Annotated in this window: 47 protein-coding genes, 1 tRNA gene, 3 rRNA genes and 1 CRISPR repeat array (2 of these 52 only partly in view); of the genes, 3 read left to right on the top strand and 48 right to left on the bottom strand. The window is 44.2% G+C overall.

Annotated features, from left to right (window positions below; genetic code table 11):
* The 8 genes from murI to NQ489_RS01190 all read right to left on the bottom strand — a co-directional run.
* Window positions 1-493, bottom strand: partial view of a glutamate racemase gene (gene murI / locus NQ489_RS01225; protein ID WP_021653072.1) — the 5' portion only. It extends 329 nt beyond the left edge of the window; the window shows 493 of its 822 coding nt (coding positions 1-493); it begins with the start codon at window positions 491-493; its stop codon lies beyond the left edge, outside the window.
* Window positions 494-549: 56 nt separating this feature from the next.
* Entirely contained in the window at window positions 550-789 is a 240-nt protein-coding gene (locus tag NQ489_RS01220; protein ID WP_021653073.1) for a hypothetical protein, read from the bottom strand.
* Window positions 790-894: 105 nt separating this feature from the next.
* Window positions 895-2,580 carry a GerAB/ArcD/ProY family transporter gene (locus NQ489_RS01215; RefSeq protein WP_044962471.1) on the bottom strand — a complete coding sequence of 562 codons (1,686 nt, stop codon included), beginning with the start codon at window positions 2,578-2,580 and terminating at the stop codon, window positions 895-897.
* Between the two features lie 5 nt (window positions 2,581-2,585).
* Entirely contained in the window at window positions 2,586-4,082 is a 1,497-nt protein-coding gene (locus NQ489_RS01210; RefSeq protein ID WP_022427304.1) for a spore germination protein, read from the bottom strand.
* Between the two features lie 135 nt (window positions 4,083-4,217).
* Complete coding sequence (locus NQ489_RS01205) at window positions 4,218-4,919, bottom strand: GntR family transcriptional regulator (RefSeq protein WP_022427303.1); 702 nt, start codon at window positions 4,917-4,919, stop codon at window positions 4,218-4,220.
* Window positions 4,909-5,790 (bottom strand): 4-(cytidine 5'-diphospho)-2-C-methyl-D-erythritol kinase, encoded by an 882-nt coding sequence (ispE, locus tag NQ489_RS01200; protein ID WP_015525345.1) that lies wholly within the window; start codon window positions 5,788-5,790, stop codon window positions 4,909-4,911. Before ispE ends, NQ489_RS01205 begins: the two co-directional genes overlap by 11 nt.
* Window positions 5,791-5,880: 90 nt before the next feature.
* Complete coding sequence (locus NQ489_RS01195) at window positions 5,881-7,449, bottom strand: DUF3794 and LysM peptidoglycan-binding domain-containing protein (protein WP_021653079.1); 1,569 nt, start codon at window positions 7,447-7,449, stop codon at window positions 5,881-5,883.
* Window positions 7,450-7,452: 3 nt separating this feature from the next.
* Complete coding sequence (locus tag NQ489_RS01190) at window positions 7,453-7,908, bottom strand: protease complex subunit PrcB family protein (RefSeq protein ID WP_044962468.1); 456 nt, start codon at window positions 7,906-7,908, stop codon at window positions 7,453-7,455.
* 215 nt (window positions 7,909-8,123) lie between these two features.
* Here NQ489_RS01190 and NQ489_RS01185 point away from each other — a divergent pair, with 215 nt between their 5' ends.
* The gene (locus tag NQ489_RS01185; protein WP_015525341.1) at window positions 8,124-8,864 is read left to right on the top strand and encodes a lysophospholipid acyltransferase family protein; all 741 of its coding nucleotides are present in this window, start codon (window positions 8,124-8,126) and stop codon (window positions 8,862-8,864) included.
* Between the two features lie 55 nt (window positions 8,865-8,919).
* Here the strand turns inward: NQ489_RS01185 and pflA are convergent, their stop codons facing one another.
* The 6 genes from pflA to NQ489_RS01155 all read right to left on the bottom strand — a co-directional run bounded on the left by pflA (window position 8,920) and on the right by NQ489_RS01155 (window position 17,075).
* Window positions 8,920-9,669 carry a pyruvate formate-lyase-activating protein gene (gene pflA / locus NQ489_RS01180; RefSeq protein ID WP_015525340.1) on the bottom strand — a complete coding sequence of 250 codons (750 nt, stop codon included), beginning with the start codon at window positions 9,667-9,669 and terminating at the stop codon, window positions 8,920-8,922.
* A gap of 8 nt (window positions 9,670-9,677) precedes the next feature.
* Window positions 9,678-11,951: a formate C-acetyltransferase gene (pflB, locus tag NQ489_RS01175; RefSeq protein ID WP_021653081.1), complete on the bottom strand. Its 2,274-nt coding sequence runs from the start codon at window positions 11,949-11,951 to the stop codon at window positions 9,678-9,680.
* 1,027 nt (window positions 11,952-12,978) lie between these two features.
* Complete coding sequence (locus tag NQ489_RS01170) at window positions 12,979-13,701, bottom strand: amino acid ABC transporter ATP-binding protein (RefSeq protein WP_021651269.1); 723 nt, start codon at window positions 13,699-13,701, stop codon at window positions 12,979-12,981.
* Window positions 13,694-15,196 carry an ABC transporter permease subunit gene (locus NQ489_RS01165; RefSeq protein WP_022427099.1) on the bottom strand — a complete coding sequence of 501 codons (1,503 nt, stop codon included), beginning with the start codon at window positions 15,194-15,196 and terminating at the stop codon, window positions 13,694-13,696. Before NQ489_RS01165 ends, NQ489_RS01170 begins: the two co-directional genes overlap by 8 nt.
* Window positions 15,197-15,211: 15 nt before the next feature.
* Window positions 15,212-16,069, bottom strand: coding sequence for a PfkB family carbohydrate kinase (locus tag NQ489_RS01160; RefSeq protein ID WP_021651267.1), 858 nt, complete (start codon window positions 16,067-16,069; stop codon window positions 15,212-15,214).
* Window positions 16,070-16,106: 37 nt separating this feature from the next.
* Window positions 16,107-17,075: an SIS domain-containing protein gene (locus tag NQ489_RS01155; RefSeq protein WP_044961411.1), complete on the bottom strand. Its 969-nt coding sequence runs from the start codon at window positions 17,073-17,075 to the stop codon at window positions 16,107-16,109.
* Window positions 17,076-17,367: 292 nt separating this feature from the next.
* Between NQ489_RS01155 and NQ489_RS01150 the strand changes: the two genes are divergently transcribed.
* Window positions 17,368-18,090 carry a GntR family transcriptional regulator gene (locus NQ489_RS01150; protein ID WP_022427097.1) on the top strand — a complete coding sequence of 241 codons (723 nt, stop codon included), beginning with the start codon at window positions 17,368-17,370 and terminating at the stop codon, window positions 18,088-18,090.
* A gap of 145 nt (window positions 18,091-18,235) precedes the next feature.
* On the opposite strand, the gene NQ489_RS01145 is transcribed toward NQ489_RS01150, so the two are convergent.
* The 18 genes from NQ489_RS01145 to NQ489_RS01060 all read right to left on the bottom strand — a co-directional run bounded on the left by NQ489_RS01145 (window position 18,236) and on the right by NQ489_RS01060 (window position 37,736).
* Window positions 18,236-19,231: a D-alanyl-D-alanine carboxypeptidase family protein gene (locus NQ489_RS01145; RefSeq protein WP_021651263.1), complete on the bottom strand. Its 996-nt coding sequence runs from the start codon at window positions 19,229-19,231 to the stop codon at window positions 18,236-18,238.
* 252 nt (window positions 19,232-19,483) lie between these two features.
* Window positions 19,484-20,179, bottom strand: coding sequence for a 50S ribosomal protein L1 (gene rplA / locus NQ489_RS01140; protein WP_015525334.1), 696 nt, complete (start codon window positions 20,177-20,179; stop codon window positions 19,484-19,486).
* Window positions 20,180-20,274: 95 nt separating this feature from the next.
* Entirely contained in the window at window positions 20,275-20,700 is a 426-nt protein-coding gene (rplK, locus tag NQ489_RS01135; protein WP_015525333.1) for a 50S ribosomal protein L11, read from the bottom strand.
* Between the two features lie 68 nt (window positions 20,701-20,768).
* The gene (gene nusG, locus NQ489_RS01130; protein WP_015525332.1) at window positions 20,769-21,290 is read right to left on the bottom strand and encodes a transcription termination/antitermination protein NusG; all 522 of its coding nucleotides are present in this window, start codon (window positions 21,288-21,290) and stop codon (window positions 20,769-20,771) included.
* 15 nt (window positions 21,291-21,305) lie between these two features.
* A complete protein-coding gene (gene secE / locus NQ489_RS01125; protein WP_021651261.1) occupies window positions 21,306-21,512 on the bottom strand; it encodes a preprotein translocase subunit SecE in 207 nt (68 codons plus the stop codon).
* Window positions 21,513-21,537: 25 nt separating this feature from the next.
* Window positions 21,538-21,687: a 50S ribosomal protein L33 gene (gene rpmG, locus NQ489_RS01120; RefSeq protein ID WP_044961412.1), complete on the bottom strand. Its 150-nt coding sequence runs from the start codon at window positions 21,685-21,687 to the stop codon at window positions 21,538-21,540.
* Window positions 21,688-22,013: 326 nt separating this feature from the next.
* Window positions 22,014-22,751: an SDR family NAD(P)-dependent oxidoreductase gene (locus tag NQ489_RS01115; RefSeq protein WP_021651259.1), complete on the bottom strand. Its 738-nt coding sequence runs from the start codon at window positions 22,749-22,751 to the stop codon at window positions 22,014-22,016.
* A gap of 1 nt (window position 22,752) precedes the next feature.
* The gene (locus NQ489_RS01110; RefSeq protein WP_021651258.1) at window positions 22,753-24,570 is read right to left on the bottom strand and encodes a thiamine pyrophosphate-binding protein; all 1,818 of its coding nucleotides are present in this window, start codon (window positions 24,568-24,570) and stop codon (window positions 22,753-22,755) included.
* Window positions 24,563-25,717: a LicD family protein gene (locus NQ489_RS01105; RefSeq protein WP_021651257.1), complete on the bottom strand. Its 1,155-nt coding sequence runs from the start codon at window positions 25,715-25,717 to the stop codon at window positions 24,563-24,565. Before NQ489_RS01105 ends, NQ489_RS01110 begins: the two co-directional genes overlap by 8 nt.
* 31 nt (window positions 25,718-25,748) lie before the next feature.
* On the bottom strand, window positions 25,749-28,028 hold the full coding sequence (locus NQ489_RS01100) for a LicD family protein (RefSeq protein WP_021651256.1): 2,280 nt from the start codon (window positions 28,026-28,028) through the stop codon (window positions 25,749-25,751).
* Between the two features lie 3 nt (window positions 28,029-28,031).
* Window positions 28,032-29,333, bottom strand: a complete 1,302-nt coding sequence (locus NQ489_RS01095; RefSeq protein ID WP_015525326.1) for an adenylyltransferase/cytidyltransferase family protein — start codon at window positions 29,331-29,333, stop codon at window positions 28,032-28,034.
* A gap of 7 nt (window positions 29,334-29,340) precedes the next feature.
* Window positions 29,341-30,705 (bottom strand): acyltransferase family protein, encoded by a 1,365-nt coding sequence (locus NQ489_RS01090; RefSeq protein WP_015525325.1) that lies wholly within the window; start codon window positions 30,703-30,705, stop codon window positions 29,341-29,343.
* 114 nt (window positions 30,706-30,819) lie between these two features.
* Window positions 30,820-31,563 carry a glycosyltransferase family 2 protein gene (locus NQ489_RS01085; protein WP_044961410.1) on the bottom strand — a complete coding sequence of 248 codons (744 nt, stop codon included), beginning with the start codon at window positions 31,561-31,563 and terminating at the stop codon, window positions 30,820-30,822.
* 82 nt (window positions 31,564-31,645) lie between these two features.
* Window positions 31,646-33,022: a sugar transferase gene (locus NQ489_RS01080; protein WP_021651254.1), complete on the bottom strand. Its 1,377-nt coding sequence runs from the start codon at window positions 33,020-33,022 to the stop codon at window positions 31,646-31,648.
* Between the two features lie 212 nt (window positions 33,023-33,234).
* On the bottom strand, window positions 33,235-34,596 hold the full coding sequence (locus NQ489_RS01075; protein ID WP_044961408.1) for an ABC transporter substrate-binding protein: 1,362 nt from the start codon (window positions 34,594-34,596) through the stop codon (window positions 33,235-33,237).
* A 143-nt stretch (window positions 34,597-34,739) separates the two neighbouring features.
* On the bottom strand, window positions 34,740-35,657 hold the full coding sequence (locus NQ489_RS01070; protein ID WP_021651252.1) for a carbohydrate ABC transporter permease: 918 nt from the start codon (window positions 35,655-35,657) through the stop codon (window positions 34,740-34,742).
* Window positions 35,657-36,520: a carbohydrate ABC transporter permease gene (locus tag NQ489_RS01065; protein WP_015525321.1), complete on the bottom strand. Its 864-nt coding sequence runs from the start codon at window positions 36,518-36,520 to the stop codon at window positions 35,657-35,659. Before NQ489_RS01065 ends, NQ489_RS01070 begins: the two co-directional genes overlap by 1 nt.
* Before the next feature lie 79 nt (window positions 36,521-36,599).
* Window positions 36,600-37,736: an ABC transporter ATP-binding protein gene (locus NQ489_RS01060; RefSeq protein WP_021651250.1), complete on the bottom strand. Its 1,137-nt coding sequence runs from the start codon at window positions 37,734-37,736 to the stop codon at window positions 36,600-36,602.
* A 648-nt stretch (window positions 37,737-38,384) separates the two neighbouring features.
* Here NQ489_RS01060 and NQ489_RS01055 point away from each other — a divergent pair.
* Window positions 38,385-38,978, top strand: coding sequence for a 50S ribosomal protein L25 (locus NQ489_RS01055; protein ID WP_044961406.1), 594 nt, complete (start codon window positions 38,385-38,387; stop codon window positions 38,976-38,978).
* A 149-nt stretch (window positions 38,979-39,127) separates the two neighbouring features.
* Here NQ489_RS01055 and csm6 read toward each other — a convergent pair whose 3' ends face one another.
* From csm6 to NQ489_RS00975, 16 genes are all read right to left on the bottom strand, one after another.
* A complete protein-coding gene (gene csm6, locus NQ489_RS01050; protein WP_021651248.1) occupies window positions 39,128-40,441 on the bottom strand; it encodes a type III-A CRISPR-associated CARF protein Csm6 in 1,314 nt (437 codons plus the stop codon).
* A 36-nt stretch (window positions 40,442-40,477) separates the two neighbouring features.
* Entirely contained in the window at window positions 40,478-40,813 is a 336-nt protein-coding gene (gene cas2, locus NQ489_RS01045) for a CRISPR-associated endonuclease Cas2 (RefSeq protein WP_021651247.1), read from the bottom strand.
* Window positions 40,791-41,792: a CRISPR-associated endonuclease Cas1 gene (gene cas1, locus NQ489_RS01040; RefSeq protein WP_044961404.1), complete on the bottom strand. Its 1,002-nt coding sequence runs from the start codon at window positions 41,790-41,792 to the stop codon at window positions 40,791-40,793. The genes cas2 and cas1 overlap by 23 nt, the downstream gene beginning before the upstream one ends.
* 68 nt (window positions 41,793-41,860) lie before the next feature.
* Window positions 41,861-43,970: a CRISPR direct-repeat array (repeat unit 36 nt; unit sequence GTTTCCGTCCCCTGTCGGGGAACTACATTTCTCAAT).
* Window positions 43,971-44,126: 156 nt separating this feature from the next.
* On the bottom strand, window positions 44,127-45,221 hold the full coding sequence (csm5, locus tag NQ489_RS01035; protein WP_021651196.1) for a type III-A CRISPR-associated RAMP protein Csm5: 1,095 nt from the start codon (window positions 45,219-45,221) through the stop codon (window positions 44,127-44,129).
* A gap of 2 nt (window positions 45,222-45,223) precedes the next feature.
* Complete coding sequence (gene csm4 / locus NQ489_RS01030; RefSeq protein WP_021651197.1) at window positions 45,224-46,123, bottom strand: type III-A CRISPR-associated RAMP protein Csm4; 900 nt, start codon at window positions 46,121-46,123, stop codon at window positions 45,224-45,226.
* A gap of 36 nt (window positions 46,124-46,159) precedes the next feature.
* A complete protein-coding gene (gene csm3 / locus NQ489_RS01025) occupies window positions 46,160-46,825 on the bottom strand; it encodes a type III-A CRISPR-associated RAMP protein Csm3 (RefSeq protein WP_021651198.1) in 666 nt (221 codons plus the stop codon).
* A 12-nt stretch (window positions 46,826-46,837) separates the two neighbouring features.
* The gene (csm2, locus tag NQ489_RS01020) at window positions 46,838-47,233 is read right to left on the bottom strand and encodes a type III-A CRISPR-associated protein Csm2 (RefSeq protein WP_021651199.1); all 396 of its coding nucleotides are present in this window, start codon (window positions 47,231-47,233) and stop codon (window positions 46,838-46,840) included.
* Complete coding sequence (gene cas10, locus NQ489_RS01015; RefSeq protein WP_044961368.1) at window positions 47,223-49,598, bottom strand: type III-A CRISPR-associated protein Cas10/Csm1; 2,376 nt, start codon at window positions 49,596-49,598, stop codon at window positions 47,223-47,225. Before cas10 ends, csm2 begins: the two co-directional genes overlap by 11 nt.
* Window positions 49,591-50,331, bottom strand: coding sequence for a CRISPR-associated endoribonuclease Cas6 (cas6, locus tag NQ489_RS01010; RefSeq protein WP_021651201.1), 741 nt, complete (start codon window positions 50,329-50,331; stop codon window positions 49,591-49,593). Before cas6 ends, cas10 begins: the two co-directional genes overlap by 8 nt.
* 469 nt (window positions 50,332-50,800) lie before the next feature.
* A complete protein-coding gene (locus NQ489_RS01005; RefSeq protein ID WP_021651203.1) occupies window positions 50,801-52,312 on the bottom strand; it encodes a caspase family protein in 1,512 nt (503 codons plus the stop codon).
* A 3-nt stretch (window positions 52,313-52,315) separates the two neighbouring features.
* Window positions 52,316-52,519, bottom strand: coding sequence for a hypothetical protein (locus tag NQ489_RS01000; RefSeq protein ID WP_021651204.1), 204 nt, complete (start codon window positions 52,517-52,519; stop codon window positions 52,316-52,318).
* 30 nt (window positions 52,520-52,549) lie between these two features.
* The gene (locus NQ489_RS00995) at window positions 52,550-53,077 is read right to left on the bottom strand and encodes a hypothetical protein (protein WP_021651205.1); all 528 of its coding nucleotides are present in this window, start codon (window positions 53,075-53,077) and stop codon (window positions 52,550-52,552) included.
* Between the two features lie 247 nt (window positions 53,078-53,324).
* Window positions 53,325-53,395: transfer RNA gene (locus NQ489_RS00990), tRNA-Trp, on the bottom strand.
* Between the two features lie 117 nt (window positions 53,396-53,512).
* Window positions 53,513-56,399 (bottom strand): 23S ribosomal RNA (locus NQ489_RS00985).
* 349 nt (window positions 56,400-56,748) lie between these two features.
* Window positions 56,749-56,866 (bottom strand): 5S ribosomal RNA (gene rrf, locus NQ489_RS00980).
* Between the two features lie 69 nt (window positions 56,867-56,935).
* Window positions 56,936-57,671 (bottom strand): 16S ribosomal RNA (locus tag NQ489_RS00975) (it continues 794 nt past the right edge of the window).
* Together the 16S, 23S and 5S rRNA genes with 1 tRNA gene alongside form the textbook arrangement of a ribosomal RNA operon.

The raw sequence follows: 57,671 nt of genomic DNA, 5'->3' as shown, positions 1-57,671 counted from the left end.
CGGTGACCGGATCATGATACCAGCCCTCTTCTACCAGCGGAACAAACAGCGGGCACGCTTTTCCGATCACGGTGATCTCCGGATCCAGTTCCTTCAGATAAGAGGCATGGATACCGCTTCCTACCGTGCCCACCGTTCCGATAATGCCCACCCGTTTATTTCTGGTTTCCTGGGCAGCAACTTTGGCACCAGCCTCGATCACTCCAAGGATCGGGATATCCAGTTCATCCTTCACCGCATCCAGAGCAAATGCACTGGCTGTATTACAGGCCACCACAATGGCCTTCACCTTCTGTTCCTGCAGAAAATGAATGATCTGGCGGGAATAACGGATCACCGTTTCTCTGGATTTGCTTCCATAGGGAACTCTGGCTGTGTCTCCGAAATATACGATTTTTTCCGATGGGAGATTGCGCATGATCTCCCGGGCTACTGTCAGTCCTCCGATACCGGAATCAAACACACCCACCGGTGCGTTTCTGTCTATATTCATTGATCTTATCTCCTGAAATAATTAATCGAACGTGATTGGTCCGTTGAAATATTGTATCACCAATCCAGGGCTTGCGCAAGCCAGAAGGATATCTTCACCGGCTTATTTTCCCCGTTGTCCTCTGCTTTTTCAAAACAGAATTCCGGGTAGATCGTTCCCCACCAGGCATAAAACTGTGGCTGCCGATCACCGGCAGTTCTTCTCTCCCAGGTACTCCCTGCAAGGATCACTGCCGTGAGCAAAAGGAACCCTCCTGCTTTTTTTAATACATGCTTCTTCATTTTTATATGCTCCATGAGCAAGCCCTCCTGTCAAAAATCTTCTGATGATCTTACCCAGAGATATACTGTACGATTTATCGTACTGATCATCATCTGTATTATTAACAGTCCGGCTCCCATCTATTCATTACTGCCGTAATCCACTTCCAGAAGCTCACCTTCCACCCATATCTCCGGAAGCCAGGGCAGTGTTCCATCCTGACAGAACTGATGATATACCTCCCGCAGAGTCACACCCTTCTTCTGCTGCCCGGATGTGCGGTTCTCCTGAATTCCCTGAAGGTATTCCCCTATGGAGCTTTCCCGGGCTCCCTTCCAGTGAAAAACATCTCCCAGCATATCCGTCCGGAACACGTAGACATCCTCTCCGATATGCTCTTCCTGCTTCAGATATCCGATCAGTGCTTCCCGGGCTCCCTCTCCCAGGATCTGTTCATCCAGGATCAGCACTTCAAGATGACCCAGATCCAGAAATTTTTCCTGAGACCGGTTGTAGACTGCCTCGATCTCCTGAAAGTCCCGGCCGGAAAGAGTCAGCACAGAAATCGGATCTTCGTCCGGTTTTTCCTGTCCGGTAGCTGTACTCATATCCGGCATTGCATATTTCAACACAAAGCCATTCTCTGAAACACCGGCCCCCAGTGCCAGCGGATAAGCTCTTTTTTCCGGTTCTACTGCCGCACAGCCTGATCCCGTCAAAGTGATGACCAGGACAAGTCCTGCCACAGTTACTTTTTTCTTCCGTCTTCCCCGGTTTTCCGTACTGAGAAAAAGCTGTATCACAAGCAGAAACGGCACAAAGATGTACCCCAGATACCAGCCATAATACTCCCGGATCCCCATCCCGTTTCTCTCATACAGGGAAAGCAGCCAGCCTGCTGCCGGGATCCAGTACCGACCGGTCCCGAATCCGGTTTTTTCCGCGATCTGATTTCCGTAATGAAACAAACTTCCCAGAGAAAACAAAAGTCCGAATACCAGAAACCCCATCCATATCACATCAAATCTCGCCAGTACGTTTCCCGGAAGATCTGCCCCCTCCAGAAGAGGCAGTACCGGACAGATCTCGTTTTTAAGGCGTGCACCTCCAAAGACTGCCGGAAGAAGGAGCTGCATTCCAAAAATGATCCCGCAAACTGTAAGAAAAGCCAGGATCACAGGTTTTCTGGCACTTCCCTGTTTTTTTGCATACTCCAGCCCGAAGGGAAGAAGTCCTGCTCCTGAAAAAGCACACAAAAGTGTATACAGATCACGGAGCCATCGCTCTCCTGTAAATCCTGTTTCCGGATCTTTCATCACTTCCATAAAGTACTCTGTTTTTCCCTGCCCTGCACATAAAAGCATCAGAAGAAGGATCCCTGCCAGAAAAATCCTTCCGGACACCTCAGCGATCCGCCCTCTTCTCTGCATTCCGCGATGCGTTCCCAGACTACAGGCTGCAACTGCAAGAAGAGACAGCCATTTTCCGGAAATCCCGCTGATCAGACTTTCCGGGATCACCTCCCCCAGAAGGCCCGAAAGAAATGCCGAACTTGCGATCACATATACCAAAAAGAACAGGCCAATAAATCGTACAGTAAAACTTCCTGTCCTTTTGGAAAGCTCTCCATATGCAGGTGTCAGACGTATCAGCCAGATTACATAAAAAGAGAGCACTACGGCCGCAGCAGCTGTCCCTGCCATGGCACTGATGCCCAACATCGCTCCATTCTTAAACAGGCACAGCAGAAACGGCGCCGGAAACACCAGTATGATCTGCCGAAAAAGCTGTCTGTGGGAAATCCTGTTATTCTCCGCAAATCTCATAACCTTTATCCTTTCCGGCTCCATGGCCTTGTCCGAAGCCTGCGTTTCTGGGCATTTCTGGCATACAGCGGCCGGAATTTCCGCTTCCGGAAGGGCTGTCGCAAAATCCTTCCACCGGTTTCCGCCTCACTGTTCTTCTCTACAAAAGGTACCAGATATGGGACACCGAAGCTTAAAAGTCCTGCCAGATGCGCCATGGTGAGATACAGTCCCAACACGATTCCGAATATACCTAGAAATCCTCCCAGAAACAGAAAAGCGTACTTCAGAAGCCGGAATGCAGAAGCAAATTCCTCATTAGGTATAGCCAGTGATCCCAGTGCTGTCAGTGCCACGATGATCACTACCACCGGGCTGACAAGATTGGCCTCCACCGCAGCCTGTCCGATGATCAGTCCTCCTACGATCCCAATGGCATTTCCAAGAGCTCCCGGGATCCGCACACCAGCCTCCCGTATCAACTCAAAAGACAGTTCCAGGAACACCAGCTCCACTACACTGGAAAATGGAACACCCTCTCTTGCCTGTGCAAAGGAAAGGATCAGATTCGCCGGAAGGATCTGTGTATGAAACCGGATCACAGCCAGATAAAGTCCGGGGAGCAGCGTTGCCACAGCCATGGCCAGATACCGGAGCACCCGCAGGAAGGATGCCATCTCAAAACGGTTGTACCAGTCTTCACTGCTTTCCATAAAACTGTTGAATGCTCCGGGAACCACCAGTGCCACCGGCGAATTGTCGCAGAGCAGAACTGCTTTTCCATTCAGCAGCTCCTGGGCAGCCCGGTCCGGCCGCTCCGTTGTCTGAAACTGAGGAAAGGGAGAATACCATGCTTCTTCTGTCAGCTGTTCCAGCATCCCGCTGTCCAGGATCCCGTCCACTGCAAAAGATTCCAGGCGCTCTTTCACAGCAGTCAGAAGCTCCTCATGGACCAGATCCTCCACATAAAGAAGCTGTACCACCGTATTGGAGCGTACACCGATGCTGCTCTGCTCCACCTTCAGCCTGGTATCCCGGATCCGCTTTCTCACAAGGGCCGCATTGGTTTTTACACTGTCACAGAACCCCTCCTTGGAGCCTCTGAGGACCTTTTCCGTTTTCACCTCTGATACAGCCAGCCCCGGATATCCTTTACTGGAAATTTTCATTGCTTTGTCGTATCCATCCAGAAAGAAAACTGCATTTCCCGAAAGAATGGCACCAAATACCTCCTCCATGGAAGACAGCTCCTTCACATCTGCAATTCCAAGACTGTTTCGGCGGATAAATTCCCGGATCTTTTCCTCCGGGATCTCCCAGAAATGATTGATCATTTTTCCGATAGCAGAATCATCCAGCATCATGTTTGAAACCGCAACCTCAATATAGACCATCAGACAGTCCGCCTTATGTCCCTCACCAAGGCGCATGGGCCTGATCAGGATATCATCGCAGTTTTCACACCGTTTCCGGATATATGATTCATTTTCATGAAGAGATATCGATATCTTCCTTGTTTCCATAAAGTCACCATCCTTTACAGCAAGTTCCCCCACTGCTTATTGCTTTTCGCAATTGAAACAGGGGACTTACTTGATTCGGTTAAAAAAAGAGATGCCCCAATGACATCTCTCTTAATATTCCCGCATATCCGGTTCTTATTCTTTTTTCTCGGCCTCTTTGGCCTCATTCTCCGCGCGGATAGTACGGATGATCGCTTTTCGTTGATTCTCCAGATGATGGAAAGAAATATCCTGCGCCTTTTGCACATCTCCTTCACGGATGGCTTTTACCAGCTCTTCATGCTCACTAACCAGAAGATTTCTTGTCTGCTCCTCCTTCAGATACTCTACACGATAACGATACATCTGCTCACGGAGATTGTTCAGGACCTGATTCAGACGCTTATTATCAGAAGCCTGATATATGATCTCGTGGAAAGCCACATCGGTTTCCGCCAGACGGACCAGATTTCCCTCTGCTTTTGTTTTTTCAAATTCCTTGGCTGCCACCCAGAGCCTTCCCAGCTCATCCTCTGTGATCAGCTTGCACGCTTTTTCTATGGCAACATTTTCGAGGGCGATACGCACCTCCAGAACATCGTTCAGATCCTTTTCTGTGATGCTGGCTACCTGTGCACCTCTGCGTGGGATCATCACTACAAGACCTTCCTGCTCCAGCTTGCGCATAGCCTCACGCACCGGTGTTCTGCTCACGCCAAGACGCTCTGCAAGGGCGATCTCCAGAAGTCTTTCGCCCGGCTTCAGCTCTCCCTTCAGGATTGCCTGCCGCAAGGTGTTAAAAACAACATCCCGAAGCGGCAGATATTCATTCATATCCACAGAAAAATCACTTGTCATTTGTAACTCCTCCATCTCTATTGTAAATATCCGTGGCAAATACAGTCTTTGCAAGCCCGCTCTTTCTGAGGCTTCTGGCTGCCGCGGCCATCTTATCTCTGTTATCAAAGATTCCAAACACAGTAGGACCGCTTCCGCTCATCACGGCTTTCAGCGCACCTTTTTCTTCCATAAGGTTCTTGATATTGCCGATCACAGGATACTGTCGGATGATCCCCGGTTCAAATACATTCTCCATTCTGGATGCCATGGCATACAGATCATTATTTCTGATAGCTCCGATGAGTCCATCGATGTCCGGATGTTTTCCGATCCCTTCCAGATTCAGATTCTCATAGGCTGTTTTTGTGGAAACATTGATCCCCGGTTTTCCTATCAGAACATAACATTTCGGAACTTCCGGAAGTCTGGTCAGCTTCTCTCCGATTCCCTCCGCAAGAGCTGTTCCCCGCATGATACAATACGGAACGTCTGCTCCGACCTTTACTGCACGTTCCATCAGCTGTTCTTCGGTAAGCCCTAAATGGAACATCCGGTTCACACCCACAAATGCGGCCGCTGCATCGGAGCTGCCTCCTGCCATGCCTGCTGCCACCGGGATAAATTTACGAAGCTTGATGGAAAGTCCCTCTTCAACATCGAACTCCTCCATCAGCATCTGTGCTGCCTTATATACAAGATTTCTCTGATCTGTAGGAATAAACGGAAGATTGGTCGTCAGTACGATCCCCGGCCGTCTGGTCTTTCTGATATCCAGGATATCATACATACGGATGGTCTGCATGATCATGCGTACCTCATGATAACCGTCCTCTCTCTTTCCCAGAACATCAAGTCCGAGATTGATCTTTGCCATTGCTTTTAAACGCATAAGCCCCTCCATTTGTACTTTGTATACAGTATTTATACATGTATTTTATATGATTTTTACATTCTTTTCAACAGCAAAATATTCCACTTTTTATTTGATCTGACCTTCCACTTTTTTCACAACAAGAAGCGGAGTTCCCGGAGAGGGTTCCTGATTTTCCTTGAGAGCATTGATCGTCCGGATCTCTTGGATAGATGTGTGATATTTCCTTGCGATATCCCACAATTCATCTCCCGGTTTTACCATATAAACCAGGATTCCCGGCATAGCCTGGAGTTTTTTCATATCCAGTGGTTTTTCCTCTACTTTCTCAATGATAAATACCGGTTCTCTGGCAACTGCCAGAAGCTCCAGTCCTACAGTTGCCCGGATCTCGATCTCATTTCCATCTGCCATGGCTGCGGAAAGCTGCTCCAGCTTTGCTTTTAACTGATAACAGCTGTCCTGTCGGATCCCTCTTGCTTCCACCATATGGGAAAACGGTATCATTGCCTCCATGGAATAAAACGGCATATCATCATTTCCAATAATGTACAGGATCTTCAGCATGACCACGCCATCTGCCTGCACACCGTTCTCTACGATCCTGGTCTTATCGATCTTCACTTTTCCCTGACTGTGACACAGCTGGAGGACTTTTCCCTGAGTCTCCTTTACCTGGATCCTGTCACTGATCCTGCATCTGGAAAAATTACGTACCAGAAGCCGTTCCAGTACCTCATTCTTTCCTTCCGGAACACATTCACGAATCGGTGTATACACATCGGTAATGAGATCATATTCCTCTTCCCTGAAAAATTTCATATCCAGCTCCAGCACAACATCCGAAACAAGGATCCGTTCTTCCCCATCGACATCCGGTTTGGCCTCCAGACTCTGATGCATCACCGAAGCTTCAATCAGCGGGATCAGTTCCTCCGTGCAGTCCGGACATTCCACTTCTCCGGAAAAAGGCAGCGAATATTCCAGCCACTGCACCGGGGCTTCTGTATCTTCAGCTCCGTACAGCACAAAAACGGACAGCTCTCCTCTTGCCTTTACCACATTTTCCTCCGGCTTCAGATCCAGCCCCCGTACATCCATAGTATACCAGATCAGGCTGGCGATATCCGGACGATTGGAGGCAATGGTATACTCATCCTTGATCCGGAGTGTATCTTTTTTATGTACGGTAAGTCCCAGAAAACGGACTGTTTTTTTTCTGACGGATACCTCTTCTGCATCCAGCGCCACCGGCAGGCGGATCTGTTCTGTTTCATCCACAGTCGCACAAAAAGTTACCAACGCTTTGATATTAAGCTTTCTGGAATGGATCAGGCGGATCGTAAGATCTTCAATTTCCCACTTCAGACACATTTTATCCCCGTTTATGATATTCTTCAGGTTCAAGGTTTCCTCAAATGGAAGTTTTGCAGTAAGACTGCTGACGATCCCTCTTTCTTCCCCCACATAAAGGATATCTACCTGCAGATTTCCCGTAAGAATACCTTTCCCGTCAGTAAGACGGACATCATCCATAATGATCCTGCCCTTATTCTGGATCAGTCTTCCTGCATCCGGTTTTGCATCCGGCACATTAAAATCCTCATCAAAAGTGATCTGACTTTTTGCCCTGCTTTTTTCCTTTAATATCTGCATGCTTTCTTTTTTTAATTCCACAGTCTATTCCCCTTTCTCCGACTCTTTTTTCACCGGACTGCTGCTTTCCCGGAACGTTACCGGCTTTTCCTGTTTCCGGGTTTTTATCACAATGCAGGGATAGGACGGAACTCCTGCCTCCTTAAGATCCTCCGGTCCAAGAAGTTTTGTAACAAAAAATATCCCATTCGAGGATTCTCCAAGCTCCTCTACCTGGATGCTGTATCCGCCACTCATCTGCCGCCCGTACCCTTTGGCCAGGTAAAGATCCTCTCCGTTTTCATAACTCAGCTGAAATTCCTTTTCCTTTTTTTCTTCCATAAGCCTGGAAAGCTCCTCCGGGATATCCCGGCGTTCCACAACGATGTAATCTACCGGTTTTCGTTCTTCTTCCTCCACCCGGACAAATCGACACCCGGAAAGCAGCAGTGCCAGCACGGCAGCTGTCAGCACGATCCGCAGAAATACTGCTTTTTTCATAATATAAGCCACCTGCATGATTCGTTACTGTTCACTCCGTTCTCAGTAACACGCTTTGCGGAAAATCACCAGTAAACAGTAACCACTATTCAGTATTTATTCTATGTGAGCAGGGAAAGATTTATTGCAACTATCGGATTTTCTTCGTATAATATAAAAATACCATCTTACTGCGGAACTCTCCGCAAGTATCTATAACAGAAAGGACAAAAGACATGATTCGATTCATACTTGTCTGTATCGTGGTGATCGCCTATCTGGTGCTGACCATTCCGGTTCTCCTTGTAGAATGGATCATCGGGAAATTTTCTCCCATGACTAAGGATATCAGCTCTCTGCGCATGGTACAGGCCATATTCAAATTCATCCTGTGGATCACAGGCGCCAAAGTCACCGTCATCGGCGAAGAAAACGTTCCAAAGGATCAGGCTGTTCTCTATGTAGCAAACCACCGGAGCTATTTCGACATCCTGCTCACCTACAGCCGCTGTCCGATCCGCACCGGCTATGTTGCCAAGAAGGAAATGGAACATTATCCGCTGCTCTCCAACTGGATGCGCAATCTCTACTGTCTCTTTCTCGACAGAGAGGATATCAAGCAGGGTCTGAAAACGATCCTCCAGGCCGCAGACTATGTGAAATCCGGCATTTCCGTATGTATCTTCCCGGAAGGAACCAGAAATAAGAATGCTGATGAAACAGAAATGCTACCTTTCCATGACGGCAGCTTCAAGATCGCAGCCAGAGCCAAAAGCCCGATCATTCCTATTGCGATCAGCAACTCTGCCAATATCTGGGAGGCCAATTTCCCGAAGATGACACCTACACACGTAGTGATCGAATATGGCAAGCCTATCATTCCTTCAGAGCTTGACCGGGATACTCAGCGCCGCTTAGGTTCCTATACACAGGATATCATCAAAGAAATGCTGATCAAAAACAAAGAACTGGTGTGAACATCAAAAAAACCATATCTATGTCTGTTTTTCGACATAAGATATGGTTTTTTTATTACTGTGTACCTGCTCCCAGGATTTTTTCCGCATTTTCGATACGTTCTTTCGTTGGCGGATTGATTCCCTTCAGCGGATAATCAATATGCAGATTTTCCCATTTAAAGGTTCCGAGTGTGTGATATGGAAGAACCTCCACTCTCTCAACTGTCTTCAGTGTTGCAATAAAGTCAGCCAGCCGGTGGAGATAGTCATCCCGGTCATTGCGTTCTGGAACCAGTACGTGACGGATCCACATGGATACGCCCATATCGGAAAGCTTCCGGGCCATGGCAAGGATATTTTTATTGGTACATCCTGTGAGGATCTTATGCTGTTCCTCATCAATGTGCTTGATATCCAGCATGACAAGATCTGTGTACTTCATCAGCTCTTCCCATTTTTCATACCACGGACCCTCTTCTGTGTAAGGGTTGCCGCTGGTATCAAGTGTTGTGTGGATCCCAAGTTTTTTTGCTTTTCTGAACAGCTCAGTGAGGAAATCGATCTGTAACAGTGGCTCGCCTCCACTCACAGTAATACCGCCCTTACTTCCCCAGTAAGAGCGGTATCGACAGGCTTTTTCAAGCAGCTCATCTGCTGTGTACTCCGTCCCTGTTTTCATTTGCCAGGTGTCCGGATTGTGGCAGAACTGACAGCGCATGGCGCAGCCGCTCAAAAAGATCACATACCGGACTCCTGGTCCGTCAACAGAGCCGAAGCTCTCCAGTGAGTGGACGTAGCCAGTGATTTTTTTCTGGTCGTCCATATTTTTTATTACATCCTTTCGTGGCAGGTTCTTGCGATAACGTCAAGCTGCTGCTCTCTTGTAAGGTCGATGAACTTAACAGCGTATCCGGAAACACGGATCGTGAAGTTTGCATACTCCTCTTTTTCCGGATGCTCCATAGCATCGATAAGTTTCTCTTTACCGAATACGTTTACATTGAGGTGATGTGCACCACGATCAAAGTATCCGTCAAGTACATTTACAAGATTCTCTGTACGCTCTTCCTCAGAATGGCCAAGTGCATCCGGGTTGATCGTCTGAGTATTGGAGATTCCGTCAAGGGCATCCTCATAGTCAAGCTTTGCAACAGAGTTCAGGGAAGCAAGAAGTCCGTTCTGCTCTGCGCCGTAAGACGGGTTTGCTCCCGGTGCCAGAGGCTCGCCGGCTTTTCTTCCGTCCGGAAGAGATCCTGTAGCTTTACCATAAACAACGTTGGATGTGATGGTAAGGATGGATGTGGTTGGCTTGGAATCACGATAGGTATGGATGTGTTTCAGCTTCTCAAGGAATGTGGAAAGCAGAGTTGTTGCGATCTCGTCTGCTCTGTCATCATCGTTACCATAACGTGGGAAGTCACCCTCAACCTGGAAGTCTGTTGTGATTCCGTCCTCGTCACGGATTGCTTTTACTTTTGCATATTTGATAGCGGAAAGGGAATCTACTACGTGTGAGAATCCGGCGATACCTGTTGCGAAGGAACGGTCAACCTTTGTATCGATAAGTGCCATCTCAGCTGCCTCATAGTAGTATTTATCATGCATGTAGTGGATCATGTTCAGTGTTCCAACGTACAGATGTGCAAGCCAGTCCATCATCTGGTCGTATTTTGCGATTACTTCATCATAGTCAAGATACTCGGAAGTGATCGGCTGATACTGAGGTCCTACCTGCTGTTTTGTCTTCTCATCAACACCACCGTTGATCGCGTAAAGAAGGCATTTTGCAAGGTTTGCACGAGCTCCGAAGAACTGCATCTCTTTACCTGTCTCTGTAGCAGATACACAGCAGCAGATGCTGTAGTCATCGCCCCATACCGGACGCATAACATCATCGTTCTCATACTGGATGGAACTTGTTGTAACAGAGATGTCTGCTGCATATTTCTTGAAGTTCTCAGGCAGTCTTGAAGAGTAGAGAACTGTAAGGTTCGGCTCCGGAGCCGGTCCCATATCCTCAAGTGTATGAAGGAAACGATAGTCGTTCTTTGTTACCATGGAACGTCCGTCCTGTCCCATACCTGCTACTTCCAGAGTTGCCCATACCGGGTCACCGGAGAAGAGCTGGTTGTAAGACGGGATACGAGCGAATTTAACCATACGGAATTTCATTACGATATGGTCAACAAGCTCCTGTGCCTCTTTCTCTGTAAGAGTTCCGTTCTCAAGGTCTCTCTCAATATAGATATCAAGGAATGTGGAGATACGTCCAACACTCATTGCAGCTCCGTTCTGAGTTTTGATTGCTGCAAGATATCCGAAGTACAGCCACTGGAATGCTTCCTTTGCATTCTTAGCCGGCTGGGAAATATCAAAGCCATAGATCTGAGCCATTTCTTTCATCTTCTTCAGAGCACGGATCTGATCTGCGATCTCCTCACGAAGCTGGAAGTCATAACGTCTCATACCCTGACGGTCGCATGCTGCGAAGTCTTTCTCTTTACCTGCGATCAGATAATCAATTCCGTAAAGAGCAACTCGTCTGTAATCACCTACGATACGTCCACGTCCGTAAGTATCCGGAAGTCCTGTAAGGATCTTGTTGTGACGTGCTCTCTTCATCTCCGGTGTGTAGATATCGAATACACCCTGGTTGTGTGTTTTGAACTCATAGTTGTTGAAAACATCTTTGATCTTGTCGCTTACATGGTATCCGTAAGTCTCACATGCCTGCTCTGCCATTTTGATTCCGCCGTATGGCATGAAAGCACGTTTCAGAGGTTTGTCTGTCTGAAGACCTACAACCTGCTCCAGGTCTTTGAGTTCCTCATCGATATATCCAGGACCGTATGCTGTAATTCCTGTTACTACCTCTGTCTCCATATCAAGAACGCCGCCTTTAGCACGCTCTTCTTTCTGAAGCTCCTGAAGCTTGCCCCAGAGTTTATCTGTTGCCTCTGTTGGTGCTTCCAGGAAGGAAGCATCTCCATCATATGGTGTATAGTTCATACTAATGAAATTACGAACATCGATCTTCTCTTTCCAACGATCACCCTTAAAACCATTCCACTGTTCAAAATCAACTTTTGCCAATTTGTTACACATCCTTTCCTGTTGTCTCAATATTTCGTTCACCGCCCGCGCAGTTAGTAATATATAACATTTCTCATGACGACCATAAGATAACAGATTCCGGATTTAAAGTCAACAGCTTGGAAGTATGTTCTTTATAATATACATGTAATTGTATTATTGATAAAAATAATGAGAAAATTGTACCAGATATTGTACAATGTCGGGCGTCTGACGGACGCTCCTGGCGGAGGGCGTTTCCTTTCCAGGGGGGACACTTTGGCGTGGGCAAGTTTGCGAGGGGGAAAGGCGCTCGGAGTTACGAAGCCCGCTTTTCCCCCTCGCGCTCCCCCTTTCCGGGCACGTCGCTGTTCTACGCTGTGGTATGGGGTAGTGTATTGGTAAATGCCTGTATGCTGCTGTATTGGTGGCATCAGGCTGAGCCGATTTTTTTTCGCCGGACGGAAGGCGGTCTGCGCAGCAGACCTGTTCCTGGTGGTTGTTGTATTGCTGGCGCTGATCTGCTCCTGCCTGTTGTTCTATTGCTGGCGCTAATCTGCTCCTGCCTGTTGTATTGCTGGTGCTGACCTGCTCCTGCCTGTCGCTGTATTGCCGGCGCTCACTTGCTCCCGTCTGTTGTCGCATCACTGGCATAGACCTACTTCTGCCTGTTGCTATATTGCCGGTGCTCACTTGCTCCCGTCTGTTGTCGCATCACTGGCATAGACCTACTTCTGCCTGTTGCTGTATTGCCGGCGCTCACTTGCTCCCGTCTATTGTCGCATCACTGGCATAAACCCGCTCCCATTAACAACAGGGAACAGGCCCGCTGCGCGGGCCGCTTTCCCGTCCGACGAAATAAAAATCGGCTCAGCCTGACACTGCCAATACAGCAGCATACAGGACTAAGCCGATAAATTAACACACTCCAAGGCGTAGCACAGCGGCGTGCCCGGAGGGGTGGGGTGTGGGGAGGGGAAACGGGCTTCGCAACTCCGAGTGCCTCCCCTCCCCACGAATTTCCCCGCTTTTTCAAAGCAGAACTTTTCCACGAAAAACCCTACAACACTTTGGAAAGAAACTCCTTCGTCCTTTCCTCTCGAGGATCCCCAAACAGTTCTTTCGGATTTCTATCCTCAAGAATCACCCCATCATCCATAAAGAGCACTCTGTCGCTGACCTCCCTTGCAAATCCCATCTCATGGGTAACCACCAGCATGGTCATGCCTTCTTTTGCAAGCTCCTTCATAACCTCAAGAACCTCTCCGACCATCTCCGGATCAAGAGCTGATGTCGGCTCGTCGAACAGAAGCACCTGGGGATTCATTGCAAGGGCTCTGGCAATGGCAACCCTCTGCTTCTGTCCGCCTGAAAGCTTTCCTGGATAGACATCGGCTTTTTCTTCAAGTCCGACTCTTTTCAAAAGAGCCCTCGCCTTCTGATCAGCTTCCGCTACATTCCATTTGCCAAGGCGCACCGGCGCAAGGGTGATATTTTTCAATACTGTCATATTTGGAAACAGATTAAAATGCTGAAAAACCATTCCCACATTTTCCCTGAATTTATCTACATCCAGCTTCGGATCCAGAAGTTGCTGTCCGTTTACGGTGATCTCGCCTTCCTCCGGTTTTTCCAGAAGGTTCAGACAGCGCAGAAATGTAGATTTTCCGGAGCCGGACGGACCGATGATACAGATACACTCACCCTTGTTTACGTGAGTTGTGATTCCCTTTAATACGTGTACGTCCCCGAAGGACTTTTTCAGATTTTTAACATCAATCACTTTCTCTCAGTCTCCTTTCAAATCTCTTCAGCAGAAGGCTCAGGCACTTCACGATCAGATAGTACATGATACCTGCAACGATCAGCGGTATGAACATCTGATAAGTACGGGAAGAAACATAGCTTGCCGCTTTTGTCAGATCCATGATACCTACATAACCTAAAATAGATGTTTCTTTGATCAGCTGGATAAACTCATTACCCATTGCCGGAAGGATGGTTTTTACAGCCTGCGGAATGATAATGAAACGCATGGTATCTTTGTACCCAAGGCCCAGAGAACGACCTGCCTCGCTCTGCCCCTTGTCTACAGATAAAATACCTCCGCGGATAACCTCGGAAACATATGCACCGCTGTTGATACCGAAGCTGACCACTGCTGCCACATATCCCAGCCTGCTGTGGAACACTGCAAAATAGATGATCATCAGCTGAAGGACTGACGGTGTTCCACGGATCACATCAACATAAATATCCGCGATCGTGGAAAGAATGGTTCTTCTGCCTTTTTTCGCAGCTCCAAGCCGTACCAAAGCCACTACAAGACCGATCAGGATACCTACGATCACTGACAAAAGGGAAACGATCAGCGTAATCCCAAGACCGTTAATATAAAACTTCCAACGATTATCCTGAAGGAAAATAAAGCTTAAAAGTCCCAGAAAACCATCGGTTGCTGCTACATCTGTCACATCCTCGCTGTTTTCAAGTGTGTCCACAAAATACTTCTGATAAAGATCATCATATTCCCCGGATTTTTTTACTTTTGCAAGCCCGTCATTGATGATCTGGACAAGCTCTGTGTTTCCTTTTTCAATACAGAAAACCGTATCCTCTGCTGTACTTGGCACGGACTCATACTGCAGGTCTGAGTTCTGTTTGCAGTAGATCTCAGCCATGATATTGTCGATCAGAACTGCATCTGCTCCACCGTTTTTCAGCTCCATGACTGCACTGGAAGCGTTTTTAAATCTTTTTACTTTGGCATCCTTAACTTCACCGTAATCGGTAGTCTCGCCGGATGCGATCATATCACTCTGTGCACCCTCCAGAACTGCAACGGTTTTTCCGGACATCTCCTCAAAATCCTTGATCGGATTATCCTTACGGCTGATGATGCACTGTGTACCGGTGTAATAAACATCGGAAAAATCAACGCTTTTTTTACGGTCCTCCGTAGGTCCGATCCCGGCTGCGATCACCTGTACATCACCAGCCTCCATGGAACCCATCAGGGAATCAAAGGGCATATCCTTCCATACCAGCTTTACGTTTTCTTCCTTGGCGATCGCCTCCAGAAGATCGTAATCAAAACCTGTAATATTTCCATTATCATCTAGGTATTCAAATGGTGAATACTCTGCGTTCGTTCCTATGATGATGGTCTGCTGTTCTGCCGCTTTTACTGCCACTGCACTGCTGAAATATACCGGCAGAGCCATGATCATACACAGTACAAAACAGATAAGCGCTCTGCTTTTTCCATTGCGTCCCATTATTTTCCCCTCCTGCTATTCATATTTTTTTCCGTAGCCAAAAGCACCTTCCATGCCACAGATGCACGCTGCAAAAGCAGCTGCCTCTTCAAGACTTTCACAGATCGCGGTTTCCTCCGCCATGCCGTTTTTCCTTCTTCCGATATACCCGGTAAGGAAAGATGCGATCAGTGAATCCCCGGCGCCAAGAGTATCTTTTACTTCCGTAAGCGGCGCTGCCGGCTGTCGGTAAAAATTCCTTCCGTCATAAAGAATGCAGCCCCTGGCTCCTCTGGAGGCCATGGCAAGCTTCGGCCCCATGGAGATGATCTTTTTCAGATGCTCTTCTGCCTCCTGGTCGGTTCCGTCAAAGGAGCAAAATGCGTAAGTAACCTCCGGTGCTGTTTTTTCATAATATTCCTCTGTGGAATCATCAGAAAAGTCAAAAGAAACCGGAATTCCCGCCTCTTTGATCTTATGCAGCTCTTCCTCCGTAAAAGAGTAATTTCCGCTATGTACCACATCAAAGCCTTTCATATATTCCAGATCAAAACGATCAAGGATATACGGTGTTTTTCCACGGATACCACCATCATTAAAATCCAGGAACTCACGGTCTCCGTCTTTTAATGTGATCCTGGAATAACCGTTCTCGCCATGCAGCTGTCTGCACTTTACGGTTTCCACGCCGATTTTTTCCAGTGTATCCATGATCAGTTCTGCTCTGTCGTCATCTCCGAAATATCCCATATACGCTGTTTTTTCACATCCGGCCATCTTTCCGTAAACACTGACGTTTACGCAGTTTCCGCCTGGATACATGGTTTTCAGATGATCATAGATATCCACTACATTGTCTCCGAAGCCAAGAAGCTTTGTACTGTATTTACTCATATTTTCCCTTTCTCTGTGCACAGGCACAGCAGCACCTTTAGTACTCTACAACGCCCATATATCTTCTCATATCCAGCGGATGACGGCGTTTATCCTGGAGAGCGGTACGGTAAACGGTCGTCATGGTGTAGAACAGCATCGGAGTAAAATATTCCACACAGCTGTCATCAATTGCTTCCATACCAAGCTTATCTGCATCAATCACTTCGTATTTCTTTCCGTATTTTTCAAGGAAAGTCAGCACACGCGCATCCATCATACGGTTTCTGCCCCGGCTCATCATAAGGATATAAAGATGATCCTCATCCGTTACCTCAAACGGTCCATGAAAATATTCCGCACTGTTCAGATAACCGCAGTCCATCCACTGCATTTCCTGAAGTGAGCAGATCGCAAAGCCATATGCCTGAGAATAGGAAGCTCCCGATGCCATGATATAAAGGTTCGGTTCCTCTGAATATTTTTCTGCAAAAAGCCATGCTGCATTCTGCTGATCCTTCACTGCAGTTGCAATAACATCATCGATCTTTTCAAAGCCTTCCACGATCTTATCGTAAAGCTTATATCCCGGCTCCTGTACCTTCATCAGCTCATTAAGAATACGAAGTACGATTCCCTGAGGCTTCTCTGCTTCTTTTACCCCCGGTGCCCAGTCGTATACAACGGAGATCCATTTATCGGTATCACATGGGGAACCTGGCGCATGTGTCATTGTAACAACAGCCGCACCTGCATCCATTCCTGTTTTTGCTGCCTCCAAACACTCCTTTGTCTTGCCGCTGTGAGAGCAGATGATCAGAAGACTGTCTTTTCCCAGCTTCTTCGGCGGTGTCAGTGCAAACTCTCTTGCAGGGATCCACTGTGCATCCATCACTGCGGATTCCGCACGGACAAAATAATATCCCGGATACAGATCCACAAGAGATCCTCCGCATGCAAGAAAATACACATTTTTGATTGTTCCATGCTCTTTGTTGATCTTATTTACGATTTTTACTGCGTCCATTTTCATCCTCCGGTTTTCGTGGAAATTCGTCTGGTAATCCTCTGAATCCATTGAAAATACAGGTTTTTTTCGGATTTTCAGATGAATTTCTCCTTCTTGTACTTTTGCATTTTACCTTTTTGAAGAATATAACATATTATAACGTTATAGTAAAGAGTATATTCATGATTTATGATTAATTATTCATCCAATGTTCCTTCTGACGCACTGCAGAGGTTTGTCCCTTACTGGACAAATACATCCGCACTATAGTAAAATATCTTTTATGAACAACCTCAGAAAGGATATTTTCATGTTAAATAAAAATTCGATCCAGCCGCTTTACAAGCAGCTTATGGATATCATCACCCAGCAGATTAAAAACGGTACTTATAAGCCCGGAGAAAAAATCCCTCCTGAGCCGGAGCTTGCCGATCTTTACCATGTCAGCCGGATCACTGTCCGACGTACCGTGGAGGAGCTTTGCACGCAGGGCTATCTTATCAAGCATCAGGGAAAAGGAACCTTTGTAAAATCCCCCATGATCTTCCGGAAATTTGAATCCCAGAAAAATATGAGCTTTTCCGAATCCTGCCGTCAGAATGACCGTATTCCGGAATCTCACGTACTGTCCTTCTGCAAAAAACCTGCGAACAGCGTAACCTCTGATTTTCTGCAGCTTACTTCGGATGAGGAAGTTTTTTTCCTGGAACGTCTTCTTCTGGCTGACAGTATTCCGGTTATTGATGTTCACACCTGGCTCCCCACACGGCTTTTCCCGGATTTTGATCCGAACGCTGTAGAAAACGGTTCTTTTTTTGAATATATCAAAAACACCTACCGCTGTACGATCGCAGAATCCAGCCGCAGCACCATTTCTGTTACTGCAGCCTCCCCGGATATGGCAAAAACTTTGCGTCTGTCTTCCGGTGATCCCGTGCTGATCCTGGATTCCTATATGGAAGCTCCTGATGGAAATCCGCTTTACATCAGCCGTGAATACATTGCAGGTTCCCGCTATACGATTTCATTTTGAAGAATCAAAAAACGGCACAGAAGTGTTATGCTGCCAATACAGCAGCATCCACCTCTGTGCCAGTATTTATTTATCCAAAAATATTACTGTTCACTCCGTTCTCCGTAACACGCTTCGCGATACACAAAATTTACCCTTTATCTTTTCAAGACTCCGATCCATCACTGCATGTCATCTGTGCCTCAATGGCCTTTCCAAGGCGGTTATAGATCGTCACCGCATCCTCCACATGGAGTGGGCTTCCGGTATTTCCCGATGCGCCTGCCGTTACCAGTATGTATTCCCTGTCGTAGACCTCTGCAAAGCTTGCAAGACACAGACCCGCCTCACTGGTATATCCTGTCTTGCCGCCCAGGATCTTGCCGCCGGTAACGGAAGGGTCAGAAAGATTTTTGAACATGGTACTGTAATATGTGATCCCGCTGGGATGGATATTCGTCACTCCTGTAGAATGCCGCGGACTCTCAATGATCTCTCTGAACGTATCGTTCCGAAGCGCATACCTAAGCAGCACCGCAATATCTCTCACTGTACTGTAATGATCCGGATCATGAAGCCCTGTCGTATCACAGAAATGTGTACCATTCATTCCAATCCTCTGTGCCTTCTTATTCATCAGCTCCACAAATCCATCCCTGGAACCGCCTACGGTATCCGCCAGTGCGATACAACACTCCGCACCGGATGGCAGCATGGCACCATAAAGAAGATCGATGGCCCGCACGGTCTCACCGGGCTGAAAGCCTGCCTGGGTGGCATCCTGCTCATAAAGCCCCTGGAACATTTCCTGGGTCAGAGTGATTTCCTGATCCAGATCATCCAGGTTCTCAATAGCCACGATCACCGTCATGATCTTCGTCATGGAAGCCGGATAGATTTTCTCATCACCCTTCATATTTCCGATGATCTTTCCGCCTTTTACCTGCATCAGCACTGCGTAGGGACTGTTGATACCGCTCATCTCAAGCTTACGGACAACCGGTCTCTGCAGAGACTCCATCCAGTCACCTACCCCTTTATTCCAGCCGATGATCACTACAAGTGTCAGGATCACGATAGCCTCTACCACCAGGCAGAGTATCATTTTTATTTTGTTTACCTGTTTTTTTATTTTCTTCGCTTTACGCTTTTTTGATCTCAATTTATACTCCCTGTTCCGACAAATTCATCTGTAAGTTTTACTTACAGAAACGTTTTCCCCATCTTTTTTATATTAACATGATTATTATTTTCTTCTGTAATATCTATATGAAAAAGCTCTGATGAGCTTTCGTTCTGTTACAACTCTGTTTGTGCCTTATTGTAGGATTTTTGCCCCCAAAAATCAAGGTGTATAAATGTATAAAAAAATACCCCATACAAAGTTTCCTCTGTACAGGGTATTTAAAATTTATTACTGAGCTAATTTAATCGGGTTAAGCTTAACACCAGGTCCCATTGTCGGAGCGATTGTAACGCTCTTCAGATACTGACCTTTCAGTGTGCTAGGTCTAGCCTTTGTGATAGCTCCCATAAGCGTCTGGAAGTTGTCGCTTAACTGCTCCTCGGTAAAGGAAGCCTTTCCGATCGGAACATGGATGATGTTGGATTTGTCAAGACGATACTCGATCTTACCTGCTTTAATGTCGTTAACAGCTTTTGTTACGTCCATTGTTACAGTACCAGCTTTCGGGTTTGGCATTAAACCTTTCGGTCCAAGTACACGACCAAGACGACCTACAACGCCCATCATATCCGGTGTTGCAACTACAACGTCAAAGTCAAGCCATCCCTCGTTCTGGATCTTCGGAATGAGGTCCTCAGCTCCTACGAAGTCTGCTCCTGCTGCCTTTGCCTCTTCTGCCTTAGCATCTTTAGCAAATACAAGTACACGAACTTTTTTACCTGTTCCGTGTGGCAGAACAACTGCTCCACGGATCTGCTGATCTGCGTGACGTCCATCGCAGCCTGTACGGATGTGAACTTCGATGGTCTCGTCGAACTTAGCTACAGCTGCTTTTTTAACAAGGCTGATAGCCTCTGGTGCATCATATAATGTTGCGCGGTCTACTGCTTTCGCAGCTTCCACATATTTCTTTCCTCGTTTCATTTCTATAACCTCCTGTGGTATTTGCGGGGAAAAGCCCTCCCACTTGAAAATTTCACTTTTTCTACGGGAACCCCGAACTTAAGCTTCGGTATTTATTAGTCTACGACTTCGATTCCCATACTTCTTGCTGTACCGGCGATCATGCTCATAGCAGCCTCGATGGATGCTGCATTGAGGTCTTTCATCTTCAGCTCAGCGATCTCCTGAACCTGTGCCTTAGTAACTTTAGCTACTTTGGTCTTGTTCGGTGTACCGGAACCAGATTTGATGTTTGCAGCTTTCTTAAGAAGAACTGCTGCCGGCGGAGTCTTGGTTATGAAGCTGAAACTTCTGTCAGCGTAAACAGTGATGACAACCGGGATGATAAGATCTCCCTGATCAGCTGTTCTTGCGTTGAACTCCTTAGTAAACTGTACGATGTTTACACCATGCTGTCCAAGAGCCGGACCTACAGGTGGTGCTGGAGTTGCTTTACCAGCCGGAATCTGTAATTTGATATATCCTGTTACTTTCTTTGCCATTTTCGGCACCTCCTATGTGGTATTGGCGGGGGTGTGTCCCTCCCACTTGCTGTTACCTTGTTTTTGAATTACTCAGCTTTTTTGATTTCTGTGAAACTTATTTCTACCGGTGTTTCACGACCGAAAAGCTCAACATTGATCGTTACCGTCTGTTTCTGCATGTTGATACCTGTGATCACACCTGCGGTATCTTTCCATGCACCACCGGTAACGACTACCATGTCGCCCTCTGCGAAGTCCACTTCGATATCCGGTTTCTGGATACCAAGCGGCATCATTTCCTCTTCTGTAAGAGGCACAGGCTTTGATCCCGGTCCTACGAATCCTGTAACACCGCGGGTATTACGGACAACGTACCAGGTATCGTCATTCATCACCATATTGAGAAGCACATAGCCTGGAAACATCTTTTTCTGAACCTGTCTTGAGGTTCCGTTCTTCATCTCCACTACATCCTGCAGCGGAACACGTACCTCTAGGATCTGGTCTTCCAGGTGTCTGTTCTCGATCGTCTTTTCAATGTTGGCTTTTACCTTGTTCTCATACCCGGAATAGGTATGGACAACGTACCATTTTGCTGCTTCTGACATATAATCACCTTGTCCTTACTTCATTAAGAAATTAATGCATTCCAGAATTCCGGAATCCATTACACTGATAACCACTGCCAGGATGATCGTGATGATCACGACCACAACAGTCTGCTTTGCCAGTGTGGGACGGTCTGTCCAGACAATCTTCTCAAATTCTGACTGAAGTCCCTGAAACCAACTTTTCTTCTGCGGCTTATCCTCAGATTTCTGTTTTTCCATAGCATAACCTCACAAATCTCTGTGATTACTTTGTTTCCTTGTGCAGAGTGTGTGTATGACAGAACTTACAATATTTCTTGGTCTCCATTCTCTCAGGATGGTTCTTTTTCTCCTTCGTCATATTGTAGTTACGCTGCTTGCACTCGGTGCATGCTAATGTAATCTTAACGCGCACAACTTCCACCTCCAGTGTTTTCATTTGCATGGTCTTCTATGCCGCCCGGAACGTATATCCGTCGTCATTTTCGGGCATAAAAAAAAGACCTAACTTCCATGTCGCTCGTCAATTTTATCACAGAGCAGGTGTGCAAGTCAAGCCTTTTTCGCTTAAATATAAAGAATTTCACAGATTCCGTACGGACGTCTCAAGTGCGCAAACCCGATTCTGCTTCGCTGCATTTCGTTTTCGGGACGTCGCCCCTGTACAGAAAGTAATAAGAAGACCCTTATGTGCAGGCACAACATGTCTTCTTCTGTCTTCCTGCACACTTTCAACTTCTATTAAAAGTAGTCATAACCACCGTGGATATCCACCACACTGCCGTTCATATATCCGTTAGACAGCACTGCATAAGCCATATCCGCCACTTCCTCCACAGTTCCAAACCTGTGGAGTGCGATCTTCCGGTTGATACGGTCGTAGCTCTCCTGGGTGCGGGCGCTGTGCCACGGAGTTTCGATGAAGCCAGGTGCAATAGCGTTGACTGTGATGCCCTTTGGCTCAAATTCCTTTACCAGGGATCTTGTCAGGAAATGGATGGCTGCCTTGGTGACTCCATATACAAGGGAGGAAGAATACGCCTGCTGTCCTGCATAGGAACCGGTAAAGAGCACACTGCCGCCCTCTACCATCATGGATCTCAGCTCTTTTACCATAAATACAGGTACGGAAAGATTGGTGTTTACGATCCGTGTCCACTCCTCAAAGCTGTAGTCTTCATATTTTGCGTAGGTACTGATGCCGGCATTGCTTACAAGCCAGTCAATATGGTCTGTCTGCTTTTTCAGCTCCTCCACAAAAACCATCATCTCTTCATAGTAAGACATATCTGCCTTTATCAAAGTCACCTGAGATCTTTTTTCCTCAGGAAGGCTCTCCTGAAACGACAGTGCCTTCTTCTCATCATGTCCATATGTTACGAAGATCCTGTCAGTTTTTGCTGACTCTGCCAGGATCTTTTCGGCGATCCCTCTTCCGATTCCAGAGGTACCGCCTGTGATCACAGTTATTTTTCCCATTTTACAGCTCCATCAGTTCATCAAATATCGGTTTCGGTATATAAGGCTGCTGATTGTGGATCGGCTCACCCAGACAGGTCTTCGGGTATGCGTAGGTTCCATGCTCCAGCATGATCTCCAGAAGCTCCGGTCCGTTCTGCTCCAGGAATCCACCGGCATATTTTTCCACGTCTTCTCCCTGGATGCGCTTTGCAGGAATTCCGTAAGCCTGCGCCACATCTGTAAAATCGCAGGACGAGAATCCGCTGCCATCGGAGGTATCCGCATATACACAGTCAAAATAATCTCTCTGAAGATGACGGATCATTCCCAGAGCCTCATTATTCATTACGATCATCTTCACTGGGATATTCTCACGCTTCACCCACTGCAGCTCCTGGATATTCATCTGGAAGGCTCCGTCTCCGCAGATACATGCCACCGGCTTGCCGGTAGCATAATAAGCTCCGATAGCCGCCGGAAGTGCATAGCCCATAGCACCATGTCCGCCGGAAAAAAGTGTCTTCTGCCCCTGCTGATTGTGGAAGGACTGATAGCTCCATACCATATGCTGTCCCACATCCACAGCAACCGCTCCGGTATCGGAAAGCTGATCACTCAAGTATGCGATCATGCGGTTCGGATAACGCTGCGGTGTCTCATCGTCCACTTTCCAGAGTTCCTTACGGATCTTCTGGCAGACAGCAAGCCATTCCTCATAGGAACCGATCTGTGCCTGCTGCTCTGTCAGCTTACGCACCACAGTCTCTGCGCTGACGCAAAAGCATTTCTCACCTTCTCTTCCCTCATGGATCTCTCTTTGAAGATTATAAGGATCAATATCCACACGGATGATTTCAGCATTCTTCGCAAACTCATGAACCTTAGTACCAATCTGACGGGTACACAGGGAAATTCCAAAGCAGAGCAGAAGGTCGCTTTTTGCATTGGCGATCATATTTGCATACCGGTGTCCGTAAGCACCTCCGATGCACCCGAAGTTCAAAGGATCATCAAAGCTCAGTGCGGACCGGGCAAGTACGCTTGTGATCACCGGAATGTGATGGGCACGCGCCAGATCTGTGAGCATTTTTTCTGCTTCTCCGGAAGCTCCGTGACCGATCATAAATACCGGCCGTTTTGCAGTCCTGATCTTATCCAGAATATATTCTGCCGCCTCTGCTCCATCAGAAGAATCCGCCTTTGCAACTGCATCCCTGTAAAAGGCTGCCCCGTTTTCCGGATCATTTTTTCCATATACAGCTGTCTCGATCTCTTCCTCGGAAAATTCCATATCATAAACCGGATCTTCCACCTCGCCTCTCTGCACGTTCATGGGAAGATCGATAAGAACCGGTCCCTTTCGATCTGTATTGGCGATCTGCCATGCAAGATTCAGTTCACGAACGATATTTTTCGGATCACGGACCTGCACCGCGTACTTGGTTACCGGCTTTGCCATGGAAACCATATCGATTTCCTGAAAGCCCTGCTGACGAAGGCCTGTAATACCGGAATATTCATAGGTATTCAGCTGTCCGGTGATAAAGATCACCGGAAGAGAATCGAAATACGCATCTGCTACACCGGAAAGCAGATTGGCAGCTCCCGGACCACTGGTGGCATAGGCACAGCCGCAGGCATTCTTTGCCTGAGCATAACCACAGGCGGCAAAAGCAGCTCCCTGCTCATGATAGCTGGAATGACTTCTTACATGGGGATTCTTCTCAATGGAATCTACCAGATGTGCGATCATGGTTCCCTGATATCCGAAGAAATCATGGATCCCTTTTTTCTGCAAAAATTCCACAACATAATCTGTAAGCTTGACCTTAGACATATTTTTTTACCTTCTCCATATACGAGATCCTTCCTGTTTTTTCCAGATACTTAAGATACAGGTCAAAAACCTCCGGATCTGTTTCAAATGCTTCTTCATATTTCAGACAGCGATCATTCATCCTGGTATATCCTGCAAATGCTTTTTCCAGTTCCACATAATCTTCATTTTTGAAGAGATTCCGGATATAGCTGAGCTTTTTGCGATAAGCCAGTGCACAGGTATATTTTTCCCCGCAGAATTTTGCATAATCCCAGCACTGTGCAAGATATTCCCGGTAATTCATTCCAAACTGCCTGCGCTTTTCCCTTTTCTTCCTGACAGAAGCAAATTTCTTCAGTTCCTTTGACTGCTGCAGAAATTCCTCGCATGGGATCAGTGTGCTGCACACCACCAGCGAGCCGGGAACATAGTTTTCCATTGACTTATTTCGATAATTTTTGCCGTAGGCCCGGGTGAGATAGCTGTCTGTGTTTCCCGGGACCATAAAGGATTCTCCTCCAAGCATTGCCTCCCCGGGATTTTCAAAAATATGCGCAGGAAAATAAAGATTCTGGTCAAAATATCGGAGTACATATGTTTTTGCGCCATCCTGCGGCTGCCGGAGCAGATCCCGGAATATGCTCTTTGCCAGCCAGCCTCGTCCGCAAAGGGAAAGGACTCGCACCATCCAGATACATCCCAGCTCACGCCGGTTCCGCCACTTGCCTTTTTTTCCGTAGATCCTCTTCCATCCCTCTTCGCGCATACGGTTCCAGAGATATTTTCCCTTTGGACCATATTCACACTGCAGCGGAAGGATATTGATCCCCAGTCCCGGATGTTTGTATTTTCCATACTCGTCCAGCTTATAAAACAATGTATCTTTATCTGTATAACGCAGAAAAAATCCGGGGAAACGGCTGTTATTCTCCATAGATTCCAGAGCTCTGCGCAGCTCCGGTTCTTCGTCAAAGATGTTTTTAAACCGGGCCATATCACCGGTCTTCATATAAATATCATTGCTTGCCGGATTCATGGGAAAAGGGCGCTCCGTTACCGCACAGAGGGTAAGATACGGAGAAAGATAATATGTGATCTTATTTTTTCTGCATATGGTATCTATTTCTTTTAGAAGTTCCAGTACTTTCTGCTGTTCTCTGTTCAATACACTCTGCCTCGTTTCTGTTGATCTGTCATTACAGGATCCGCTTCAGAAGCTCCTGAAGCTCCTCCTGACTTTTATACTTATCCAGCCAGCTGTTCAGAAATTCTGTCACGTCTGCCTTCTTTGCGAAAAATCCGGTACGCCGGCTTCCATCGTAAAGATCCTCCAGGAAGATCCTGGAAAGCTCATTTTTTATATAGGGATGCGGCTCATGATCCAATGCCAGGAAATAATTTTCGAAGGCTTCCCGGGTACGCCCCTGTTTCTTCCGGATATCTCCCAGAAGCTTGTATACCTCTCCCTGCCATTCCTTATGGACCAGAAAGCTGCGGATCTCCTCTGCCAGATATTCCATCTCGCCCTCTTCCTCACTGCACAGGATCCTGGTACGGCCCTCTGCCAGTGCTTTGGGATAGCCGAATCTCTGCCATGCACAGGTAAGTGCCTCTTTGTACACTGGCTCCTCAAGGGTTCCCTCCCTTGGAGAATTACCGGTGATCCCCAGTTCTTTGCAAAGCTCTCTCACCAGCTCTTCCAGCTCCCCTTTTGTACGGACGGAATATACCTTCGCAAGATAAAGAGCGCCTCTGATCTCCTCATCCTCCGGCATCAGTCTGCTCCAAAATTCCATCAGAGAGAGTGCTTCTGATCTTCTCTGGCTTCCAAGCAGATCCCGACAGTCCCGGATCGCCTGGGACTTCTGTTTTTTCAGGAATTTATCCAGTTCCAGCTGCACAATGCCGTTATTGGTGCATTCTCTGGCTTTCAGATACTCTGCCATTGCTTCGTTCCGGAGGCCCTTTTTCCAGAGAAGATCCCCCTTATATTTCATAAAATATCCATCCTGGGGAAATACTCTCAGGCAGTAAGACAGAAATTTCTCCGCTTCCGAAGCATTCTGCGGTCCTTCCAGGCGCTCCATCACAAACCGACATTTAAATTTCAGGAATCCCGGAGCATCCGGATATTTTCTGAGAAGATCATCCACGATCGCCTCTGCTTCCTGCATTTCTTTAAATTCATAGTGGCTGGCTGCTTTTCGGAAACGGCGGATATCCTCCACTGTCTGCTCCATTTCCGGAGTAAGATGATCCATTTTCTTGCGTACCTCGTACATACGGTATGCCTTGGAAACACGCTCCTGATAGATCAGTGTCAGCATAGCCGCCTGAAAAGCCTTATCCTCCAGCGGGATCAGGATCGGATGATAGAACGGACGGATCCCGTTAAAATCCTCACGCCCGATAAACTCCATGCTGAGCTGTACACGGTAATACTCCTCAAAGATCTCACCAAGCACATCATATCTTCTCTCTTTCAGCAGGGTCTCCGCTGTTTTTTCGGATCTCATCAGTCGGGCAGACACATCCCGGGCTACAACACCGGCTTTGATCCTTCTTCGTCTGTCATCCTGTTTATGGTCTCCCTTTGCCATAAGAAGGCAGTAGAATTTGCGGAAAAGCATCTGTCTGCGGATACGTTTTTTGTCGATCCTTGGCGTATATTCATCCCGCACCTCCTGATAGCTGGCGCCCGGAACATCAACAGACTCATGAGATTCTCTTTCCCCATGAGGCGGTATATAGGACCATTCGTCCCCGTAATGCCAGATCAGATAATCGCTGGTCCTGTGAGGGATCATAACCTTTTCGCCCTCGAAGTCCATATATTTTACAGGGAACATCATATCCTTGTCAAAAAGAAACGGGCAGCCTCCCCATCGCATGGCATAGCGGCTGCACTCCTCTTCTTTATAAGAAAACATGATCTTCTCCAATTTCTTTAAGGTTCTGTCCTTTCCGCAGAAGGTATAGCGGAAAAGCCAGTACAGATACCGCCAGGGAGAAATTTCCCATCTGACTCCCACGACCATGCTGATATTCAGAAGTTCCGTATAGATCATCATATGGTCCCGGTATTTCTCATACTCACGGTCATCATCCGGAATGGGATCCAGAGTCAGTACGTCAATGATCTCACCAGCCTTGTCGTCCCCTATGATCTGATGCTTGTGGATCGCACAGGTATCCGTACTTCCGTAGCGCGGAAAACCGTTGGTATAATTACGATCCACTTCTGCACAATAAACCGCCCGGTTCGGCGGCATCTCGTTCTGACATATTTCTACAAATTTATCCCAGTCACTTTTGGGCATGTAAATGTCCACATCATCGTCCCATGGGATAAAGCCTTCATTTCGAAGAACACCGATCAGAGTACCTCCGGCCATTACATATCTAAGATCATGCTTTTTGCAGATCGCGTCAACCTCCCGGAAGAGCTGCAAAAGAAGCTTCTGTTTTTCTGTCATCTGTCAACCTCTTTGATTAATTATTTTCAAAAGCTCAGCCAGAGTTTCTGATTCTTCATAAAAAAATCTCGTACATTCTGTCCGTCTGTCACGAATCATGATGACCAGCTCCTGAAGCAGATAGCGAAGACCATTTCCCTCAAAATTAAAGCTGTAGCGTTTCAGGAATTCCTGACCTTCTATTTTGGCTTCAAAATATCCGGTATTCCACCAGTCACCGGGTACGGTGATACGCCCCCTGGTTCCGATGATCGCAAGCTCGTTTTCCACATCCACCGTTGTTCCAATCTCAATGGTCGCCAGTGCCCGGAGATACTTCATCGTGATCATATCATAAATAAAGCAGCCGTCACTGCTTTTCACCGCATTGCTCTTCACCTCCAGGTAATCCTTACCGAGAAGCTTGATGCATGCACACAGCGCCTGGCTGACTGTTTCGCTGAAATTTTTTCCGCCCTCAAAATCATCCTGAGAAATCGCGCATTTTACAGCTACCACATCTCCCACAAGCGCTCCATGTGTCAGCCAGACAAGCTGCGTAAACGCGCGCAGATAGACCATGGTAAGCTTCTCTACCAGAACAACCTGATGTGCCTTTGCCAGTGCAAACAGCTCTCTTATCTCTTCCGGCTCCAGAGCCATAGGCGTGTCACTGATCACATATTTATCACATTCCAGTGCCTTTCGGATATAATCTGCCCTGTTTTTCAGACCGGATCGGATATAAATGATATCCAGTCCTTCCAGAAACTGTCCGTAATCTGTACCATAAGAGTCAAGTTCGTATCTGTCACAGAATTCTCTCGCGACAAAAACGTCCTCGGAATACACACTTTCTACATGCAGTCCGCTGACATACTTGGACTCCATCACCATTTCGTTGTCCTCTGTATCATCCGTAACAATGCCCATGCTGTAGATCATACCCTCACTTCTGAGCTTGGTACTGGAAATATTTTTGGTACGTTCCAGATAAACGACCTCACAGTAATTCTTCAGATAATCAAATTTGCCACGCCAGTCCGAACCGACTACCAGAAGGTCGATATTGTATTTTGTAATGTCATTTAGCTTCTGCCCCTGATATTCCTCTACAATGATCTCATCCGCAAAACCAGTCTTGCGGACATTTTCGATACGCTTCAGAAGGCTGTCCTGTACATTCAGCTTGCCGCGTTCGATATCATAGCTTTCACTGGTGACACCCACAACAAGATAATCCCCCAGCTCCCTGGCTCTTTTCAGAATATTGTAATGTCCCTGGTGGAACAGATCAAAGGTACCGTAAGTAATGACTTTTTTCATTATTAATTTAATCCTGCGCTTTCTCTTCTTTATTTTTCAAAAGCACTTCCATTTCCCCCTGCGGTTCTGTGATCTTTAATATATCATCCAGGTCCTGGAGCTGCTCAAATTCCTGTGGAGCTCCGGCATCATCCATGCCTTCCTCCATCTCAAGATCCTCATCTACAAAGAAATCCTCGCCACGGATTTCTTCCGTCTCTTCTGTCTCATGTTCCAGTACAGCCGCCACATCGTCCTTCACCTTACGTGCATCCTCCTCGTCCAGAGTTGCCGCAAGCTCCTCAATGGCTTTCTTTCTTTTCAGTATGATCTCATAACGGTCATCTTCATCATATTCATCCTCAAGTCCTTCATCCTGCACCTGCCTCTCACGTTTGAACAGAATAAATGTAAGCAGGTTTAGTACCCCTCCGTAGAGGAAAGATACCGGCTTGCTTCCAAGGATCAGCACAAGCACCCAGGATACTCCGAAAAGCACCCAGACATTCAGCATCTGCGGGATGCTGAGAAGAAGCAGGCCGTTGAGTACGATCATGATCGGATAATGGAAAAAATAAATCCCCATGGTATTTCTTCCAACAAAGGTAACCGGCAGCTTCACATCCGGGATCAATGCCAGAAACGTCAGCACCAGCACAAAAGATACCAGATACATCAGAAGGCGAATCAGCATTCCTGTGATATCATCCATTCCCGATAACTGATACGTATGATTCCCACGGAAAATATCTACCGGGATCTCATTGGCGATCATAAAATTTGGAACTGCATACAAAAGCAGGGCTGAAACCAGGAGCAGGATCCATTTACCCTTGAATTTACGGACCACGTCTGTGTAATCACTCTTCCACAGATAGCCTGCCACAAAAAACGGAAAAAATACAACAATCCTGGAGCTTGAAAGATAGGTCGTAAATTCCGGTCTTGTTCCTGCCCACAATGCAAAAATAATGCTCAGAGGCACGATAAAACGTATCTTGCCAAGTGCTTCGATAGTCAGCCTGTAGATAAACAATGCCAGCACATACCACATAACTGTTCCGGACGGACGGAGCAGCTCATAATCCATGCTTCTGCCGGTCCAGATATAAGCATACCAGGTCAGACTGTATCCAAGAATATAAGGGATCAGCAGATTCTTCACATTCTTCAGTACATCCTGTGGCTTCTTGGAAAGATATCCAGATATAAAAATAAAAGCAGGCATGTGAAAAATGGTGATCCCATACCATACATAACGCACCACCATGTCCACCTTGACCAGCTGAAATGCGATCAGATGATTAAATACGACAAGAAAGATCAGTACTACTTTAATGTTATCGACCAGGTAAGAATACGGAACTCCCTGGCTATCCGTTCTCTGTTTCATTTGTTTCCACCTTGTAATATTTGATAAAAGTATGAATAAATAATAACATATATTTATGAATTTGGAAATAAAGAATTAATATATGTCAGAATTATTCACCTCTTCCAGAATTTTTCAACGGTATTTCCATATCCCGTGGAGCGCATAGGAAACAAAGAAAAACAGACTCTTCAGCGGACCATATCCCACATACCGATACACCTGATAAGTCATTGCCGCAGACTTCAGCTTATTTCTGGATTTTCCCCCTTCACTAAGCCGGTATTTCAGGTAAGGTCTGTTGATCCCTGCTGCAAATCCTCCCTTTCCCAATATCCGGAGCCAGGTAATGTAATCTTCATGGCTGTCATCATGCTCCATTGGAAACGCAAGTGCATCTTCTCTGCGTAGCAATACGGAAGAACAGTTGATGCTGTTATGCTTCAGAAGCTCCCTGTATGTGATCCGTTCCTTTACCGGAATATATTTGCCGGTAGTGCGCCCATCCGGCGTCATCAGTTCTCTTCCGGTGGAGCAGATCGCACAGCCGGTCTGTTCCATAACCTCTGTCTGGGCTTTCAGCTTGCCCTTTTCCCACCAGTCATCCGCATCCAAAAATGCGATATATTTTCCCCGGGCTTCCTTTACGCCCCGGTTTCTGGAACGGGCAGCACCCATATTCTGTTCATTTCGGATATAACGGATCTTTCCGCTGTCCATATATTTCATTACAGCAAGCTCTGTGCCGTCTGCAGAACAGTCATCAATGACCAGCACTTCTACCGGAACCTCCTGTCCCAGTGCTGATTCGATCGCTTTTCCAATATATCTTTCCCCGTTATATACGGGCATCACTACGGAAACCAACGGCTTTTCCATAAAAACAACCTCCGTCCTCTCTATCCACAAAATGCGCGTCAGGATGATCTGCCGCAGCCTGACACGCATTTCGTTTCGTTACTTATTTTTTGTCTTCGGAATCCTTAAGAGCGTTCTTCTGATTATCATCCACGCCCTCGGAAACTTCTTTCTGGAAAAAGATCTTTACAGTCATAAACAGAAGCTTGATATCCAGAAGGAATGAATAATTTTCAATATAAAACAGATCCAGCTTCAGCTTATCATACGGTGTGGTGTTATATTTGCCATATACCTGAGCATAACCGGTCAGTCCGGCTTTTACCTTAAGACGATAGTGGAATTCCGGGATTTCCTGCTCATATTCCTGCATGATCACATCTCGTTCCGGACGTGGACCTACCAGAGACATATCACCCATAAACACGTTAAACAGCTGGGGAAGCTCATCCAGATGCAGGTTACGCAGAACATGTCCTACCGGTGTGATACGGGAATCGTGCTTGGATGCAAGACGCGCCCCGTTCTTCTCGGAATCCACACACATGCTTCGGAATTTCCGGATGCGGAATTCCTTTCCCTGATAGGTAAGACGATCCTGGAGATAAAATACCGGACCGCCGTCATAAGCCTTCACCGCAATGGCAATGATCAGCATGATGGGTGAGGATACGATGATCCCAAGTCCGGATACAATGATATCCAGAACTCTCTTGGCTGCACGCTGCTCCATGGAAAGTCCCTGATTCCTGCACATCAGAAGCGGCGTATCAAACAGATGGATCCTGTCTGTTCCAAGCAGGATGATATCGGAAATCTTCGGGCTCATATAGCAACGGATGGAATGAGAAAAACAGTATTTCAGATACTTGTTTCGGATCTGGGACGGAAGATCCCAGATGATCACGCCTTCATAATCTTCCATCATGGCATGGATCTTCTCTTCGCCCTCACGGATATGAACCTTACCGCTGATATCGTATTTATCCTTTCGGGTGTTCATCTTGTGGATCACATCACCGGGATCACGGTCTCCGTAGATCACCAGTAGCCTTCTGGCTCCGTACAGTCTGGAGTAAATATACCTGGAGCCCCAGATCCACAGTACCGTCACAACAAGCTGGACTCCGGTCATTTCGATCACCGGTCTGGCCGACATAAACCATCTGTTGATCAGTGTGATCTGAAAATACGTCACAACATTGGTACAGATCGTTGCCAGCGTCAGTGAATAAAATACATCGATCCTCTTCAGATAGCCTACCTTCAGACCTCCGTAAAGCTTGGCAAACATCAGATAGATCAGCGCATAGATCAGGATCATTACCCAGTTACCTTTTCTCCAGAATGGCTTCAGGATCAGGTCACTGTAAAAATCATACCATACATAAGCAAAGATCGCTGCCTGTGCGATTACGATCAGACTTGCCAGACAAAATACCACAAATCTCTTATAATCTTCTCTTTTACTTCTATTCACAGATTTTTCTTCCTTCCTGAGGAGTAGATATTAACTTCATCATTATAGCCAATATATACTCTTACGTCCAGAGATTCCTCTGATTTTTCTCCTGATATTTTCCTGTCAGGATGTTTTTTTCCGTGACTATAGCAAAAATCCCCAGGAGCTTACCCGGGGATTTTTGGCTGTATATATTTATTTTTCTTTTTCAGTTTCCACGCCTTTTCGAATTATTCATTCACCAGGTTATACTCTTCGATGGATTTGTTGATGGAATCTGCCATGTTTTTCACAGCTGTATCCACATCCTCTTTTCCGTTGAGCATGCTCTCAATCTCGGATTCCACGGTAGCTCTTGCCTCCGGGAATACACTTAACAGAGCACCTACATAGTCGGCGGAAGAATCATGGAGCTGGTCGATCGCTGTCTGGAACTGCGGATATTTTGCAACATTATCCTTAAATACCTGCTCTTCCTGAGCTTTTACAGTTACAGGGAAATATCCGGTCTGTGCGTTCCAGTAAGCCTGAGACTCCGGAGAAATCAGGAATTTTACGAACTCCCATGTTGCACGAAGCTTTTTCGGATCATTGTTGTTCAGTGTCCAAAGAGATGCACCTCCGATGGAAACACCGCCCTCGTCACTGGATTTGATCTTCGGGAAGTATGCAGTACCAACCTCAAATTTTCCGTTTACATCCTGAAGGATCTGTTTCAGGGAAGCTGTGGAGCCAAGTGTGATCGCAGATTTTCCTGCAGAAAAATCTGCCAGACCTGCATCGCCACCCTTTCCTACGACCGGTGCGAAGCCCTTGTCGTTAAGATCCTTCCATGCTGTAAGGATATTCTTTGCAGCATCATTCTCGTCAAAAGCAACAGCTGTAGCAGCCTCTTTACGTCCGTTTCCGTTGTTTGCATACTCAAGGCCCTGCTTTCCGATAAACTGCTCGAAGAACCATCCGTAGATTCCAAGAGACATTACCTCGCCTGCGCCGCCTTTGTCCAGAAGATCCTGTCCGATCTCACCGATGCCCTCCAGGCTGTCCGGAATTTCTGTGATGCCTGCTTTATCAAACATGTCCTTGTTGTAATACATGATCGGTGTGGAAGAGTTGAACGGCATGGAGTACAGCTCATTGTCGATGGTGTAGTATGCAGCCAGGTTCGGCTCGATCTCAGATACATCGTAGCTGTCTGCGTCGATCATCTGCTGCATAGGCACGATCCATCCGGAATCGATCATGAATCTTGTTCCGATTTCATATACCTGTACAAGATCCGCACCCATGTTTCCGATCTGTGCACTTTTCAGCTTGTTCAGGGAATCATCATATTCACCCTGATACTGAGCATCTACAGTAATTCCGTATTCATTCTCATCGTTGAATTTTTTTACCAGTGTATCGATCGCCTCACCATTGACACCACCCATGGAATGCCAGAAGGTAATGGTAGTTCCGTCTACATCGGAAGCATCTGCCATTTCCACTTTTTCATCTGTGCCGGCATCTGCGGCGAATACAGTTACTCCGGAAAGAGAACCGATAGTCATTGCTGTGGTAAGGAAAGCTGCGATGATTTTTTTCTTCATAACTTTTTTCTCCTCTTGAAAAATTTTCTCTTTTTTCATTTTTTTATATAAGATGAACTGCCCGTCTTACGACTTTGCAGTATCTTTTTGCATTATTTTTCCCCTTACAGCAGGATGCTGCAGGGTTGCTGCCTGCTCCGATATCAGCCCTTGACTGCACCAGAGAACATTCCTCTGATCAGCTGCTTCTGTCCAACGATAAAGATGGAAATGGACGGAATGATGATCATAACAACGCCTGCGATCATCAGGGTGATGGACTGTGAATCCACACTATCCAGCATACTGATACCGATCTGAACGGTTCGCATATTGTTGGAGCCTGTTACAAGCAGCGGCCACATGTACATATTCCATGCGTTGATAAAGGTATACACTGCCATAGCGCCAATAGCGGATTTTGTCAGCGGAAGCAGGATCCTTACGATAAATTTCAGATTGCTGCAGCCGTCAAGCTTTGCCGATTCATACAGTGAGATCGGGAAAGTCATGTAAAACTGACGGAACAGGAAAATTCCCATTGCGGATGTAAGGTAAGGCACGATCAGTACCTGATAAGTATCCAGCATTCCCCAGCTTGATACCGTCAGGTAGTTGGAAATGATCGTTGCCTCTCCCGGAACCATCATGGTTGCCATCACAACCATGAAGAGAATACCTTTTCCTTTGAATTCCAGGAAAGAAAACGCAAAAGCAGCAAGAGAACAGGTAATGATCTGTCCGATGGTAATGCATCCCGCCATGATAAAGGAATTCAATATGAATCGGAGAAGTGGAACGGTGCGGAATGCATTGATAAAGTTGGAAAAGGTCGGATTCTTGGGAAAGAGATTCAACTCTGTAGTAAACAGTTCACTGGAAGGCATCAGTGCAATACTGATGGCATAAAGCAATGGAAGCAGGATCAGAACTGCAAACACCACATTTGCCGTAACACGGAGTGCTGTTCTTGTCCTTCTCTTTGCAAGAGCTTTTGCATTCATAGCTTTTTTCAGCTCCGGAAGCTCCTCTTTTGACATATTTCCCACTGCCGGGACTGCCATATTTTCCATCTGGCTCATCAGTAATTCACTCCCTTCTTCTCAATACGGAACATGATCAGTGTGATGATCATGATGATCACAAACAGGATAACCGACTGGGCTGCCGCACTTCCGAAGCGGTAGTTAAAAAACGCATCCCTGTAAATGGAATAAACAATAACATTGGTAGACTCATTAGGACCACCCTCTGTCAGGATCTTGATCTGTCCAAAGGACTGAAATGCCTGAATGATATTTACCACCAGTGTGTAAAACATGATCGGGGAAAGTCCCGGAAGCGTCAGGCTGAAAAACTGCTGCACACTGCTGGCTCCATCCACAGAAGCTCTCTCATAAATGGTCTCATCAATATTTCCGAGTCCTGCGGAAAAATACAGAAAATTGATCCCGCTGTTCAGCCACGCAGTAAGAATGGCTACGCAGATCAGAGCCGTGTTCGGATCGTTCAGCCAGTTGATATCCAGGCCGGTAAGCTTGTTCACAATGCCTACTGCCGGGTGGAGCATGATCTGGAAGATCATCGCTGCAGAGCTGGATGCAATAGCCATTGGCAGAGCATAGGATGTACTGAACACCCGGATTCCTGGAAACGCCTTGTTACAAAGCACTGCTGCGATCAGACCAAGAAGCATGCCGCCGACCACAACGATCAGCACAAAGATCAGCGTCACCTTCAAACTGTTGATAAAGGATGCTGACTGAAGCAGCTCTTTATAATTGCCCAGACCAACGTACAGCTTTGCCTGTCCCATCTTGTTGGTCTTGTAAAGACTTAAATAAATTGTTTTCACAAACGGATAAAACAGAAAAATTCCAAAAATAAGCATACAAGGCACCAGATATAAGTACGGTGTGATCTTGCTTTTGCTGTTATTTTCCATAACTATTTCTCCTCCTTGCATAATCAGATTCTATCTACAGGCTGATCTGCCTGTACTCAAGCTCTTCCGTGACATAAATTCATGACACAAAAATATTTTCTTCTGTCTCCGGATCAAACACATGGGCCTTCTCCATATCAAAATACAGAGAAACCTTCTCCCCTACCTGTGTCTGATTTTCCGGACTTAAGCGGACTGCCAGAGTTTTGCCCTGCTCATCAAAATAGAGGATCACTTCCGCTCCCAGCATCTCCCGGTTTACTACAGGCTCATCTACATCTACGCTTTCATTTTCAATACCAAGCTTTTTCGCCTCATCAAACTCGTAGATATCCTCCGGACGGATTCCAAGGATCACGTGTCTGCCGTTATATCTGTCTGCGATCTGTTTTCCTCTGGTTCCGTCCAGATAAACCTTTTTCACAGTTTTGGCATCATCCAGAAGAAGGGCCGTGCGATTATTTTCTTCTGCTTTTACCGTACACCGGAAAAAGTTCATGGACGGAGAACCAAGGAAACCTGCCACGAAAAGATTTACCGGATTGTCATAAATACTCTGCGGCGCTCCCACCTGCTGGATCAGACCATCCTTCATGACCACGATCTTAGTCCCAAGAGTCATGGCCTCTGTCTGGTCGTGCGTTACATAAATAATGGTGGTGTCCAGCTGTTTATGTAATTTCACAAGCTCCACACGCATCTGAGCACGGAGCTTTGCATCCAGGTTGGAAAGGGGCTCATCCATGAGAAAGGCTTTCGGCTTCCGAATAATTGCACTTCCAATGGCAACTCGCTGTTTCTGACCGCCGGAAAGAGCCGCCGGCCTCCGGTCAAGAAGCTGGTCGATCTCCAGGATCTTTGCCACCTCATGGACCTTTCTGTCGATCTCATCCTTCGGAAGCTTACGGATCTTCAGGGCGTATGCCATATTTCCATAAACTGTCATGTTCGGATATAAGGCATAGTTCTGGAACACCATGGACATTCCCCTCTCCTTCGGTTCCAGATAATTGGAAAGCTCACCGTCGATCCACAGCTCACCGTCTGTGATCTCCTCCAAGCCTGCGATGATACGCAAAGTGGTGGATTTTCCACATCCGGACGGACCTACAAAGATCACAAACTCTTTATCATGTATATCAAGATTAAAATCCTTCACACCGTAATGCTCCGAATCAAATTGCTTACATACATTTCTAAGTGCAATTTCTGACATTACTTATCTCCTTTCTCTTCTCTCGCTCACATAGTTTGTAGTATAGGATTTTTCCGGCTGTTCAGATATCGTGGTTGAGATAAAGATTTGTGAATTATATGTTAAATTGTTTCAGAAATTATATGCAATTCCGTTAAATTCTTTCTCCAGAGTAAAATACCCATCGCGTTATGTTGCCACCTTCTTTCACCGCCATCTCTGTCCTACATCATATCTTCCAATTTTTATTACATTGATCACAACAGCTCTCTCCAATATGTCAGCAATATGGATATTTCCCGTCTCCTCGCATATCTGAATCAAATAAAAATAGAATATTCATATTTAATACTTGCCTCTCTTCCAGATAAATGCCAACTTTCAGGCTTTTATGATCACTTGATTTGTGCAATTTTTTATGTTGTTTTAATTTTTTCTGTAAAATCTCAAATATATGCTTTGTTTTTGTCTAATTTTACCCTTGAAGTTTTGTACATAAGTTAAACAATACAAAATATTGTTCTTAAATTTTCTAACTTTTTGTTAGCCACCTCGTCCGAGAAGTGCTATAATGATCCCAGTCAGAAAAGAAATGCAGAATTCGTGTTACTGCGAACAGCGCGAACAGCAACATTACCGGAATCCATGCATCAGGAGGAGGAATTTGACATGATCACATTGAAAGCAGAGAAAAGAAACCCGAATGTAAAAGCTAAAAAATTAAGACGTGAGGGTTACGTCACAGGAATTCTTAGTGGAAAAGAAATGAAAGAGCCTGTAGCACTTCAGTTTGACGGTGCCGAGGCAGCCAAATTCATTAAAGCAAATAAAGAAGGTACACAGATTTACTTGGACATCGAAGGCGAAAAAGTTGATGCCCTGGTAAAAAATATTGACTATAATCCAATTGAAAAACAGCTGATGGCTCTGGATTTCCAGGCACTGGTAGCCGGTGAGAAGGTTTCCACAACAGTCGCTGTCAAACTGGAGCACACCGACATGGTTCAGGGTATCGTTGAGCAGGAGATGGAAGAGATCCACTACAAAGCAGATCCGGCCAACCTTCTTGACACCATCGTCATCGACTTCAACGGCTATCCTGCAGACGTCCGTGATATCCATGTAAAAGACCTCCCGATCCCGGAAGGCAAACACGTCCACTTCATCACTCCTGAGGATGCAGTTGTTGTTCATATCGGTGAATATGAGGCAGCTCCGGAAGAGGATGAGGACGCTGAAGGCGCTGAGGCTGAAGCGAAATAATTTTATAATTTCATATGAAATATTTCAGGGGATTGCCTGGTGGCAATCCCCTGGTTTTATTTACATAATTCTAAGAATGTTATTTCATTTGTAATTTCTTTACCTCATCCAGCGGCAATTCATTTTCCCATAAAAGGGAAATAGCATACTCATCTATCCAATTCTTCAATAATTCTCTTATTCATATAATCATATGAATCCCAATTTTCTTTTCTGGTATTTATTTTTACCTGTTCGCAAATATATTTCAGTAGCCACAAAATATCTTCTACACTCCTGCCAGCTTGTTCTTTAACCCACTCAGGTGTAGCTGACACAATATTATGAGCTGCAATATTTCTGACATTCTGCTCAATTTCTACCAGACCTTTAGTTCTCTGTTTTAATAAATCATCTTTACATTTTTTCTCAATAATTGGTTGCAAATGGCTTGAATATACTATCCCATATCTAAATGGATAAAACTTTTCATTCATAATACCCAATACTTCTGTGCCATCTAATTTATATCTATCCCATTTTCTTTCTTTTTTCTTATAATACTGTGTAACATTAATTTCGCAAAATTGCTCAAGGACCATTTCCAGCAGATCAATGATTAATGGAGTAATTCCTCTGATAAAATCTGCATACTCTCCACGTTTTACTTTTAAATCTAAAGCCAACAGATATTCAAACAAGATTTTCTTTTTATTTTCTTGTCTCACTGCTGAAATAATTCCATTATTTTCTGGTAAAACCCTGTTCATTCTCTCCCAGTCCAAAACTGCTCTCGCATCTGCTGACTGTAACCACTTCCATGCCACAGGATTTAATTCATCCTTGATTTCCTTACCAACTGCCAGCGCTGCATGATAATCATAAGATAATAAGTGCTTTTTTATCATATCGATTTTCAGTAGCCGCATCAGATTCAGACACTTCACTTCCTGGCATCTGTTTTCTGCACTTTCCTCATTATCTTCATTCAGTTCCCAGTTCGCTTTAACATCATATTCGTCTCTTTCTTCATGTTCCAGATTACTTTTCTTCTGTGGAGTAGACACCTGTATTGGCAAAAATCTGTATTCCGCCAACGTTGCCATAATAAGCAGTGCACTTTTCATACCAGGTGTTCCGGATGCCATATTAACTAATAACTGATCTTCTTTCTCTTTTTGTTCTTCAATTTCTGAAATAATTTTCCGGAATTCATCATAAAACACATCATACTGTTGAACATCTACCATATCAGGATTTTCAATTATATGTACTTCAAATTTGTGATTCAAAAAGTCCCCTAACAGATTCAGGGTTTCTACATATCTATTATCTTTTTTATGGTTCTCTACCATTTCTTTGGATAAATACAGATATACAACATCTGGTTCATAATATCTGCATATATGAAGCATTGAACCATCATATAAATACTTTATCGGGTCTGTGTTTCCAATTGGTGAAAATAAATATTTTTTTCCCATTTTTTATACTCCCTTTTTTATATTTTTCATTAGAACTTATATTAAGATAATTTCTTCATCAAATTCTGGCACCTCTCCCCAGGAAATGACTTTTTCTCTTCCTGACACCTTATATATCCTGACGCTGTCTTCACATTTATCGATATAATGAGGAATTTCCTCAATCAATTTATTGTATCGTTGTTTTGTCAACATTGCTTCAAAAGCCGATTTTTGCACCCTTATTCCATAACCAGATAAAAGTTTGGCAAATTTTACTCTTTTTTTGTTCTCTACAATATCATAAATGATCAGAATAAATTCCTTATCTGATTCCAACTCTTCTGATATCTGAAAATAATAGTCTTCATCATCGAATGGTAATTGGCTCATAAAGATTTGCATCCCCTTCTTCTATTGCTTTTGCCAGATGTTCCATTTGCAAAAAAATGCCTCTTCGAAAGCTTACTGCATAATCCACGTATTTTAAATATCGCACTTCTGTCTGGAATTTACGCTCCAGCTTATTCAGATATATTTTCAGACCATCTCTCGTCAGATAACATCCTGGCTCATCCATGCTGAAATTAAAATGTTCTTTTTGTATCTCATGTCCATTGATCATACTCATTGCAGTTGCATCTACAATTACTGCTCGCCACTCTTCCATCATATCACTTGCCAATGTTGGATGTTTTTCTGCATCCCTATGAATAAAACCGAAATAAGGATTTAAGCCTTTCATTTCTATTTTACAATACACTTCATTCATTAATATTGAATAGCCCAAACTGATCATAGAATTAAATTCATCTCGTGGTGGTCTATGACTTCTTCCTTGAAAAGAAAACTCTTTATCAATGCAGGCTGCCAGTCCTTTAAAATAATATTTAGCCGCCTGTCCTTCAAAACCGATCATTTCCTCAATTCTATTACAAGTCATGATCTTATTTTTACAGATTGTCAACATTTTTTGCTCTTCTTCCAGGTTAATCCCTCTGCTTTTTTCATATCGACGTAATACTACACTTTGATTTTTAATCTTTGCACAAAGAATCTTCATAGCAAGCGTTGCAGCAAATTCTGTATCATAAAGAGCACTTTGTTTTCTCTGTCTTGACACATTAACATGTCCTGTTGAAATCAACCGGCCAAAATATTTCCCGCCCTTCGAAAAATAGCTTACCGGAATCCCTCTGCTCATACATTCTTCCGCACACTGAGTTGTCATTTGTGAACGTCCCATGATCGTAATTCCATCTAAAGATTCAATTGGAATAAGACGTTTCATACCGTCCTTATAATTCACAGTACATTGATTTGCTTCAACTCCGATAGTCGCTCCATTTTCATTCACATACAAAAATCCCATTTTCCACCTCCGCATATTACATGTTATCAATAAAGTTTATTGTTCTGTGCTCGAATAAATGGATAGATATTTTCGTCCCCTGTCGGGGAATCACATTTCTCAATGGACATGGTGAAAGCACTTGGTGATAAGTTTGTAGAGTTTCTGTCCCCTGTCAGGGAACTACATTTCTCAATAATAAACAAATATTTAATGCAAAACAAAAAAAGTTTCCGTCCTCTATCGGGGAACTACATTTCTCAATGGAACCCCAAGGACTGTTAGCTCAGCTGGTGGAGCAGTTTCCGTCCCCTATCGGGGAACTACATTTCTCAATTATGTGTTGTGATTATAGCATTAATTATCAGACACGTTTCCGTCCCCTGTCGGGAAACTACATTTCTCAATTAAACAGAGCAACATTGACCGGATTCGTAACTGAGTTTCCGTCCCCTGTCGGGGAATTACATTTCTCAATCCTTATTAGTTATGCTTATGAGTGCAATATTCGCTGTTTCCGTCCCCTGTCGGGGAACTACATTTCTCAATTGAGAAGGACTACGATGACCCGGAAGCATATGAGTGCAAAGTTTCCGTCCCCTGTCGGGGAACTACATTTCTCAATGGTGGCAAGAAATTCACCAAGTCCGAATATACAGTTTCCGTCCCCTGTCGGGGAACTACATTTCTCAATCAGATCCGGCAAAAGTCAAGAAATGATAACTGGTTTCCGTCCCCTGTCGGGGAACTACATTTCTCAATGATACTGTCTGAAATCTAATTCTTAAAGTTTCAAAATGTTTCCGTCCCCTGTCGGGGAACTACATTTCTCAATCAGATCCGGCAAAAGTCAAGAAATGATAACTGGTTTCCGTCCCCTGTCGGGGAACTACATTTCTCAATTTCCAGAAAGGAAATAAATTATGAAAAAATATATTATTACGTTTCCGTCCCCTGTCGGGGAACTACATTTCTCAATGATAATTTTGGAACTGAAGCGGTGACAGGTTATTGTTTCCGTCCCCTGTCGGGGAACTACATTTCTCAATTACTTGTTTTCTATCAATGATACATAAAAACAAGTCGTGGTTTCCGTCCCCTGTCGGGGAACTACATTTCTCAATCAGTAAAGCGCTCACTTTCCGATATCGAGAAAATCATGTTTCCGTCCCCTGTCGGGGAACTACATTTCTCAATTTGAAAAAGCTGAGCGTTGAAAACTATAAGAAAGTTTCCGTCCCCTGTCGGGGAACTACATTTCTCAATAGTAGACTGGTCGATAGTAGCAATCGTACTCAGCGTTTCCGTCCCCTGTCGGGGAACTACATTTCTCAATACAAAAAACACAACTTAAAATAGGAGGAAAACAAAGTTTCCGTCCCCTGTCGGGGAACTACATTTCTCAATCTTCCCAAAAGTATCAAATACGCCGGAGAATTAAGTTTCCGTCCCCTGTCGGGGAACTACATTTCTCAATTTCTTATTAAATGGATTTCACAACGCCATGTGGGTTTCCGTCCCCTGTCGGGGAACTACATTTCTCAATTTCTTTCTAAACTTGCAGAGCTTGACAAGTTAGGCGTAAATCGTTTCCGTCCCCTGTCGGGGAACTACATTTCTCAATTACATCGCCAATTTTAATAAAAAAGTTGGTGAGACATGTTTCCGTCCCCTGTCGGGGAACTACATTTCTCAATGGAATACACATACTTTTGAAATTGTGGAGAAAATCCGTTTCCGTCCCCTGTCGGGGAACTACATTTCTCAATTAGATGAAATATTAAGTATCATTGTAGCATTAACATAGTTTCCGTCCCCTGTCGGGGAACTACATTTCTCAATAGGTTAACTACCAGCTGGTCTGTAGTAGGTGTCTTAGTTTCCGTCCCCTGTCGGGGAACTACATTTCTCAATTTGTCTGTATATCCTTTAATTTCTGCATGCATGTTTCCGTCCCCTGTCGGGGAACTACATTTCTCAATCCTTACAATTGGATTTAAAAGCACCTCGTTCCATATAAGTTTCCGTCCCCTGTCGGGGAACTACATTTCTCAATAACAAGAGATCAGTTAGAAAAATTCAATGGAAAATGGTTTCCGTCCCCTGTCGGGGAACTACATTTCTCAATAATGGCTCCGTACTGGATGGGGAGATAAAAAGACCGTTTCCGTCCCCTGTCGGGGAACTACATTTCTCAATACCATCCCTACAATCCCGCCACCAGTCTGGGCTCATGGTCGGGATTGCGTGGGAAAAATATTTTTGGAAAAACAAATAAAATTCATTCGCTTAAATCGGCAGCAAACTCAGTATTTAAGCCATGCGCGGCAAAATCCAAACAGATATTCTCTTTTATTAAGAAATATCAATTTCACATTGTCCCATCATATATTCTTTCCCCTGATAGCGGGTACATTTCAAAATATGTGGTGAAACCCTCATTCTTGTATCTTTATAATGTTTATGATCTTGTGGCACACCTGTTCTGTCAAAGATATCTTTTGTTATTTCAATACCTTCTCTTTCACCAAACATAGGATAAACAACCGTTTTTGAAACAAAACCACTTCCACCACCAAGAAATACTGTATTAGGTTTACCTCTGTCACATCTCGGAAATTTACTCTGGAACACCTGATAATACTGCTCATAAAACAATTTTACTGCATCCAAAATATCCTCAATTTTTAGATTACATTCTGTTTCATCTATTGTCAATGAGCTTTTTATCACAGTTCCAGGTTTAATACACTCTCTCAGAAGATTTAATGTTTTATATGATCCATCTACATGTTGTTCCCACTTCTGACATAAAACAATATCTTCTCTACTCAAAGGTTCACTATCGCCTACGATAATGCCAGACATATTGTCAAATTCCACATCTTCTTTATCCGTATGCTTTAATGTACAAAAAGCCTTTTTTTCAATTATTCCAATATTTCGATTCAAAATTTTACGATTTTTTCTCCCAGTACTTAATTCACTCCTGATCTGACTCTGATCCCTTTTATACTTTATCTGATCTTGAGCAATATCCTTGCTAAGTAAAATCGTTCTAAGCATTCCTTTTAATGAGCTTCCCGGTACATACAGATTTCCATAAGGATCTGTCACGCATGTCATAATCTGCAATTTGCCTTTTTCTTCGGAGCGGTCTCCTACATTTTCTGTATATTTCATACACCTTTTCAGATCTGTAAGCGAAACATGGTTTCTGATACTCCAATGTTTTAAATCCTCACGTGTATCCTCAACCATAAAACGCTCAAGATCATTCTGTATATGCAATTTTTGTGCCAGAAAATACAGTTTCGCAGCATCCACAACTCCAATTGTATTCCTGTTCAGAAAAACATATTCTTTCTTTTGTATTTGATTCCCATCACCTATGAATACCGGACCTTTTACAGTCAACTGTATCTGATATGTTTTTAATTTCTGTCCCATTTTTATACCCCCATGAAAAAAGCTTTTGCATAACGGAATATTGGATGAGTTCCACCATTTCTTTCTTCTATGACTTTTCCTTTAAAAGTATTTACAAAACAGGAACCCGCAGAAAAAACATAAATATCACTTTTTCGCATTTGCTGAGTGGCATATGTCTGAGAATCTATAAATCCACTTCTTTTGAGCAAACTATATGTTGCTCCTTTCAAAATATCTTCAAGTTCTTCATCTTCGGGAAGTGCTGTTGATAAGAGTAAATGCAGCGACGCTTTTTGGGTCAACTGTTCTTTCATTTCTCTCGGAATATCACAAACCCTACATTTAAATCTTCCCATCCCAGAACTTTTTTTGCCACCTAATCCTGTATATTGGAGGCTTTCAAATAACTCGTCCAAACATTCCTGATCCTTTTCTGATTCCATTCCGGCTATTATATATAAACCGGAGCCATCTGTAAAATGATATGTACTTACACGATATGGCTGAGGCTCTTCCATTCCACGGATCCCTACTGAAACCTTCATTCCATTAGTTCCAAGATACTGCATATCTTCCATATGTTCTTCCGGAAACGTTCCATTTATAAAAGCTTCCACTGTGTTTACCGGAATATACTTTAAATTCTTAAACATTTTTTTCTGTCTGGAATTTCCTTGTTTCTCATTATCATCTACACGAACAGAGATCATTGGTTTAGGAATATAATAATTTTTCCCTATGTATGGAAATGCATCTGATAATACTATCCTGCCTTCTGAAACAGCATTCAAAAATTCTTTCTGCTTTTCCATCTTTAATGCTTCCTGAAACAATGCAGCAAATAATGTATCTGCATGAAAAGTGATCTCAGTACTGTCCAGATTTTTACTTCCGAAATGAACTCCTGTCAGAAATTCCAAACAATACAATTTATACTCCAAAATCCCTCTCCTCCATTATGCGTCTACGACTTCCTTGAGAATTTCATTACATTTATCAATTAATATATTATCGACATTGCCGATCACACCCTCTGCATGCACATTGTTGAACTGAATCTTACCATAACCACGAGATCCACTTCCTCCCAGATAATCGTACTGTAATAATTTCATTCCCTCTGCCAGAGTTTGCATATCTTCTATAAATTCCTGCTCATTTTCCATTTCATAGATCAGATCCAATCCAAAAACTGACCCTCTGACCGCTCTCTCAATCTGACGCGGATTCGCTACTGCAGTAAGTCTTGAAATAGAATTTTCAAATTTAACTTCCGTCATACTCTGAAGTCCTGCTTCTCTTAATTCCTGTTCATTTGCTAATACCATATCAGAAAACAAAATCCTGCTTCTTTTGATCTTATTTTTTTCTGAAGATCCAAATAATCTGCTGATACGCTCATGATCACCTTTCGGTTCTGTTATCTGCTCATTGAATTCTTTGGCAAGAAGACTTCTCATTTTTCCCTTTAAGGAACTACCTGGTATCATAGGAAGATTTGTTTTCACATCTTTCACAACAGGTGAATCTACTGCTCCTATTGCAGCAAAGGCTCCGCTTCCACCTATATGCATACCTGTCTTTACTAAAATATCTCCTGAAATCTGAATTTTTGCGTACATATTCTTTCCCCCTTACTGTTCTTTTCCACCATAATATTTATGAAACGCGATCAGCGCCTCCATATATCTGCTGAATAACAGATAATTTTTTTTGCTCTGTTTGATCTCCTTGAGTATCTCTAAAATTTCTGCCTGCTGCACAAATTCCTTTACTTTAGGTTCTCGCCCACATTCATACATAAAACGCACTCGAAGATACTCAATTCTTCCACAAATCTCATCATCCAGTTTTTCTGAAGACTTTGTAAGAACCTGATTGTAAATATCTGCATTCATAGCCAACAGATTTCTTATCTTAGAGGTTGTAACAATATTGATTTTTCCTCTATATTTTTGTTTTGAATCTTCCACCAATTTCTTTATAACATTTTCCGCTTTATCCACACAATTATTATCATTAATCCTCATCTTTACCCTCTCCTTTCCGATTCATATAAGCATAAAGATTAATTGCTGTTTTCAACTGTCTGCAATCCTGGTCTGATTGGATCCACTCATACATCTTTTTTGATAGCTGTCTGTATTTTTCTTTTTTCGGTCCTTCTTCTGATGGTTCCAGTCTGGAAAGCAGATACATCATCCTTGCAAAATTAATTTTTTCTTCATGTCCACGTACAAGTTCCAACATTCGGTACAAAAATGCCATACCTCTGTCTTCTAAATCCTCAAAGAACTCACTCAATGCTCTATATTTTTCCTGAATCACTTCCTGATCAAATTCTTCCCAGGAATATGTACCGTCACTGATTTCTTTTTCCTCTTCATCTTCTTCCACCAGATGTCGCTCACCATCTTCCATAATGGTTACTGCATTTTTTTTCGGCATTCTTTTCGATTCAGACTCCATAGCTCCAGTCTCCTGCGCGATAGCTGCAATAGGATATGAATCTTCATAAATACCAATACCTGCAGAAATGCTTAATGTTCCCTGTGTGTATTTTCGGAACATTTTTTGCAGATCTACAGAAAGCTCTATTACATCATTCCATGCACCGACAATAAATACATCATCTCCACCAGAATATACGATCGTGGCCTGACGTTCCTTTATACCTTCATTTCCTTCCAGCGAATATTCACCGTTTTTTAACAAAAATCGAATGTAATATTTAAAGAAAATAGATAACTGTCTGGATAATGCCGCAGTTCTCGACAAAGTCATATATCTGTCTCCATTTCTTTTACTCTGGAAACCGGATACAATAGCCTGTCCAAGGCTATCTACATCAGCACGTAAAACTCCAATTCTGTTAATTCCCTTTGATTTCTTTGCAAATTCCTCAAATGTATCTCCTGTAGTATAATCTCCCACCCATAATTTAGTCGCGATATGTTTTCCGGTATACATTTTATTCTTGGAATAAGCACGCACAAAATGATCATCCTTTTCCATTCGTCTGCTTAATGATTCTTTTGTATCTGCCACAAGGTAACAGCCTCCTGGTAATGGCATGCCCTTTTTTTCTTCTGAATTTCCCAGGACCACTGAAAAGAACTCACTATACAGAACATTCTTGGACAAGCTTTCTATTTTCCTGCATAATGGGCAAACACCTTCATCATCTACCCGCCCGATTCTTTTACAAACCCTACATTCTCTGGAATAATCCCTGAGTTTTTTATGGTTTAACTTAATAATATCCTGTGCACAATATCTATGTTGTTTCTGTTCTGAAAGCATTTTGCTCATCTCACGGAATAACTGTCCATAACTACCCTCCGGAATATTACGAAAAGCATTTCCAGTACATGCCACATAACCAAAAGCAACATACAATTCAATCTGAAACTGTTCCAGGAGCCATTCTTTTAATTCCTTTTGAAATTCATTTATCCTGTCAACTGTCTTTTTTGTGTTAGCCAGAAGCAGATAACAGTGCCCTCCGCCTGAATATAACAGATTCGCTCTGGACAGCTCCAGCTTATCAAGCAACAGATCAATGATATGTTCCATCATGATTTCAAGATAAAAAGATCTTGCACGTAAAGTTCTTAATGCATTTTTGGACGTGATCGTATAAATAAATTTCTGAATACCTGAAATATCCATTGAACATAATAAAAAAGCTTTTTTATCATAAAAATCCTTTTTATCCAGAAGCTCTTCTTTATATTTCAAATGGTTTTCATTTAAATAGTCATACATGCAACTGGCGATAGCAGCCGTAAGCTTTACATGATCAAACAGTGAAATATCACTTAGTTCTCCCTTTGAAGTAGAAGATGGTACATAAGTAAGATTTGATTCCATCACCGCTAACAATGAATTCAGATATTCGTCATTCCAATCCATTCCTTTGAAATTATCCAGCACTCTCTGTCGGATCTTCATATAAAACTCTTTTGAAAAACTTCTTTTTTCAGGAGTTGGATAATTAACATTCCCTTTATCTTCCATGTCCCCCGGAAGATAATAATATTCCTGATCATTTTCATTTAATATATTGAAAATACTCTGCAAAGGAACTGACAGATCAAATCCGGAAACATCTTCGCCCTCTTTCTTTCTCCTGTCTGCAAAAGCTGCAATATTATCTGCAAGATACACAATATACGCCAGATCATTTTCCTGCAGTTTTGCCCCCTTCAAAGCAGATATATGATGATATCTTACACAATTTAAAATTTCTTTATCATCAATACCACCATTTTCCTTTAAAAAATCATAACCGGAAATACTGTGATTTCTACGATCATCCCCCTCTCTGTATACTACTTTTCCAATATCATGAAGCAGACTTCCTATAATCAGTTTAATTTTTTCATCAGTCATCTTCATTCCTCCTGATATATTTCATTGCACCCATTCCCATTCCTGTCTTTATTCCAACACCGGAAAACTCTCCAAATTTTGCCAGCATCCTTACATACCTTGCCATTGTTTCCGGACCCTTGATATGGATACAAATATTTCCTATAAATCCTGTAATGTTCGTTTTTTCCAATGGAAACGGTATTGTCTGTAAGCGATATCTTACAATCTCACTTTGTGTCACAAGTTCTTCTAATGTATCTTCATCATACATATTAAACTCTTCCGATGCAGCACTGAACTTTCTCATAAGGCTTCCATATATTAAACTTAAATCTGGATATATTACATATTTTCCATCTCGTTTAAATGATGTGGGCGTTTTAAAACTTAATTCCAAATATCTGGAACATTTATTTTCATAGAATTCTTTTATCAGTTCTTTATCTTCTTTGATCCTTACTGTTTTATTTAATAAATTTACTGTTTTATTCTTTTTTCGTAACGTAATCGTATCAAGCTTTGTCATTGGAAGCAAAAGCATTTCGTAGGCTTCCGTATTTAATGTTTTAAGATACCAGATAGTTTTTCCTTCTTCTTTTAAAATGCATTGACTATATGGATTTAACTGATTTCCATGTAGCTTTTCCGCATATTCTGATGAAATATTCTCCATCAGTACTCCCTGCAAGTTTGATGACTGTTGAAAATTAATTTCGTTTGAATCAAATTCCACTTTAAGTTCTGCATACATTTAAAAAGCCTCCCATCACACCTTCTGCCCATCCTGCAGTAACGCCTGCTTCAGTTCATCCTCAATCTTGGCAAGCTCTGCCTGGGCTTCGCTGCGTTTTTTTGTTCCTTCTTCGTGGATCTTTACTAAATCCCAGAAACAATGCTTCCCATCCTATACCTGTTTTTCTTCTAATTGTCTTCATTCTTTCCCTCCAGTAAATCTCTTCCTTTGAATTCTTAATAAAAAAACATTACTCTCTCATTTTTGTAAAGAAAGTAATGTTTTCATCACACCGATATTATATTTACTACGAAATTTCACCTCAGTTCTGTCGATTTTATGTTATGTAAACTTCTTGCTTTGCTGTATTAAACTATGTGTGGTTTTTATCAGAATTCAACAATTTTCTTAATCAGATTATACGATTTTTATACATAAAAAGCAATTAATTATTGTCTAATTTGCATATTTGGCGTTAATTCAGACTTTATCTACCTTTTTCGTCAATTATTTTCAGCTTTTCCAGTCCTTCATAATACTTTCGAATGTTATTCTTTATCAGCCACTGGTTTCCATCTGTATATTCTTCATCTTTATTCAGCAAAAGTGCCATATCCAATACACAGCCTGCCAGATCTTCCACTATGTTGAAACGATCATGCAGATCATCTGGTACTGTGGGAATTTCCGTCATTTTAAAATATTCCTCATATACCTGTCGGATCCATTCTCTGTATGTTTCACGAATTTCTGAAATTGTTTTTGTCTGATTATCAATTTCTCTGATATCTGCAATATATCGTTCTGCCAAAGATGTAGTCTGGCATAACGTTTTCTGAATTCCGGACTCGAACTCCTCTCTGGTAAGTTCCGATTGCTGAAGTCTGCGCACGGATTCATAAAAAGAATCTGTAGTTACCCATATACCTCTTATTATTGAAGAATTTTTCTGTTCTGAATAATATTTCTTTTTCCCACTTCTGTCGCAGGCCCATATACTTCTGGCAAAATATCTATGATTGACCATATCACTCTCATCATGTCCAAAATAACACCATACAGCCCTGGCTGACATATTTTTAAATTTTGTTTCTGAAACTGCCGTAGAAAATACATTTAAATTTCGGACATAGGATACAATCTCTTTCGTTATTAATGCTAATTGCTTTTCTGCACAATATTTCTCCGATATCATTACAAATACTGCCAAACGTTTTTCTTTCCTTGAAGATAATGGCTCTACATTTCTTATTGTATAATTTTCTGCTTTCAGATACACTTGTAAAGTCTCATACGAAGTATATTTCTCCACCTCAAAGTATATGGTACCACCGATTCTCCCTCGATATATTGGATGCTGCATCTTATTAGGGTTGTTTTTATTCCATGCTTTTGCAATAGCTAATACTTCCTCATGGATATCAAAAATAGAAATTTTTCCTTTATGGATTCTTCGATTAACAGTCATTGCTGTTGTTAACATTCCTGTATACAAACTGTGGTTCTTCCCGGGTCCGAGCCATGAACTCTCATTAGATGATGAAGAAGCAAGAACAACCGTTCCGTTTCCTGCAAAAGTAGTGATCGCTTCCTCCAATTTCATTTGTTTGGCTCCGGAAACATAAAATTTACCAGAATAACAGCAATCCAAAATAATAATTTTATTTTTTGATTTTAACTTTTCTACAAAATCAATGATGCTCTGAATATTGATCATTCCATCTGAAAAGCACAGATCTCCATTGCAGCCATGACCGGAAAAATACAAAATAAATCCATCCTCTTCCTCAATCATACTGGAAAATTCCATCAATGCACGCACAAAACTTCTCATCTTTACAATTCCAGAACTCCCTAGAGTTCTTATTGTATCCTTCGAAAGCCTTAGACCTTCTATTAATGCATTTTCCATTAATTTAAGATCCATCTCATAGGATGGAAGGCTCAAATTTTGTTCATATATTCCAACTGAAGTTAATAATGAGTAAAACTTTCCCATCTGTTATCTGACCTCATCTTTATTTTTTCCATATTTTCGACTCAATCGAATCACTGCATTTAATGCCTCCGCTTCATGGTTTGGTTCTTCGAATTCATCCGATGTATATTCATGAATATTTCCCAGCTGTTCATCTGTCATCTGTGTGACTTTTTCCACGATTTCTCCAATTTTTGCTGTTCTTTCCTGTTTTGTAAGTGATGACATATTAATTATCTCCTTTCCGGATCTTACCAGTTATTCTCCAAGTATTGGCTGCCCATATTCTTCTAAGGTGAAATTTAATGCCATAAGATCGTACACCTGATGCTCAATAAAATATTTTATGATCAGATCGCCTTTGTTAGGTGGAGAAAGTGCATATTCCGCCCTGGCTAAAAGATCTCTTGCTGCTTTTATATCCAACTTTAATGCAAATACAAGTGCCAGCACTGTACTCTTTCCGGGATGATAAGCTGGATTACTTCTAATCTTCGAAAATAATCTTCTGTCAATACATGCTCTTTTATATACTTCAACATCTGACATCCCACTCTTATCTATCAATTCAAAAAGCTTTTCATGAAAAGAATCTCCCGCTTCGTCCAAAAGATGCTGCAGATCCATGGACTGATCTCTGGTCAGTTCTTTTCGTTCAGGAATATCTACGAAGGGTGCATATTTTTCGTAAAGTATATTTTCATCTGTTACTGGTAAATATTCCTTATAATTTATTTCTATATATTGAGCCAGCTGTTCTATAAAGGCATTTTCCAAACTCATCATATATCTCCTATATTTTTATGATTATGCCTATATTTTATCATTTAAAAGAATGAAACTCTATGCAATCCTGGTTTACTATTTCTGTGTATTTATATTTTATTTCTATATATTACCTAATTGGTCTCCTGGTAGACGACAAATTAATAAAAAAAGATACCTTTTTCAAAGCATCTCATAAACAACAATATAGAAAATTAAAAAACGCTGAAAAATCCTGATCTACAAGACTTTTCAGCGTTACTAATAGCAGGGGATGAGAGAATCGAACTCCCACCAAAGGTTTTGGAGACCCCTATCATACCATTTGACCAATCCCCTATATACAAGAAAAAGTGGCTGTTGGCCACAAATTCTTTTACATTGTACTCTCAAAACTACATACATGCTTGTTGATCGTTAATCAAACTCTTTGAATCAATTCTTAACCTGCGTTTCTTGGTCAAGCCCTCACCCGATTAGTAACAGTCAGCTCCATGTGTTACCACACTTCCACCTCTGCCCTATCTACCTCGTCGTCTTCAAGGGGGTTTACTTCATAAGAATGGGATATCTCATCTTGAGGGGGGCTTCACGCTTAGATGCCTTCAGCGTTTATCCCTTCCGGACTTGGCTACCCGGCCATGGCTTTGGCAAGCCAACCGGTCCACCAGCGGTCCGTCCATCCCGGTCCTCTCGTACTAAGGACAGCTCCTCTCAGATATCCTACGCCCACGCCGGATAGGGACCGAACTGTCTCACGACGTTCTGAACCCAGCTCGCGTACCGCTTTAATGGGCGAACAGCCCAACCCTTGGGACCTACTACAGCCCCAGGATGCGATGAGCCGACATCGAGGTGCCAAACCACTCCGTCGATGTGAACTCTTGGGAGTGATAAGCCTGTTATCCCCAGGGTAGCTTTTATCCGTTGAGCGATGGCATTCCCACTTAATACCACCGGATCACTAAGCCCTACTTTCGTACCTGCTCCACCCGTCGGTGTCGCAGTCAAGCTCCCTTCTGCCTTTGCACTCTTCGAATGGTTTCCGTCCATTCTGAGGGAACCTTTGGGCGCCTCCGATACCCTTTCGGAGGCGACCGCCCCAGTCAAACTCCCCGCCTGGCATTGTCCCACCGCCGGATTACGGCGGCTGGTTAGAAGCCCAATATCACAAGGGTGGTATCCCAACAGCGGCTCCGCGGCAACTGACGTTACCGTTTCTCAGCCTCCCACCTATCCTGTACATGCAACACCGGACCCCAGTGCCAAACTGGAGTAAAGCTCCATGGGGTCTTTCCGTCCTGGCGCGGGTAGCCAGCATCTTCACTGGCACTTCAATTTCACCGGATGTATTGCCGAGACAGCGCTCAAATCATTACGCCTTTCGTGCGGGTCGGAACTTACCCGACAAGGAATTTCGCTACCTTAGGACCGTTATAGTTACGGCCGCCGTTTACTGGGGCTTAAATTCAAAGCTTCGACTTACGTCTAACCTCTCCTCTTAACCTTCCAGCACCGGGCAGGCGTCAGCCCATATACCTCACCTTTCGGTTTCGCATAGACCTGTGTTTTTGCTAAACAGTTGCTTGAGCCTATTCTCTGCGGCCTGCTCTCGCAGGCACCCCTTCTCCCTAAGTTACGGGGCCATTTTGCCGAGTTCCTTGGCAATACTTCTTCCGCCGGCCTTAGGATTCTCTCCTCATCCACCTGTGTCGGTTTACGGTACGGGTACAATATGAACGATAGCGGCTTTTCTTGACGCATGGCTCACGGGCTTCGCTACTAATCTTCGCTCCACATCACGTCTTCCCATTGCCACACGGATTTTCCTATGTGACTGGTACCTCGCTTGTACCGGGCTTTCCATTCCCGGCTCCCGCTCTCCTTACGTGTCCCCACAGTTCTGTCATACTGCAGTACAGGAATATCAACCTGTTGTCCATCGGCTACGGCTCTCGCCCTCACCTTAGGTCCCGACTCACCCAGGGCAGATCAGCTTTACCCTGGAAACCTTGGATATTCGGCCTAGAGGATTCCCACCTCTATCTCGCTACTCATTCCGGCATTCTCTCTTCCATGCAGTCCACAGCTCCTTCCGGTACTGCTTCTTCCCGCATGCAATGCTCCTCTACCAATCTTTTCAGATTCCTTAGTTTCGGTGGCGCGTTTCAGCCCCGGACATTTTCGGCGCAGGACCTCTCGACCAGTGAGCTATTACGCACTCTTTGAATGTATGGCTGCTTCTGAGCCAACATCCTGGTTGTCTTCGAAATCCCACATCCTTTTCCACTTAACGCGCACTTTGGGACCTTAACTGTAGGTCTGGGCTCTTTCCCTTTTGACCGCCCAACTTATCTCGTGCAGTCTGACTCCCGGTGATATCTACACGGCATTCGGAGTTTGATATTCTTCGGTAGGCTTTGACGCCCCCTAGGAAATTCAGTGCTCTACCTCCGCAAGACTCACACCGAGGCTAGCCCTAAAGCTATTTCGAGGAGAACCAGCTATCTCCGGGTTCGATTGGAATTTCTCCCCTATCCACACCTCATCCCCACCCTTTTCAACGGATGTGGGTTCGGTCCTCCACTACCTCTTACGGCAGCTTCAACCTGGACATGGATAGATCACCCGGTTTCGGGTCTACTCCTACTGACTCTGGCCCTATTAAGACTTGGTTTCCCTACGGCTCCACACCTGAAGTGCTTAACCTTGCCAGTAAGCGTAACTCGCCGGACCGTTCTACAAAAAGTACGCGGTCGTACATATAAAGTACTTCCACAGCTTGTAGACACAGGGTTTCAGGTTCTCTTTCACTCCCCTCCCGGGGTCCTTTTCACCTTTCCTTCACAGTACTATGCGCTATCGGTCACTAAGTAGTATTTAGCCTTAGGGGGTGGTCCCCCTTACTTCCCACAAGGTTCCTCGTGTCTCGTGGTACTCCGGATCCTGCTCAGTCAGCTCTGCTTTCACGTACGGGGCTTTCACCCTCTCCGGCCGGCTTTCCCAAAACCGTTCTGTTAACTTCGCTGAATCTTAAATGCAGTCCATGACCCCGGCATGCACGCACACCGGTTTAGGCTCCTCCGCGTTCGCTCGCCGCTACTTACGGAATCGATGTTTCTTTCTTTTCCTCCGGGTACTTAGATGTTTCAGTTCCCCGGGTTCCCTTCCATACGTTATGGATTGGCGTATGGATGCATGAGGTCTGCTCATGCGGGTTTCCCCATTCAGACATCTCCGGATCACGGGATATTTGCTCCTCCCCGAAGCTTTTCGCAGCTTATCACGTCTTTCATCGGCTCTTAGTGCCAAGGCATCCGCCCTGTGCCCTTATTGCTTGACCTTTCGCTTCATCACCCTAGCGTAGGTGATGCGGTCTCTTGATTCTCGTGTTACTACAGTAAGTGCTTTCTTCTCACGAAGTTTACACTCACGTTCGTAACGTATGTGTTTGATTACTCTGTTCATAACAGATAAATCGATGTCTTCCTATCTTTGCGTTTGCATTAATTTCTTAATACTTTGCGTTTAAGGATATTTGATTAACTTAATCAAATCTCATGTATGCAGTTTTCAAGGTACAATGCTGACTGATGTTTTATCAGCCATCTGAAAGGAAAATAGCTTTTTCTCTCAGATCACTGGTAAAACCAGCATCTATCTCATCAGGTTTCCCTGTCCTTCTTTTTTTGATCTGGCGCCCACCTGCTCTCCCACACCGTCTCCAGTGCAGTACCATCGGCCGATTGGGTCTTAACCGTCGTGTTCGGGATGGGAACGGGTGTGTCCCCCAACCGCATCGGCACCAGAAATATCATTATTCAGTTGCCTTGATAACTCAACAGTAAAACACATCTTGTTTCTCTACTTTTTCCTTAGAAAGGAGGTGATCCAGCCGCACCTTCCGATACGGCTACCTTGTTACGACTTCACCCCAGTCATCGGTCCCGCCTTCGGCAGCTCCTTCCTTGCGGTTAGGTCACTGACTTCGGGCGTTACTGACTCCCATGGTGTGACGGGCGGTGTGTACAAGACCCGGGAACGTATTCACCGCGGCATTCTGATCCGCGATTACTAGCGATTCCAGCTTCGTGTAGTCGGGTTGCAGACTACAGTCCGAACTGGGACGTTATTTTTGGGATTTGCCCACCCTCGCAGGTTCGCTTCCCTTTGTTTACGCCATTGTAGCACGTGTGTAGCCCAAATCATAAGGGGCATGATGATTTGACGTCATCCCCGCCTTCCTCCAGGTTATCCCTGGCAGTCTCCTCAGAGTGCCCGGCCGAACCGCTGGCTACTGGGGATAGGGGTTGCGCTCGTTGCGGGACTTAACCCAACATCTCACGACACGAGCTGACGACAACCATGCACCACCTGTCTCCTCTGTCCCGAAGGAAAGACACGGTTAAGAGTCGGTCAGAGGGATGTCAAGACTTGGTAAGGTTCTTCGCGTTGCTTCGAATTAAACCACATGCTCCACCGCTTGTGCGGGTCCCCGTCAATTCCTTTGAGTTTCATTCTTGCGAACGTACTCCCCAGGTGGAATGCTTAATGCGTTTGCGGCGGCACCGAATGACTTCGTCACCCGACACCTAGCATTCATCGTTTACCGCGT

The sequence above is a fragment of the Blautia sp. KLE_1732_HM_1032 genome (genome assembly GCF_025147905.1).
Taxonomy (GTDB): Bacteria; Bacillota; Clostridia; order Lachnospirales; family Lachnospiraceae; genus Blautia_A; species Blautia_A fusiformis.
This window is presented reverse-complemented; position numbering and strand designations above follow the sequence as displayed.

What these genes read in the sequence shown, in the direction of transcription:
- NQ489_RS01220 (WP_021653073.1), bottom strand. Translation starts at nt 789, where the DNA reads ATGGAGCATATAAAAATGAAGAAGCATGTATTAAAAAAAGCAGGAGGG.
- NQ489_RS01215 (WP_044962471.1), bottom strand. Translation starts at nt 2,580, where the DNA reads ATGAGATTTGCGGAGAATAACAGGATTTCCCACAGACAGCTTTTTCGG.
- NQ489_RS01210 (WP_022427304.1), bottom strand. Translation starts at nt 4,082, where the DNA reads ATGGAAACAAGGAAGATATCGATATCTCTTCATGAAAATGAATCATAT.
- NQ489_RS01205 (WP_022427303.1), bottom strand. Translation starts at nt 4,919, where the DNA reads ATGACAAGTGATTTTTCTGTGGATATGAATGAATATCTGCCGCTTCGG.
- ispE (WP_015525345.1), bottom strand. Translation starts at nt 5,790, where the DNA reads ATGCGTTTAAAAGCAATGGCAAAGATCAATCTCGGACTTGATGTTCTG.
- NQ489_RS01190 (WP_044962468.1), bottom strand. Translation starts at nt 7,908, where the DNA reads ATGAAAAAAGCAGTATTTCTGCGGATCGTGCTGACAGCTGCCGTGCTG.
- NQ489_RS01185 (WP_015525341.1), top strand. Translation starts at nt 8,124, where the DNA reads ATGATTCGATTCATACTTGTCTGTATCGTGGTGATCGCCTATCTGGTG.
- pflA (WP_015525340.1), bottom strand. Translation starts at nt 9,669, where the DNA reads ATGGACGACCAGAAAAAAATCACTGGCTACGTCCACTCACTGGAGAGC.
- pflB (WP_021653081.1), bottom strand. Translation starts at nt 11,951, where the DNA reads ATGTGTAACAAATTGGCAAAAGTTGATTTTGAACAGTGGAATGGTTTT.
- NQ489_RS01165 (WP_022427099.1), bottom strand. Translation starts at nt 15,196, where the DNA reads ATGGGACGCAATGGAAAAAGCAGAGCGCTTATCTGTTTTGTACTGTGT.
- NQ489_RS01160 (WP_021651267.1), bottom strand. Translation starts at nt 16,069, where the DNA reads ATGAGTAAATACAGTACAAAGCTTCTTGGCTTCGGAGACAATGTAGTG.
- NQ489_RS01155 (WP_044961411.1), bottom strand. Translation starts at nt 17,075, where the DNA reads ATGGACGCAGTAAAAATCGTAAATAAGATCAACAAAGAGCATGGAACA.
- NQ489_RS01150 (WP_022427097.1), top strand. Translation starts at nt 17,368, where the DNA reads ATGTTAAATAAAAATTCGATCCAGCCGCTTTACAAGCAGCTTATGGAT.
- rplA (WP_015525334.1), bottom strand. Translation starts at nt 20,179, where the DNA reads ATGAAACGAGGAAAGAAATATGTGGAAGCTGCGAAAGCAGTAGACCGC.
- rplK (WP_015525333.1), bottom strand. Translation starts at nt 20,700, where the DNA reads ATGGCAAAGAAAGTAACAGGATATATCAAATTACAGATTCCGGCTGGT.
- nusG (WP_015525332.1), bottom strand. Translation starts at nt 21,290, where the DNA reads ATGTCAGAAGCAGCAAAATGGTACGTTGTCCATACCTATTCCGGGTAT.
- secE (WP_021651261.1), bottom strand. Translation starts at nt 21,512, where the DNA reads ATGGAAAAACAGAAATCTGAGGATAAGCCGCAGAAGAAAAGTTGGTTT.
- NQ489_RS01115 (WP_021651259.1), bottom strand. Translation starts at nt 22,751, where the DNA reads ATGGGAAAAATAACTGTGATCACAGGCGGTACCTCTGGAATCGGAAGA.
- NQ489_RS01110 (WP_021651258.1), bottom strand. Translation starts at nt 24,570, where the DNA reads ATGTCTAAGGTCAAGCTTACAGATTATGTTGTGGAATTTTTGCAGAAA.
- NQ489_RS01100 (WP_021651256.1), bottom strand. Translation starts at nt 28,028, where the DNA reads ATGACAGAAAAACAGAAGCTTCTTTTGCAGCTCTTCCGGGAGGTTGAC.
- NQ489_RS01095 (WP_015525326.1), bottom strand. Translation starts at nt 29,333, where the DNA reads ATGAAAAAAGTCATTACTTACGGTACCTTTGATCTGTTCCACCAGGGA.
- NQ489_RS01090 (WP_015525325.1), bottom strand. Translation starts at nt 30,705, where the DNA reads ATGAAACAGAGAACGGATAGCCAGGGAGTTCCGTATTCTTACCTGGTC.
- NQ489_RS01085 (WP_044961410.1), bottom strand. Translation starts at nt 31,563, where the DNA reads ATGGAAAAGCCGTTGGTTTCCGTAGTGATGCCCGTATATAACGGGGAA.
- NQ489_RS01075 (WP_044961408.1), bottom strand. Translation starts at nt 34,596, where the DNA reads ATGAAGAAAAAAATCATCGCAGCTTTCCTTACCACAGCAATGACTATC.
- NQ489_RS01070 (WP_021651252.1), bottom strand. Translation starts at nt 35,657, where the DNA reads ATGAGCCAGATGGAAAATATGGCAGTCCCGGCAGTGGGAAATATGTCA.
- NQ489_RS01065 (WP_015525321.1), bottom strand. Translation starts at nt 36,520, where the DNA reads ATGGAAAATAACAGCAAAAGCAAGATCACACCGTACTTATATCTGGTG.
- NQ489_RS01060 (WP_021651250.1), bottom strand. Translation starts at nt 37,736, where the DNA reads ATGTCAGAAATTGCACTTAGAAATGTATGTAAGCAATTTGATTCGGAG.
- NQ489_RS01055 (WP_044961406.1), top strand. Translation starts at nt 38,385, where the DNA reads ATGATCACATTGAAAGCAGAGAAAAGAAACCCGAATGTAAAAGCTAAA.
- csm6 (WP_021651248.1), bottom strand. Translation starts at nt 40,441, where the DNA reads ATGGGAAAAAAATATTTATTTTCACCAATTGGAAACACAGACCCGATA.
- cas2 (WP_021651247.1), bottom strand. Translation starts at nt 40,813, where the DNA reads ATGAGCCAATTACCATTCGATGATGAAGACTATTATTTTCAGATATCA.
- cas1 (WP_044961404.1), bottom strand. Translation starts at nt 41,792, where the DNA reads ATGGGATTTTTGTATGTGAATGAAAATGGAGCGACTATCGGAGTTGAA.
- csm5 (WP_021651196.1), bottom strand. Translation starts at nt 45,221, where the DNA reads ATGGGACAGAAATTAAAAACATATCAGATACAGTTGACTGTAAAAGGT.
- csm3 (WP_021651198.1), bottom strand. Translation starts at nt 46,825, where the DNA reads ATGTACGCAAAAATTCAGATTTCAGGAGATATTTTAGTAAAGACAGGT.
- csm2 (WP_021651199.1), bottom strand. Translation starts at nt 47,233, where the DNA reads ATGAGGATTAATGATAATAATTGTGTGGATAAAGCGGAAAATGTTATA.
- cas10 (WP_044961368.1), bottom strand. Translation starts at nt 49,598, where the DNA reads ATGACTGATGAAAAAATTAAACTGATTATAGGAAGTCTGCTTCATGAT.
- cas6 (WP_021651201.1), bottom strand. Translation starts at nt 50,331, where the DNA reads ATGTATGCAGAACTTAAAGTGGAATTTGATTCAAACGAAATTAATTTT.
- NQ489_RS01005 (WP_021651203.1), bottom strand. Translation starts at nt 52,312, where the DNA reads ATGGGAAAGTTTTACTCATTATTAACTTCAGTTGGAATATATGAACAA.
- NQ489_RS01000 (WP_021651204.1), bottom strand. Translation starts at nt 52,519, where the DNA reads ATGTCATCACTTACAAAACAGGAAAGAACAGCAAAAATTGGAGAAATC.
- NQ489_RS00995 (WP_021651205.1), bottom strand. Translation starts at nt 53,077, where the DNA reads ATGATGAGTTTGGAAAATGCCTTTATAGAACAGCTGGCTCAATATATA.